Source organism: Bacteroidota bacterium (assembly GCA_005882315.1).
In the GTDB taxonomy this organism is placed as follows: Bacteria; Bacteroidota; Bacteroidia; order Chitinophagales; family Chitinophagaceae; genus VBAR01.
Genome location: VBAR01000002.1, coordinates 115343 through 173013, shown reverse-complemented (window position 1 = coordinate 173013; position 57671 = coordinate 115343). Strand labels below are relative to the sequence as shown.

Annotated in this window: 56 protein-coding genes (1 of these 56 cut by a window edge); 31 read left to right on the top strand and 25 right to left on the bottom strand. The window is 38.5% G+C overall.

Annotated elements, in window-relative coordinates:
- Nucleotides 1-21 precede the first annotated feature (21 nt).
- The 5 genes from E6H07_11980 to E6H07_11960 all read left to right on the top strand — a co-directional run bounded on the left by E6H07_11980 (nucleotide 22) and on the right by E6H07_11960 (nucleotide 4970).
- Nucleotides 22-2436, top strand: a complete 2415-nt coding sequence (locus tag E6H07_11980) for a penicillin-binding protein (GenBank protein TMI63495.1) — start codon at nucleotides 22-24, stop codon at nucleotides 2434-2436.
- Nucleotides 2436-2708: an acylphosphatase gene (locus E6H07_11975; protein ID TMI63494.1), complete on the top strand. Its 273-nt coding sequence runs from the start codon at nucleotides 2436-2438 to the stop codon at nucleotides 2706-2708. Before E6H07_11980 ends, E6H07_11975 begins: the two co-directional genes overlap by 1 nt.
- Before the next feature lie 10 nt (nucleotides 2709-2718).
- Nucleotides 2719-3459, top strand: a complete 741-nt coding sequence (locus E6H07_11970) for a DUF1080 domain-containing protein (GenBank protein TMI63493.1) — start codon at nucleotides 2719-2721, stop codon at nucleotides 3457-3459.
- 74 nt (nucleotides 3460-3533) lie between these two features.
- Nucleotides 3534-4421 carry a 3-hydroxybutyryl-CoA dehydrogenase gene (locus E6H07_11965; GenBank protein TMI63492.1) on the top strand — a complete coding sequence of 296 codons (888 nt, stop codon included), beginning with the start codon at nucleotides 3534-3536 and terminating at the stop codon, nucleotides 4419-4421.
- A 6-nt stretch (nucleotides 4422-4427) separates the two neighbouring features.
- Entirely contained in the window at nucleotides 4428-4970 is a 543-nt protein-coding gene (locus E6H07_11960) for a hypothetical protein (protein TMI63491.1), read from the top strand.
- A gap of 4 nt (nucleotides 4971-4974) precedes the next feature.
- Here the strand turns inward: E6H07_11960 and E6H07_11955 are convergent, their stop codons facing one another.
- Genes E6H07_11955 through ribD form a run of 3 tightly spaced genes read right to left on the bottom strand, consistent with a single transcriptional unit; the run spans nucleotide 4975 to nucleotide 6869 of the window.
- Nucleotides 4975-5577, bottom strand: coding sequence for a YigZ family protein (locus tag E6H07_11955; protein ID TMI63490.1), 603 nt, complete (start codon nucleotides 5575-5577; stop codon nucleotides 4975-4977).
- Nucleotides 5574-5819, bottom strand: a complete 246-nt coding sequence (locus E6H07_11950) for a uroporphyrinogen decarboxylase (protein TMI63489.1) — start codon at nucleotides 5817-5819, stop codon at nucleotides 5574-5576. Before E6H07_11950 ends, E6H07_11955 begins: the two co-directional genes overlap by 4 nt.
- Before the next feature lie 12 nt (nucleotides 5820-5831).
- A complete protein-coding gene (ribD, locus tag E6H07_11945) occupies nucleotides 5832-6869 on the bottom strand; it encodes a bifunctional diaminohydroxyphosphoribosylaminopyrimidine deaminase/5-amino-6-(5-phosphoribosylamino)uracil reductase RibD (protein ID TMI63488.1) in 1038 nt (345 codons plus the stop codon).
- 67 nt (nucleotides 6870-6936) lie between these two features.
- Between ribD and prmC the strand changes: the two genes are divergently transcribed.
- Nucleotides 6937-7785, top strand: a complete 849-nt coding sequence (gene prmC / locus E6H07_11940) for a peptide chain release factor N(5)-glutamine methyltransferase (protein TMI63755.1) — start codon at nucleotides 6937-6939, stop codon at nucleotides 7783-7785.
- 35 nt (nucleotides 7786-7820) lie between these two features.
- On the opposite strand, the gene E6H07_11935 is transcribed toward prmC, so the two are convergent.
- The 5 genes from E6H07_11935 to pepT form a co-directional block, all read right to left on the bottom strand.
- Nucleotides 7821-8222, bottom strand: coding sequence for a biopolymer transporter ExbD (locus tag E6H07_11935; protein ID TMI63487.1), 402 nt, complete (start codon nucleotides 8220-8222; stop codon nucleotides 7821-7823).
- A gap of 12 nt (nucleotides 8223-8234) precedes the next feature.
- The gene (locus tag E6H07_11930; GenBank protein ID TMI63486.1) at nucleotides 8235-8927 is read right to left on the bottom strand and encodes a MotA/TolQ/ExbB proton channel family protein; all 693 of its coding nucleotides are present in this window, start codon (nucleotides 8925-8927) and stop codon (nucleotides 8235-8237) included.
- 140 nt (nucleotides 8928-9067) lie between these two features.
- On the bottom strand, nucleotides 9068-10015 hold the full coding sequence (locus E6H07_11925; GenBank protein TMI63485.1) for an SPFH domain-containing protein: 948 nt from the start codon (nucleotides 10013-10015) through the stop codon (nucleotides 9068-9070).
- Nucleotides 10016-10051: 36 nt separating this feature from the next.
- Nucleotides 10052-11230 carry a hypothetical protein gene (locus E6H07_11920; GenBank protein ID TMI63484.1) on the bottom strand — a complete coding sequence of 393 codons (1179 nt, stop codon included), beginning with the start codon at nucleotides 11228-11230 and terminating at the stop codon, nucleotides 10052-10054.
- A complete protein-coding gene (gene pepT / locus E6H07_11915) occupies nucleotides 11209-12459 on the bottom strand; it encodes a peptidase T (protein ID TMI63483.1) in 1251 nt (416 codons plus the stop codon). Before pepT ends, E6H07_11920 begins: the two co-directional genes overlap by 22 nt.
- A 113-nt stretch (nucleotides 12460-12572) precedes the next feature.
- On the opposite strand from pepT, the gene E6H07_11910 reads away from it, so the two are divergent.
- Complete coding sequence (locus tag E6H07_11910) at nucleotides 12573-13124, top strand: hypothetical protein (GenBank protein ID TMI63482.1); 552 nt, start codon at nucleotides 12573-12575, stop codon at nucleotides 13122-13124.
- A gap of 116 nt (nucleotides 13125-13240) precedes the next feature.
- Here E6H07_11910 and E6H07_11905 read toward each other — a convergent pair whose 3' ends face one another.
- On the bottom strand, nucleotides 13241-13696 hold the full coding sequence (locus tag E6H07_11905; GenBank protein TMI63481.1) for a peptidylprolyl isomerase: 456 nt from the start codon (nucleotides 13694-13696) through the stop codon (nucleotides 13241-13243).
- A 125-nt stretch (nucleotides 13697-13821) separates the two neighbouring features.
- Between E6H07_11905 and E6H07_11900 the strand changes: the two genes are divergently transcribed.
- Nucleotides 13822-15081 (top strand): DUF1343 domain-containing protein, encoded by a 1260-nt coding sequence (locus tag E6H07_11900; protein TMI63480.1) that lies wholly within the window; start codon nucleotides 13822-13824, stop codon nucleotides 15079-15081.
- Here the strand turns inward: E6H07_11900 and E6H07_11895 are convergent, their stop codons facing one another.
- Complete coding sequence (locus E6H07_11895) at nucleotides 15082-15699, bottom strand: response regulator transcription factor (protein TMI63479.1); 618 nt, start codon at nucleotides 15697-15699, stop codon at nucleotides 15082-15084.
- Complete coding sequence (locus E6H07_11890; protein ID TMI63478.1) at nucleotides 15699-17645, bottom strand: tetratricopeptide repeat protein; 1947 nt, start codon at nucleotides 17643-17645, stop codon at nucleotides 15699-15701. Before E6H07_11890 ends, E6H07_11895 begins: the two co-directional genes overlap by 1 nt.
- Nucleotides 17646-17795: 150 nt before the next feature.
- On the opposite strand from E6H07_11890, the gene E6H07_11885 reads away from it, so the two are divergent.
- The 11 genes from E6H07_11885 to E6H07_11835 all read left to right on the top strand — a co-directional run bounded on the left by E6H07_11885 (nucleotide 17796) and on the right by E6H07_11835 (nucleotide 33990).
- Entirely contained in the window at nucleotides 17796-20816 is a 3021-nt protein-coding gene (locus tag E6H07_11885; protein ID TMI63477.1) for a hypothetical protein, read from the top strand.
- Between the two features lie 3 nt (nucleotides 20817-20819).
- On the top strand, nucleotides 20820-22199 hold the full coding sequence (locus E6H07_11880; protein ID TMI63476.1) for a hypothetical protein: 1380 nt from the start codon (nucleotides 20820-20822) through the stop codon (nucleotides 22197-22199).
- Nucleotides 22200-22321: 122 nt separating this feature from the next.
- Nucleotides 22322-23566, top strand: coding sequence for a hypothetical protein (locus E6H07_11875; protein ID TMI63475.1), 1245 nt, complete (start codon nucleotides 22322-22324; stop codon nucleotides 23564-23566).
- Nucleotides 23563-24054: a hypothetical protein gene (locus tag E6H07_11870; GenBank protein TMI63474.1), complete on the top strand. Its 492-nt coding sequence runs from the start codon at nucleotides 23563-23565 to the stop codon at nucleotides 24052-24054. The genes E6H07_11875 and E6H07_11870 overlap by 4 nt, the downstream gene beginning before the upstream one ends.
- Nucleotides 24055-24058: 4 nt before the next feature.
- On the top strand, nucleotides 24059-26296 hold the full coding sequence (locus E6H07_11865; GenBank protein ID TMI63473.1) for a hypothetical protein: 2238 nt from the start codon (nucleotides 24059-24061) through the stop codon (nucleotides 26294-26296).
- Between the two features lie 33 nt (nucleotides 26297-26329).
- On the top strand, nucleotides 26330-26515 hold the full coding sequence (locus tag E6H07_11860) for a hypothetical protein (protein ID TMI63472.1): 186 nt from the start codon (nucleotides 26330-26332) through the stop codon (nucleotides 26513-26515).
- Nucleotides 26516-26561: 46 nt separating this feature from the next.
- Nucleotides 26562-28427, top strand: coding sequence for a hypothetical protein (locus tag E6H07_11855; protein ID TMI63471.1), 1866 nt, complete (start codon nucleotides 26562-26564; stop codon nucleotides 28425-28427).
- Nucleotides 28428-28537: 110 nt separating this feature from the next.
- Entirely contained in the window at nucleotides 28538-30421 is a 1884-nt protein-coding gene (locus tag E6H07_11850; GenBank protein ID TMI63470.1) for a hypothetical protein, read from the top strand.
- A 97-nt stretch (nucleotides 30422-30518) separates the two neighbouring features.
- On the top strand, nucleotides 30519-31004 hold the full coding sequence (locus tag E6H07_11845) for a hypothetical protein (protein TMI63469.1): 486 nt from the start codon (nucleotides 30519-30521) through the stop codon (nucleotides 31002-31004).
- Between the two features lie 99 nt (nucleotides 31005-31103).
- Nucleotides 31104-32990, top strand: coding sequence for an OmpA family protein (locus E6H07_11840; protein ID TMI63468.1), 1887 nt, complete (start codon nucleotides 31104-31106; stop codon nucleotides 32988-32990).
- 91 nt (nucleotides 32991-33081) lie between these two features.
- Nucleotides 33082-33990 carry a methionyl-tRNA formyltransferase gene (locus E6H07_11835; protein TMI63754.1) on the top strand — a complete coding sequence of 303 codons (909 nt, stop codon included), beginning with the start codon at nucleotides 33082-33084 and terminating at the stop codon, nucleotides 33988-33990.
- Between the two features lie 17 nt (nucleotides 33991-34007).
- On the opposite strand, the gene E6H07_11830 is transcribed toward E6H07_11835, so the two are convergent.
- The 11 genes from E6H07_11830 to E6H07_11780 all read right to left on the bottom strand — a co-directional run bounded on the left by E6H07_11830 (nucleotide 34008) and on the right by E6H07_11780 (nucleotide 44993).
- On the bottom strand, nucleotides 34008-34982 hold the full coding sequence (locus E6H07_11830) for a hypothetical protein (GenBank protein ID TMI63467.1): 975 nt from the start codon (nucleotides 34980-34982) through the stop codon (nucleotides 34008-34010).
- Nucleotides 34983-35030: 48 nt separating this feature from the next.
- Nucleotides 35031-36401, bottom strand: coding sequence for a hypothetical protein (locus E6H07_11825; protein TMI63466.1), 1371 nt, complete (start codon nucleotides 36399-36401; stop codon nucleotides 35031-35033).
- A gap of 39 nt (nucleotides 36402-36440) precedes the next feature.
- On the bottom strand, nucleotides 36441-36881 hold the full coding sequence (locus E6H07_11820) for a hypothetical protein (protein ID TMI63465.1): 441 nt from the start codon (nucleotides 36879-36881) through the stop codon (nucleotides 36441-36443).
- 15 nt (nucleotides 36882-36896) lie between these two features.
- On the bottom strand, nucleotides 36897-38333 hold the full coding sequence (locus E6H07_11815) for an NAD(P)(+) transhydrogenase (Re/Si-specific) subunit beta (protein ID TMI63464.1): 1437 nt from the start codon (nucleotides 38331-38333) through the stop codon (nucleotides 36897-36899).
- A gap of 155 nt (nucleotides 38334-38488) precedes the next feature.
- Complete coding sequence (locus E6H07_11810; GenBank protein TMI63463.1) at nucleotides 38489-38797, bottom strand: NAD(P) transhydrogenase subunit alpha; 309 nt, start codon at nucleotides 38795-38797, stop codon at nucleotides 38489-38491.
- 22 nt (nucleotides 38798-38819) lie between these two features.
- Nucleotides 38820-39917, bottom strand: coding sequence for a Re/Si-specific NAD(P)(+) transhydrogenase subunit alpha (locus E6H07_11805; GenBank protein ID TMI63462.1), 1098 nt, complete (start codon nucleotides 39915-39917; stop codon nucleotides 38820-38822).
- A 79-nt stretch (nucleotides 39918-39996) separates the two neighbouring features.
- Nucleotides 39997-40797, bottom strand: coding sequence for an SAM-dependent methyltransferase (locus E6H07_11800; protein ID TMI63461.1), 801 nt, complete (start codon nucleotides 40795-40797; stop codon nucleotides 39997-39999).
- Nucleotides 40798-40839: 42 nt separating this feature from the next.
- Nucleotides 40840-41343 (bottom strand): dihydrofolate reductase, encoded by a 504-nt coding sequence (locus tag E6H07_11795; protein TMI63460.1) that lies wholly within the window; start codon nucleotides 41341-41343, stop codon nucleotides 40840-40842.
- 170 nt (nucleotides 41344-41513) lie between these two features.
- Nucleotides 41514-42308, bottom strand: coding sequence for a thymidylate synthase (locus E6H07_11790; GenBank protein TMI63459.1), 795 nt, complete (start codon nucleotides 42306-42308; stop codon nucleotides 41514-41516).
- Between the two features lie 91 nt (nucleotides 42309-42399).
- Nucleotides 42400-43569, bottom strand: a complete 1170-nt coding sequence (locus E6H07_11785; GenBank protein ID TMI63458.1) for a hypothetical protein — start codon at nucleotides 43567-43569, stop codon at nucleotides 42400-42402.
- A gap of 191 nt (nucleotides 43570-43760) precedes the next feature.
- On the bottom strand, nucleotides 43761-44993 hold the full coding sequence (locus E6H07_11780) for a proline dehydrogenase (protein TMI63457.1): 1233 nt from the start codon (nucleotides 44991-44993) through the stop codon (nucleotides 43761-43763).
- Between the two features lie 123 nt (nucleotides 44994-45116).
- On the opposite strand from E6H07_11780, the gene E6H07_11775 reads away from it, so the two are divergent.
- Entirely contained in the window at nucleotides 45117-45632 is a 516-nt protein-coding gene (locus tag E6H07_11775) for an acyl-CoA thioesterase (protein TMI63456.1), read from the top strand.
- Nucleotides 45633-45655: 23 nt separating this feature from the next.
- On the opposite strand, the gene E6H07_11770 is transcribed toward E6H07_11775, so the two are convergent.
- The gene (locus E6H07_11770) at nucleotides 45656-46411 is read right to left on the bottom strand and encodes a 1-acyl-sn-glycerol-3-phosphate acyltransferase (GenBank protein TMI63455.1); all 756 of its coding nucleotides are present in this window, start codon (nucleotides 46409-46411) and stop codon (nucleotides 45656-45658) included.
- 186 nt (nucleotides 46412-46597) lie between these two features.
- On the opposite strand from E6H07_11770, the gene E6H07_11765 reads away from it, so the two are divergent.
- The 10 genes from E6H07_11765 (at nucleotide 46598) to E6H07_11720 (ending at nucleotide 53641) form a co-directional block, all read left to right on the top strand.
- Entirely contained in the window at nucleotides 46598-47458 is an 861-nt protein-coding gene (locus E6H07_11765) for an SDR family oxidoreductase (GenBank protein ID TMI63454.1), read from the top strand.
- A gap of 180 nt (nucleotides 47459-47638) precedes the next feature.
- Nucleotides 47639-48598: a hypothetical protein gene (locus tag E6H07_11760; protein TMI63453.1), complete on the top strand. Its 960-nt coding sequence runs from the start codon at nucleotides 47639-47641 to the stop codon at nucleotides 48596-48598.
- A 217-nt stretch (nucleotides 48599-48815) separates the two neighbouring features.
- Nucleotides 48816-49211 carry a hypothetical protein gene (locus tag E6H07_11755; protein ID TMI63452.1) on the top strand — a complete coding sequence of 132 codons (396 nt, stop codon included), beginning with the start codon at nucleotides 48816-48818 and terminating at the stop codon, nucleotides 49209-49211.
- Nucleotides 49212-49413: 202 nt separating this feature from the next.
- Nucleotides 49414-49734, top strand: a complete 321-nt coding sequence (locus tag E6H07_11750; protein ID TMI63451.1) for a winged helix-turn-helix transcriptional regulator — start codon at nucleotides 49414-49416, stop codon at nucleotides 49732-49734.
- Nucleotides 49731-50228: an SRPBCC domain-containing protein gene (locus E6H07_11745; GenBank protein ID TMI63450.1), complete on the top strand. Its 498-nt coding sequence runs from the start codon at nucleotides 49731-49733 to the stop codon at nucleotides 50226-50228. The genes E6H07_11750 and E6H07_11745 overlap by 4 nt, the downstream gene beginning before the upstream one ends.
- 70 nt (nucleotides 50229-50298) lie before the next feature.
- Nucleotides 50299-50724 (top strand): VOC family protein, encoded by a 426-nt coding sequence (locus E6H07_11740; GenBank protein TMI63449.1) that lies wholly within the window; start codon nucleotides 50299-50301, stop codon nucleotides 50722-50724.
- A 111-nt stretch (nucleotides 50725-50835) separates the two neighbouring features.
- Nucleotides 50836-51672 carry an alpha/beta hydrolase gene (locus tag E6H07_11735; GenBank protein TMI63753.1) on the top strand — a complete coding sequence of 279 codons (837 nt, stop codon included), beginning with the start codon at nucleotides 50836-50838 and terminating at the stop codon, nucleotides 51670-51672.
- A gap of 59 nt (nucleotides 51673-51731) precedes the next feature.
- Complete coding sequence (locus E6H07_11730; protein TMI63448.1) at nucleotides 51732-52166, top strand: DUF1801 domain-containing protein; 435 nt, start codon at nucleotides 51732-51734, stop codon at nucleotides 52164-52166.
- A gap of 14 nt (nucleotides 52167-52180) precedes the next feature.
- Complete coding sequence (locus E6H07_11725) at nucleotides 52181-53056, top strand: alpha/beta hydrolase (GenBank protein ID TMI63447.1); 876 nt, start codon at nucleotides 52181-52183, stop codon at nucleotides 53054-53056.
- Between the two features lie 99 nt (nucleotides 53057-53155).
- The gene (locus tag E6H07_11720) at nucleotides 53156-53641 is read left to right on the top strand and encodes a hypothetical protein (GenBank protein ID TMI63446.1); all 486 of its coding nucleotides are present in this window, start codon (nucleotides 53156-53158) and stop codon (nucleotides 53639-53641) included.
- Between the two features lie 89 nt (nucleotides 53642-53730).
- Here E6H07_11720 and E6H07_11715 read toward each other — a convergent pair whose 3' ends face one another.
- Nucleotides 53731-55647, bottom strand: a complete 1917-nt coding sequence (locus E6H07_11715) for a 30S ribosomal protein S1 (GenBank protein ID TMI63445.1) — start codon at nucleotides 55645-55647, stop codon at nucleotides 53731-53733.
- Between the two features lie 394 nt (nucleotides 55648-56041).
- Between E6H07_11715 and E6H07_11710 the strand changes: the two genes are divergently transcribed.
- Nucleotides 56042-56572 (top strand): TlpA family protein disulfide reductase, encoded by a 531-nt coding sequence (locus E6H07_11710; protein ID TMI63444.1) that lies wholly within the window; start codon nucleotides 56042-56044, stop codon nucleotides 56570-56572.
- Here E6H07_11710 and E6H07_11705 read toward each other — a convergent pair whose 3' ends face one another.
- Nucleotides 56573-57671: the 3' portion of an NAD(P)/FAD-dependent oxidoreductase gene (locus tag E6H07_11705; protein TMI63443.1), read on the bottom strand. It continues 152 nt past the right edge of the window; only the last 1099 of its 1251 coding nucleotides appear in the window; its start codon lies beyond the right edge, outside the window; its stop codon occupies nucleotides 56573-56575.

Genomic DNA, 57671 nt, shown 5'->3' with positions numbered 1-57671 from the left:
TAACCAACTTTCAATTTGACTATGAAAAAATCAGTTCGCATTTTCTGGCGTGTCTTCATTGGTGGGTTTCTCGCATTTGTAGTCTTAGTGATCATGTGTGCTTATGGTGTATTTGGTGAAATGCCATCGCTGAAGGAACTGGAAAATCCTTCCCTGCTCCAGACATCCGAAGTATATGCTGTTGATGGAACCCTGATGGGTAAATATTACCTGGAAAGAGGTAATCGCAGTAATGTAGAGTATTCAGATCTATCAAAGCATCTTATTGATGCTTTGATAGCAACAGAAGATGAACGTTTTTACAGTCACTCGGGTATTGATTTTAAAAGAACAATCAGCGCTGTAGTATCATTAGGCAGCCGCGGCGGCGCCAGTACCATTACTCAGCAATTGGCAAAAGCATTACTGGAACATCAGAAAGGAAGTAAGGCAAACCGTGTTATTCAAAAACTAAAAGAATGGATCATTGCCATTAAGCTTGAAAGAAATTTTACCAAGGAAGAGATCGTTGCCTTATACCTGAATGCTGTTCCGTATGGAGATAATATTTATGGCATCCGCAACGCTACACGAACTTTTTTCCAGAAAGAGCCTTATGCTGTGAATATAAACGAATCAGCAATGCTTATCGGAATGCTAAAAGGAAATAGTCTTTACAATCCGCGCAGGAATGCTAAAGCTGCTTTCGACCGCAGAAATGTTGTACTCAATCAAATGGTAAAGAATGGAAAAATTTCAGAAGCAGAAGCCGCTAAACTGAAAGTGCTGCCAAACGATATCTCCAAATATAAAAAGATGGATGAGAATACGGGCTATGCTCCTTATTTCCGTGAGATACTGCGTGAAGAGTTGAAAGAAATACTTAAAGACACAAAGAACCCGGATGGTAAACCCTATAATATTTATGACGATGGATTAAGAATATATACAACTATCAATCCCCGTATGCAGGAATATGCTGAAGAAGCAGTATACTCACATATGCCTGTAATGCAAAAAATTCTCAATAGTACCAGCTATATCAAAAACGGAAGTATTTGGAAAGAGAAAGAAAAAATACTGGAAGATGCAATGAAAAGCAGTGACCGGTGGAAGAATCTCGACGACGATGGATTAAGCGAAAAAGAGATCAGAGCAAGCTTTTCACAAAAAGTACCGATGAAAATTTTTGCATGGAATGCAAAACGTGAAAAAGATACCGTGATGACGCCAATGGATTCAATTAAGTATCATAAACAAATGCTACAAGCATCTTTTATGGTAATGGACCCGGTAACAGGTGAAGTAAAAGCATGGGTAGGTGGTATTAGTTTTAAAACTTATAAATACGACCACGTTAACCTGAAAACAAAAAGACAGATCGGTTCAACAGTAAAACCATTTTTATATGCACAGGCGGTAGAAGAAAGAGGTATGAATGCAGAAACAATACTTGAACGTACTGCGGTTCATTTTCCGGGTGGCTGGGTGCCTTCGCAAAAAAATTGTAAGGGTGGTACAATGAGTTTTGCTGCTGCACTCGCATGGAGTGATAACTGCTGCTCAGCACATGTAATGGAGCAAGTAGGCCCGGGGCCATTTGCAGATTTTCTTGGGCGCATTGGTATCCCCACTAAAGTGGAACCCTATCCTTCAAACGCATTAGGGGCATGTGATCTTTCTTTATTTGAGTTGATGTGGGGTTATAGCATTTTTGCAGGTCGCGGTTTTACTACCAAACCTTATTTCATTACAAGAATTGAAGACAGGAACGGCAATACAATAAAACGTTTTGATTATAGTGTAAACCGTAAAGAGGCCATCAGTGAGGTCACTGCTTATAAAATGACACAGTTGATGCAAGGTACTGTTGATGTGGGAACCGCTGCCGGTCTGAGAAACAGGTTGGGTGCTGCCGCAATGGGTGGTAAAACTGGTACCACCAATGATAATACCGATGCATGGTTTATGGGATATGTGCCGCAACTGGAAGCCGGTGGATGGGTTGGCTGTGATGATCGTTTCATTCATTTAGCAAAAAGCGATACCCGTGGTTATGGAGGCTTTGCTGCAAGACCAATATGGGAATACTTTATGAAAAAAGTATATGCTGATAACACTTTGGGACTTGATAGATCAGCCGTGTTTGCAAAACCGGAGAATATGGATAATGAAATTCTCAGTGCAGATCCATTAGCTACTATTTCTGAACTGCCGCCACCGGGAGCAGAAGGAACTGATATAGGTGCTGGCTCATCACAGGATTATAATAATACTGAATACATAGGCCCTGAATCACAAAAAGTGCCGGATGAAGATGCCCCAATAAAGAAAGACACTTTAAAATACCCTGCTAAAAAAGACGACAGCGATATAAAACCAATAGGCGCACCAACAGAAGATAAAAAGAAAAAAAAGGGATTACTGAAACGTATATTCGATAAGAAAGATAATTGATGCTGCAGACAATCTCAGTAATTGTAAAAGGAAAAGTGCAGGGTGTATATTATCGCCAATCCACCCGTGAGCAAGCAAGAATATTGCAAATAACCGGAACAGTAAAAAATCTTGAGGATGGTTCTGTTGAAATAATTGCCACTGGTACTTCTGAGCAACTGAAGCAGCTTACAACCTGGTGCAGGCAGGGGCCATCCCGTGCCGTTGTTGCTGATCTAATCATTACTCCCCTATCTTTACAATCATTCAACGATTTCTCAATCATCCGTTAATTTCATTCATATGAAAAAGAAAATCTTTGCAGCACTTACTGCTTTACTTACATTATTTTTTTTAAATGCACAACGTGTTGGTGATCCTAAACTAACCGAAGTATGGAATCCTATTCCGGCAAAAGTTTCGCCAGGGAAATCAGCAGCCGACGCTCCATCGGATGCTATCGTTTTATTTGATGGTAAAAGCGGCGCTGCATGGCAACACGCAGATGGCAAAGAATTCAATTGGAAAATTGATAGTGGTTTTATGCAAGTAAAACCCGCCACCGGAAGTATTCAAACCAAACAGGCTTTTGGAAGTTGCCAGTTACATATCGAATGGCGGACACCTTTTGTAGTAAAAGGTGAAGGACAGGGTCGTGGCAATAGTGGTATTTTTTTAATGAGCCTGTATGAACTGCAGGTACTTGATAATTATAATAACAGAACCTATAGCAACGGCCAGGCCGCAAGCATATATAAACAAAGAATGCCAATGGTAAATGCATGTCGTCCTCCCGGGGAATGGCAGACCTATGATATTATTTTTACAGCACCGCAATTCAATGCAGACAGCTCAGTAAGGTCAGCCGCTAAAATTACAGTGATACATAATGGTGTGTTAGTACAAAATAATATTGAAATATGGGGCGGCTCAGAATATATTGGCATACCCACCTACCAGGTACATAACAGCAAATTGCCAATCATATTGCAGGATCATGGCGACCTTGTAAGTTTCAGAAATATCTGGATAAGGGAACTGTAACGGTTTTAATTGAATGTTGCACATTCATGCATACGTTTTAATTCTTATTATCTTGCAACCCTAACTTCTTACATATGAAAAATATCTCAGTCATTGGTGCTGGTACCATGGGCAATGGGATTGCACATGTATTTGCGCAAGCAGGTTTTAAAGTAAATATCGTTGATGTTTCATTGGCACAGCTCGACCGGGCAGTAGAGAACATTACAAAAAATCTTGACAGGCAGATAGCAAAGGGAACATGCACAGAAGACACCAAGAAGTATACACTAACTAATATCAAATGTGTTTCTGAGATCATTGAAGGTGTAAAAGATGCAGATCTTGTTATAGAAGCCGCAACAGAAAACATTGAACTGAAACTGAAAATATTTGATCAGTTGGATGAATATTCACCTAAGCATGCGATTCTTGCGACTAATACATCATCCATTTCAGTTACAAAAATTGCTCACACCACCAACCGCCCCGATAAAATAATTGGCATGCACTTTATGAATCCTGTACCTGTAATGAAATTGGTAGAAGTAATAAACGGGTATGCTACAAGCAAAGAAGTAACTACTGCAATTGTTGAACTCAGTAAACAATTAGGCAAAATACCATGTGTAGTAAATGATTACCCTGGTTTTATTGCCAACCGCATTTTAATGCCAATGATCAATGAATCAATTTACAGTTTATATGAAGGCGTTGCTGGTGTAGAAGAAATAGATACGATCATGAAACTCGGTATGGCCCACCCAATGGGGCCATTACAGTTGGCCGATTTTATCGGTCTTGATGTATGCCTGGCTATATTGAATGTTCTGCACAATGGATTTGGAAATCCAAAATATGCACCTTGTCCTTTACTTGTAAATATGGTAGCGGCTGGCAAGCTCGGTGTAAAGAGCAGCGAAGGATTTTATACTTATACCGCAGGAAGCAAAGAGTTGGTGGTGAGTAACCGGTTCAAATAAACTGCAATGAAAATTATTAACCGGGAACAACTCCAATTAAATTTTAAAGACCGGGAAATACTTACCAAAGTAAAGCGGAAAAAAACTTTGTTCCTGTTGAAAGCATACCTGGCACTTATTGCTATACTTTTCATGATCTATTTGACAGGGTTTGTAACATCTTCAACAACGAGTATCGACACAATACTCCGATACCAACGGGCAACACTCATTTTAACGTTAACATCATTCTTTCTTATTACATGTCTTTTTATTATCCATTATTTCAGAAAGATATATCCATATACAAAAGACTTGAGGATTGGTTTGAAAACGGTTTCATGGTTTTATCCTGTTGGTTACAAGACTCCATTCTTTGACAGTTTCTTTTTAAAAACAGGCTCTCCTAAAAATCCAATGTTACCGATCCCTAAACATCTTTATGATACAATAGAGCCGGGAGTATTGGCCTTTATTGTTTTTGCCCCGGCATCACGTTTCTTATTAATGTTAGATGTTAACGGCTTGCAGGTGGAGTATAATGAAGAAAGTAATGGATTGGATCTGTAGTAATTCAGAACGGTTTTACATTGACAGCCAGCAAGTCTTTAATTTTTTCGAGTACTTCACTGAGTCTATTCTTTGGTATTCCGATCTCTACAAGGCAAAATAATTGCGCCTCATTTTTGAATACTTCACAATCGCATTGCTTTATTATCCGCATCACATCATTCATCAATTCATAACTAAATTCCAACCTGTAATTACAGTACACAGGTTTTTGAACAATTACAGCTGCTTGTAATGTCATTGAAGCTGATGTTTTATAGGCATTGATCAAACCCGGCACACCCAGCAATGTGCCACCAAAATATCTTACAACGATAATCACAACATTGGTCAGTTCTTTACTGTCGATTTGTCCAAGAATGGGTCTGCCTGCTGTGCCGGATGGTTCGCCATCATCACTTACACGGAAATTATTTTTATCCGTGCCTAACCGGTAAGCAAAACAATGATGAACTGCTTTTGGATGCTCTTTTTTTAAGTCAGCCAGCCTGATCTTAAATTCTTCAATTGACTGAACCGGGTAAACATAAGCAAGAAACTTACTTCCCCTGTCTTTAAATTCAGCAGTGGCGGGCTTTTCAATTGTATAATAAAAGTCAGGGATCAATTTTCAGCAGGCTTCTTTTCTTCTTTCTTAATAAACAGGAAATAAATCTGGATGCAGGTGATAAAAACATTGGGAATAATTATAGGCAAATTAACATCGAGCAAAAAACCATAAGTAGTAAAAGCAATAGCACCAAGCAAATTAATAGTACGCAGCAACCGCATATTTTTCCCTGCAAGAAAACTCACTACTACCAGTGTTGCGCCCAAATATCCAACCCATTCTACCCAGTTCATAAGCATTTATTCAACAAGTTAATGATAATATGTGCTGACGGTATCGCTTTCAATTTTTATTTGCGATACTGGATTTGCAGAGTTAAACAATGGCGTCTGCAACCCATTATTAATTATTAATTCTTCATTTTTAATTACCCTTATTTCGTCCCACAATTCTTCATCAATAAATGATTGAAGCAATTTAGCGCCTCCTTCCACCAGCACGGAAGATATTTTTAACTGGTACAAGGCGTTCAATAGTTGGTGTACAAGACTCACATCCGTCGTTACATGATAGTAAAGTAAATTCTCCAGCTCATCTTGTTTAACAGCATTAAAAACAATTGTCTTATTTTTTTGATCAAACAATTTCAGTGATCGAGGTAAACTTAAATCCATATCCACAACTAATCGTACTGGTGAAGGCGGCGACCAATATCGGTTTGTCAATTCGGGATCATCCAGCAGGGCTGTATTAGTTCCAACTATAATAGAAGCTTCTTCACTTCGCCATTTATGTACAAGACGATTAGTATACTCATTGCTGATCAATAATCGTTCATTTGTTGCACTTGCAATTTTATCATCGGCAGTTTGTGCCCATTTTAAAATAATATAAGGCCGATGCTCTGTATGAAAAATAAAAAATCGCTTATTTAACTCCCTGCATTCATTCTCCAGCACACCCAATTCCACCTCCACTCCTGCTGATCTTAGTTTCTCAATTCCTTTCCCATCTACTTCTTTAAACGGATCACGGCAGCCGATAATTACTTTATGAATTTTATTCCGGATTATTAAATCTGAGCAGGGTGGTGTTTTCCCAAAATGAGCACAAGGCTCTAATGAAACATATAAAGTGGAATTTGGAATTAAATTCTTGTCTTCTTCTTTTACTGATTCAATACAGTTTACTTCTGCATGCGGCCCGCCATATTGCTGATGATACCCTTCGCCGATGATTTTTTCCTCATATACCAGCACTGCTCCAACCATTGGGTTGGGTGCAACAAAGCCTGCACCCTGCTGAGCAAGCTGAATGCAACGGGACATATACTTTGAATGAACATTCATAAAAAACCAGAAAGCAAATATAATTGAGTTGCACTTTATTCAAGTGATGCGCAGTAAGTTTGCTGCCATGACGATACAGGAAGCAACCTATTTTTTAATGAATCAACTCCGCACTATCTATGCTGATGGTGAAACCAGTGAAATAACAGATCGGGTGATGGAACGACTGACAGGTTCAATGAAAGCGGAACGAATGTTGTATAAAAATGAGCCCATCACTACGCAAGAAGAAATAGTACTCAGGCAATATGCTGAAAGATTATTAAAGCATGAACCTGTTCAGTATATATTAAATGAATGTTGGTTTTACGGATTAAAGTTTTATGTTGATAAGAACGTACTCATCCCCCGCCCTGAAACAGAAGAACTGGTGGATTGGGTGATCCGCAACCTGAGATTTCCTTTTTCCGAATTGAAAGTGTTAGATATCGGAACAGGCAGTGGTTGTATTGCTATTGCATTAAAAAGAAAATTGCGCAAGGCAGAAGTATGGGCTTGCGATGTGAGTGAAGAAGCACTGAATATTGCAAAACAAAACTCATCAACACTCCAGGCTGATATAAATTTTGTACAACTTGATTTTTTAAATGAGAAAGAAAGAAGTCAGTTACCTTCATTTGATATCATTGTTAGCAATCCTCCATATGTTCCCGAAAAGGATAAAGAATCAATGAATAAAAATGTGCTGGAATTTGAACCACATACTGCGCTGTTTGTAAAAGATAATAATCCTCTTGTATTTTATGAGGCTATTGCAGCCTTCGCTAAATCACATTTAAATAAAGAAGGAACCGTTTACTGTGAAATACATGAAAGCCTGGGAAAAGAAACAACAGCTTTGTTTGCTGGAAAAGGTTTTACTACTGAGTTAAAAAAAGATATGCAGGGAAAAGAAAGAATGATAAAGATTATTTGATCCGGGCACAAACAAATATTTCAATACTATTTCTATTACTTCACATTCGCAACCACCTTTACAGGCTTATTCTTTTTAGCTATCTGCATAATGCGGTAAACTTCACCATAATAGGAAAGTGTATCTGCATTGATAACAACTGAAGGTGTATCTATCAACGGACGTAAACGGGCAATTTCTTTTTGTAGCAAGCTGTCAAGTAACAGCGGATTGATCTTCGTTTGACCAATAAAAAAATTCTGATCCTTATCAATGGTAACAACAATATTTTGTTTTGCCTTTGTATCCTTTGTTCCGGATGGATTGTTCACTTTCACAATATTCGGGTTAGCCATTGTAGAAATGATCAGGAAGAACATCAACAGAATGAAAATAATATCATTCAGTGAGTCGGTAAACACCTCGGGTTCGTTATGTACTTTTTTTCTCAGGTTCATAATTCCGTTCTTTTAGCGTGAAGGCTCCTGTAATACATCGAGGAAATCGGCAGCTGAAGCCTCCATTTTATTTACAGTCCTGTTTACCTGTGCATGCAGGTAGTTATAACATAGAAATGCGATCAACCCAATTACAAGACCCGTAATAGAAGTGATCAGTTTTGTATAAATACCCTGTGAAATAACACCGAGATTGATATCACCACCTGATTGATATATCTGCGAAAACAATTGCATCAAACCTACCAGTGTACCTACGAAACCAAAAATGGGAGCGGCACGGGAGATCACAGTAAGTATCCCCATATTTTTTTCCAGTGAATACATTTCCAGCTGACCGATATTATCCATACTGCGTTCGATTGCATCAATAGGCTTACCGATGCGCTGAATACCTTTATCAATGATCCTGGCAACAGGGTTGCTGGTGTTCTTGGCAAAGCTCCTTGCAGCTGATACATTTCCGTTCATAATATGATCACGGATAATGTTCATGAAATTATCATCGATCTTAGAAGCATTACGAATGGCGATATAACGTTCCACAAAAACATAAATCGTCATCAGCAACAATACTCCCAGCGGGATCATGATCCATCCACCCATTACGATAAGATCAAAAACACTTACATATCCTTTGCTGGCGCCAGTTACGGCCTGTCCTGCCATTTGTGTTACGGAATCAACCTGTAATAATTCGAACATAGATTTTTCTTTAGTGGCGTAAATGTAGATTAGTAAATCTCAACTTAGGTGAGTTGTTTTCAACAACCTGTGGATGAACGTAAAAAAAAGTGCCACGTTGTTCGCAGCACTTAGCTTTTAATATACTTTAACAAGTTTAGCTATTTAGGAGCCGTTGTTCCTGCCGGCTTCATCATCATTGCCTGTATCTGTTTCATTGTGTTTTCCATTCCCTGCGGGCTACCGTCAAGAAAAATAACATTTCCTTTTCCATATTCAGCAAAGTTTTTCACTGCTTCTGTCCACATACTGAAAAGAATTACATTGGTATCAAGATTGGCCTGCTTCATTTGTTCGGCCGCTTCCGTCATACCTTGTGCCACTTCCATACGGAATAATGCTACACCCTGCCCACGTAATCTTGCTGCTTCTTTTTCTGCTTCGGCAGAAATTTTTATGGCATTACCCTCTGCCTCTGCCGATTTTGTTTTGGTGATCAATAAAGCCTGCCCTTCGTTTTCTGCAGCAGCTTTCAGGTTATTACTTGCCACAACCTTACTCATTGAATCAAGGATCAGTTTATCAAACGTGATGTCGTTGATCTGCAGATCCTGCAAATGATAACCCCATGTTTCAAGTGTATGATCAATTTCTGCTTTTACATATTCTACTATCTCTTTACGCAACCCCAATATTTCCGCTTGCTTTTTAGTAGCAACGAATGAACGGATATTTCCTTCAATAGTTCTGATCAACGCCTGCATCAGATCTTTATCTGCAAAAAACTTAAACGCTACTTTCTTTATCGTTTCTTCATCGGCATTCTGCACTGAGTACAGCAACATACTTTTAAAATAAACATTCGCCTGGTCTGCTGTTACAGCCTGGAACTCCAACTCAACAGATCGGTTTTGAATAGAAACTTTTCTTGCAACCGATTCAAGGATCGGGATTTTCATATTTAGTCCCGGTGTTGCTACACGTTGGTATTTACCAAACATAGTAATGACACCGATATAGCCCTGGTTGATCGTAAAAAAAGAGCCAAAGAAAATAATAACGAGAACTACTATCCACCAGTTCATCGCTATCCATTTAGAGAATTCCATAATTAAAAATTTGCAAGCAAGTTACGACTTGTTAACCTATTCGCGGATATAGAGAAAAATCGTCACCCGCCGGTTTTTTTGCCGGCCTTCATTTGTCTTGTTCTCTGCAACCGGTTTTTCAAAACCCCAACCCCTTGCCGTAATAGCAGGATAAGCTGTTTTCATGGTTAAATAATCTTTCACGGCTAATGCCCTGTCAAATGATAATTTCTGGTTCAGTGCAAGGCTGCCGGTACTATCAGTGTGTCCTTCAATTATCACCGAATCTGTTTGTGATGAACTGATCTTTCTGCAAAAGCTGTCTAATAGCAAAAAACTTTGTGGCTGCAATATGGCTTTACCACTTGCAAATAAGATATCGGGCATCACCAATGTATCAATTCTTATATAAGTTGTTTTGTTGAGTGATGGAGCTGGTTCTGGATAACTTCTCAGGTATTTTATTTTTTTCTCAAGCCATTCGTGTCGTTCATTCTCGCCATATATTTCTTCCTTTGCTGATTGCCATTCCCTGCATATACCTTCTTTCGGATCAAGCGGTGTCAGTGAAATATCATCAAGCAAAACATAGAAGCGATTCTCCATTTCACTTACTTTATTTCCCTTAAAATCCTTTTTAGCAAAATAGCCCAGGGCTATATACACTTCTTCGCCCGATGCTATATAATCAAATTCAATCTTATACCAGTTGCTGTCTTTTATTTGTAAAGGTTCCGTTATATCATGCAGGTAAACTGTTGCCGTTAACTTATGAAAAGGGACTTTCGCAAGTAAAGGGTCAGTTGCTGAGAACAACACACCCATACTGTCAAATACATTATACTGTGATTTAATATAAAACTGTATCCTGTAATGGTTCCCTTTTCTCAAACCACATAAAAGCCGGCTGCGGATAAAAGTTCTGCTATATGCTCTCTTGTTGTGTCCGGCCTCTATGGTCATACAGTTTTTTCCTGCATGAGCCCGTTTCGGGTCTTTATAAAAATTGACGATACTATTAAGCGAACTTATCCAAGCTTCCGGCGCACATTCTACATTATATTCTGTACATGTATTAACGTCTTCAAAGCTTCCATTCACCAGCAGGCTTTGCGCATTTAATGAGAAAGAAAAAAGAATTAAAAAAAATAAGCTGAATAATTTCATTCGCAATCTGAACGATAAAATAAAGCAGATATTGTAAACTTGATTTTTTACGTTGTTCGTTCTTCCCATATCTTAATGAGATGAACCATTGTTTCTACAGCACTATTCATATCCTGTATGCTGATAAACTCATGCTTTGAATGAATAGCCTGTTCGCCTGCAAATAAGTTCGGACAAGGGAGGCCCATAAATGATAACCGGCTTCCATCTGTACCGCCACGAATGCTTTCCATTTTTAATGTCAGCCCTGCTTTTTCAATTGCTTCTTTTGCATAATCAGTCACCTGCGGATGATTTATTAAAACTTCCTTCATATTGCGGTACTGCTCTGTTACTATAAATTCAAATGAAGCAGAGGGATAGATCCTTAATCTTTCTTCGATCTGTGTACGCAGATAATCTTCTTTCTTTTGCAAGCCAGCTGTTTCAAAATCACGGATGATAAATTCAATAATGCATTTTTCAGCAATGCCTTCTACTCTTACCGGGTGTATGAATCCTCTTTTACCTTCAGTTGATTCAGGTGAAAGACGGTTTTTCGGTAATGCTGCTAAAACTTCTCCCGCAACCTTCAACGCATTTATCATTTTTCCTTTTGCATAACCAGGATGCGCAATCACTCCATGAATAATTACCTGTACACCATCAGCACTAAATGTTTCGTCTTCTAATGAGCCTGCATCACCACCATCCAATGTGTAGCAATAGTCAGCACTTAATTTTTTCAAATCAACTTTTGCAGTTCCCTTGCCTACTTCTTCATCCGGTGTAAATAAAATTTTGATCTCACCATGCTTCACCTCTTTATGCGTCATTAAAAAATTGGCGAGATCCATAATTTCTGCCACACCTGCTTTATCATCACTGCCCAGCAAAGTTTTTCCTGATGCAGTAATGATATCATGTCCTAATAGTTTTTCCATGTAAGGATAATCACTCATCCGTATCACCTGGGTTTTATCATCCGGCAACACAATATCGCTTCCATTATAACTTTTATGCACAATCGGTTTTACATCTGTGCCACTGCAATCAGGAGCTGTATCCACATGTGCACAGAAACAGATAACCGGTACTTTTTTATCTGTATTAGATGGAATGGTTGCATACACATACCCGAATTCGTCTGTATGTGCATCTGCAATACCTATTTGTTTAAGTTCATCAGCCAGCAAGCGGCTTAAGTCTTTTTGCTTCTCTGTAGTTGGGTAAGAAGATGATTGAGGGTCACTTTGCGTATCGATCTGTACATATCTCAAAAATCTTTCGGCGGCTGTAAATCTGTAGTTTTCAAACATATATTTCTGTAAAATTCTGTCACCGAAAGTACAACGAAATCAGTTTCTAAAGTTTTTCTTGACATAAACGGGCAAAGTTTCTACCTTTTATTTCCAAACCAAAATCAACAATTATGAAAAAATGGTTAATCGGCTCTTTAGTCGGAGCAATCCTTGTGTTTTTGTGGCAGTTCCTCTCGTGGACAATACTGCCAATTCACAGCGGTGAAGCAAAATACACTCCTGCAGAAAAAGAAATTCTTAATTCACTTTCCGCCTCTCTTAAAGAAGATGGTGTGTACATGCTGCCTACTGCACCTCCCGGGGCAACAATGGATGAACATGAAAAAATAATGAACGACATGGAAGGCAAACCGTGGGCAACTGTGATCTACAGAAGTTCATATAAATTAGATATGGTAAGACCTATGATTCGTGGGTTCCTCATCGACCTTGCACTTGTATTTATTTTAATATATGTGCTTACCCGTGCAGGTACACCAACAGCAATGAGGATATTTGCAGCTTCGGTTGCAGTTGGATTTTTTACATTTTTAGTTGGGCCCTATACGATGCACAACTGGTTTCAAACTCCAACTGAAGCATATACTGGCCATTTAATTGATGGTCTTGTTGCATGGGGGCTTACAGGGATCTGGCTGGGCTGGTGGCTGAATAGAAAATAGTTATAAGTTATAGGTGTTAAGTTATAAGAATGGGTCTGAATTTTTTCAGACCCATTCCATTTTACTTTTGTTATTTTCTAAACTTATTGCTTAAAACTTATAACCTACAACTTCTCTCATGGCATTATGATCAATGGCTTTCCACCAACTATTTCTACCAGTTCAATATCAAAAACCAGGTCCTGCCCTGCCAGCGGATGATTAGCATCAAGCATTACTGAATCCTCTTTGATCTCGGTAACTACTACCTGGAATTGTTCTCCATTTCCACCACTCATTGCCAATGGCATTCCTACTTCTATTTCCATATCTTGAGGAAAACGATCTTTCGGAAATTCAATTATCATTTCAGGATTTCGTGGCCCGTATGCTTCATTAAAAGGAATATTCACAGTTTTTTTCTCACCAATCGACATTCCTGTTACTCCATCATCAAAACCTTTTATTACCATTCCACCACCTACTTCAAACTCCAATGGTGAACGACCTTCCGAACTGTCGAAAGTTTCGCCATTTGTTAACTTTCCATGATAGTGAACTTTTACTTTGTCACCTGACTTTACGTGTTGCATTACTTATAGTTTGATTAAAAATAAGGGTGCAAGGTAGCCGAAAATCATGAATGCAACCATCTAAATATTCACGTTCGTCCATACTAATATTTTACATTACTTTGAATAGACTAAAAATCGATAAAATGAAAATATTGCTGGCCTTTTTAAGCTTTACAATCTCATGCTGTTGTGTGGCGCAGCCGATTCCAAATCCTAACATGTACGATGAATCGATTCCCAGGATCATACCTGCAGCCGAACGCATTAATGTTTATCTTCCTTTTCTGAAGGGAAAGAAAGTGGGTGTATTCGCCAATCATACCTCAATGGTAGGCAATAAACATCTTGTAGATACATTATTAAAATTAGGAGTTGATATACGAGTAGCATTCGGACCTGAACATGGTTTTCGTGGAGATACACCAGATGGCGTAAAGATCATGGACTATAAAGATGAAAAGACCGGTATACAGGTCATCTCATTATATGGAACTAAAAGAAGACCATCTGTCGATGACATAAAAGATGTAGATGTTCTGGTTTTTGATATACAAGATGTAGGAACAAGGTTTTACACTTATATATCTTCTATGCAGGAATTTTTGGAAACAGCGTTGGAAAATCATAAACCACTTTTGATCTTAGACAGGCCCAACCCGAATGGATTTTATGTAGATGGCCCCGTGCTTGATATGAAGTTTAAAAGTTTTGTAGGTATGCAACCAATACCAATCAACTATGGGATGACGATGGTGGAATATGCAAGAATGCTAATGGGTGAGCATTGGCTTTCAGAAAAAGCAAATGCAATTTATGATTATAATATCACTACCAACCCAACAACAGATACACCTTTTCATGTGCAGTTTATAAAATGCCAGAACTATACGCATAAGAGCAAATATGTTTTACCTGTAAAGCCTTCGCCAAATCTTCCTAACATACAATCTATTTATCTCTATCCATCCACTTGTTTGTTTGAAGGAACTGCATTAAGTGAAGGAAGGGGAACTGATAAACAATTCCAGGTATTTGGTCATCCGGATCTGCCAAAGAATTTATATTCATTCACGCCTAATCCCAATACAGGCTCAAAAAGTTCAAAACATTTTGGTAAGGTTTGCTATGGCTGGGATCTAAGCGGTACACCGGATGAAGTATTAAAAAAAGTAGACGGCAGAATACAATTGAAATGGCTGATCGAAGCCTACAAGCTTTTTCCAAATAAAGACAGTTTCTTTTTAAAATCAAATTCTTTCAATCGTCTTTCCGGAACTGATGTGCTGATGCAGCAGATAAAAGATGGCAAGAGTGAAATTGAAATAAGAAAAAGTTGGGAGCCGAAGCTGAGTGAATTTAAGGCTATCAGAAAAAAATATTTGTTATACGAAGATTTTGAGTGATCAAATAAATTGCATTTGAGCAGCAGATTTTATCATTGATGCAACATTTTTAGCTTCAAATTTTGCAAGAAGGTTTTTGCGATGTGTATCAACAGTAGTTACACTTATAAATAGCTTTGTCGCTATTTCGGCATTAGTCATACCATCGGCAATGAGTTCTAATACTTCTTTTTCACGGCGGGTAAGTATAGGTATTTCTCCATTATTATTTTTCCGCAGCGACTGAGCAGCTTCATCACTTAAATATATTTTTCCTTTCATCACCATTTCAATCCCTTCCATTAGTTCCTCTTGTGATGCGTTTTTTAATACATATCCCGATGCACCATTGTCCATCATCTTGTGAATAAAACTTTGTTGGTTGAATGTGCTTAGACCAATTATAAAAACAGAAGGGTAGTTTGCTTTTACTTCTTTACATAAATCAATCCCACTTGTATCCGGCAGGTTGATATCCATTAAAATTATATCGGGTAAATGATTTTTGAGAAATGAAAGACAACTGTCAGCATTCATTGCATGGCCCATCCATTCAATATTCTTTTCATTTTGCAATAATGAACGAATACCCTCGATTACCATGTAATGATCATCAACTATAAAAATTTTTATAGGCATTAAGTATTAAATTCAATATGAACAGATGTGCCTTTTTCCGGTTGTGAATTTACATCAAGCTTTCCTTTCAGGAATTCAACACGATGCTTAATATTATCCCACCCTATTCCTTTCGCTTGTTTTAAAATTGAAGTATCAAACCCTTTGCCATCATCCTCAACAGTTACAGATAAAACTCCATCAATTTTACTCACCTGCACAATTGCATTTTTTGCTGCTGCATGTTTCATTGTATTATTCAGTAACTCCTGCACAATGCGATAAATAGTGATTCCCGTTGTTTGGTCGATTATAACTTCATTTAATCCAATCGATTGGTAATTTACTTTCAATGCTCCACTTTGATTCACATCGTTACAAAAATCTTTTAATGCCGTATCGAGTCCAAATTTCACCAATGCCTCAGGCATCATATTATGAGCCACTCGACGCATTTCTTTTATAGAACTGTCCAGCATATCCATGCTGCGTTCAAAAGCCTGTGCATTATCAGGCGTCATTACTAAATTTCCTTTCATAGTGTTAAATGAATATTTTATACCTGACAGCATACCTCCCAATCCATCGTGCAGGTCTTTTGCCAGGCGGGTTCGCTCCTGCTCTTCACCTTTTAGTACTGCCTCTGTTGCAGTCAATTTTTTTTCTGTTTCTAATTCCTTAATACGTTGCTGTTGCAGTTTTTGTTTCTGCTTGTAATTTCTGAATGAAAGCAATGAAATAATAAGAATTATTACAGCGCTGCCAATAAGAATATAGTTATAAATATTCTTTCGTTGAATGGAGGCCTGTTGCAGTTTAATCTGGCTGTCTTTTTTTTCTGATTGATAACGGGCCTCAAGCTCATTCACCTGTTCCCGGTTAATTTTTTGCTGCAAAGAATCTTTTAGAACTACCAGTTCCTTCAAAATTTGATAGGCTTTTTTCATATTCCCTCTTTTCTCTTCCAATTCAACCATGTTCTCTAAACTGTATTGAACAACCTGGTCCAATCCAAGAGCTTTTGCTTTTTCAATTGCTTTGTCGAAATATTTCATTGCGCTATCCAAATTGCCTGCCTGCTGATAAAAGTAACCAAGATTATGCAGCATATTAGTCCCTTCATATTCGTTATTCACTGCTTGCATATCTTTCAAAGCGTTCCTGCTATATAAAACAGCGGTATCATGTTTTTGTTTACCATAACTATAATAACGTGCAAGCAGGTTATTCGTGATGCCATGCTGGAAATAATTATTCAATTCGGCTGTAGCCGACAGATTTTTCTTTAACGGTAATAAAACACTATCATAATTCTCAAGCTGAAGATGGGCCGACATTACACTATTTACTGCACTCACTATTTTATTTCCTTCATTTAGTTTCAGTGCCGAAGCATAGGTTGCTTTTGCATACTCTAGTGACTTAACGTTGTTTTGTAGGTAAGAATACATCGTTGAAAGGTTGTTATAAGGGAAAAAAGCAAATTCCTCCTGGCCGGATGAACTGAAGATCCGGGCTGCTTCCAGGTATAACCGGGTGGCTGAATCATACTCCTGCTTTTTATGATAGATGACACCATAATTATGTGTAACCAGGCCTATTTGCTTTTGAAATGCCTTTTCCTTTTTATCCTTGCATAACTCATACGCTTTATCATAAAACATTTTCCCACTATCCAGTACCATTCTGTCCACGTACAATACACCTTTAAGCCGATACGCTGTTGCAAGTCCAAGTGTGTAATTTAATCTACCCGCCAGTTCTATTGCTTCATTTACTGCCATCACTGATATTGACGGGTCAGCATATTGAAATTTTGAAACCATTTCATTTAACCGGTTCACTTTAGCTGTGTCTGCCGGCATCTTTTGAATTAGTTTTCCAATACTGTCGGCAACAGTTTGCTGCGCAACAGTGTCACTGTTTAAAAAAAATAAAACAATACAGATCGTCGTAAGTCTGGGCATTCTTTAAACTTTAGTTACTCATATTACAAATAAATAAGTAATAATTAAGAACCTAACTCCCCTTTTTCCATGATTTTAAAAATCTCCTGCTTTTCAGGGATAGAATAATATGATCAGGAAGATAATATTTGTGTATTAAGCTTAATTATCATGAGACTTAAATTTTTGATCATTGCAATGTTTTTTCTAACAGGAGCACATGCACAAAATGTTGCTATAAACAACGATGCAAGTTTACCCGATAACAGTGCCATACTGGATATCAAGAGCGGCACAAAAGGCCTTTTGATACCACGAATGAATACAGCCGCGATTGCGGCTATTGTGAATCCTGCCAAAGGATTATTGGTGTTAGATACAGCAAAGAATCAGCTTCTGGTAAATATGGGTACTCCTGCATTACCAAACTGGCAAACCATTGTTGCCTCTAGTGGATGGAGTTTATCAGGCAATGCGGGAACTGATCCCGACTCACAGTTCGTTGGAACACTGGATACAAAACCGTTTATCATCCGAGTGAACAATGTTCGTTCAGGATTTATTGACACTTTATCGGAGAACACCTCATTTGGATTTAGAACCCTTGATTCCATCACTATTGGTGCCTATAACACCGCTATAGGTTATAAATCCCTTTCTGCCAATAAGAGTGGTTTTTATAACACAGGTGTAGGTTGGGGCGCTTTAAAAACTAATTCTTCGGGACATTACAATACTGCATTTGGATATGGAAGTGTGTATTCTAATTCTTCTGGTTGGGAGAATACAGGTATTGGTAATTTAGCAATTGCTTTCAATACCACCGGTGGTCGTAATACTGCAATAGGGAACGAAGCATTAGAGTACAATACAACAGGAAGTGCGAATGTCGCCCTTGGGTCTCGTACATTAGTTCTTAATACAACCGGCTATTCAAATACCGCCATTGGAACCGGCGCTCTATTCCGTAATGATAATCGCAATAATCTGGTGGCAATCGGTGATTCAGCACTTTTTAATAATGGTATTAATGTTACGGCACCCGTGCATGCGACAGGAAATACAGCCATCGGTTCAAAAGCCCTCTTTGGTAATTCAACCGGGTACAATAACACAGCAACCGGCAAACTTACTCTGGCATTGAACACTGTGGGATCCGACAATAGTGCTTATGGTATTGAATCCATGCTGCTTAACACAACCGGAAAATCAAATAGTGCATTTGGTACAGGCAGCTTGCATGGTAATACTATCGGTAATAACAATACCGCAATGGGCCAAAATGCGCTATACTTAAATCAAACCGGCTATTCCAATGTTGCTATAGGAACTTATGCATTATATAATTCGGGTAATCGAAGTAACCTGGTTGCAGTTGGAGATTCAGCACTTTTCCATAATGGCGTAGGAGCAGTTGATGATTTGGGTGGCACATTCAATACGGCGTTAGGTTCTAAAACATTGTTTGAAAATACTACCGGTTACTCCAATACAGCTACTGGTGCCTATGCTTTATTGAATAATACGACGGGTTTGCAAAACACAGCCAATGGTAGCGGTGCCCTTATAAATAATGGCATAGGCATTGGCAATACTGCAATTGGCCAAGGTGTAATGGGTCAAAATATTTCAGGAAATGACAATACTGCTGTAGGCAATTTTGGGTTAAGTGCTAATACAATTGGTATTAGAAATACGAGTGTGGGTGCTTCATCATTAATCACCAACATTGAAGGAAACAATAATACGGCAATAGGATATCGGGCTGATGTTAGCGCCAATAATCTATTCAATTCAACAGCAATTGGTGCAAATGCAAAAGTTGCGAGCAGTAATAGTTTAGTATTAGGCGGCACCGGAGCCGCTGGAGTTAATGTAGGTATTGGAACTACTACACCCATTGCCCGGTTGCATGTAGTTGACAGTAATGTATTATTTATAGGGCCTCCTACAATACCCGGCACAACTACTTACTCACCGCCTGCATCCGGTATCGGCAGCCGGATGATGTGGTACCCACAAAAAGCAGCTTTCCGGGTTGGCGCTGTTAGTGGCACTGAATGGGATAAAGATAATATTGGCAATTACTCATTTGCATCGGGCTATAGCTCGAAGGCATCGGGTTTCGCTTCAACCGCAATGGGGCAAAGTACTGCCTCAGGTAGCAATTCAATAGCTATGGGGAATGCTGCCATTGCATCAGGAATCGAATCAAACGCAATAGGCACTCAGACAAATGCATCAGGACTTGGATCAACTGCAATAGGATATCAGACAATCGCATCAGGTGACTATTCAATTGCAATGGGGAATTTAACAACTGCATCACGTGAAAGTTCAACTGCAATGGGATATCAAACAACAGCATCAGGTTACTTTTCAACAAGTATGGGAAGCCAGACAATAGCAAAAGCTTATAACGCATTGAGTATAGGAAATTATAATGATAATACAGATGCCCCAAGCTACTTTATCCCGGCAAACAGTGACAGAATTTTCCAAATTGGTAATGGTTCGTCAGCAAGTGCAAGAAGCAATGCTGTTACGGTATTAAGAAACGGAAATGTTGGCTTAGCAGGTGTTATAGCTCCTTCCAGGCCACTTTCCTTCCCTGCATCGCTTGGCGAAAAAATATTATTGTATCCTGGTGGCGCTGGTGAAGTTGGTATTGGTGTGTATGGCAATGAACTCAGATTACATGCGGATAATCCGGGAGCCAAGGTAAGCTTAGGTACACAAGATCTTTTTGGAGTATTTACAGAAAATGCAAAGGCAGAACGAAACGGTGTCTATGCTTTTTCCATTTTTGGAAGTCTGTGGGTAAATGGCACTACCTACGCAAGTGATGAACGTTTCAAGCAAAACATCAAGCCGATCTCTTCTCCCTTACAAAAACTATTGCAGCTAAAAGGTGTAGAGTATGAAATGAAAGTGAATGAATTTTCAAAAAATCATTTTACTCCTGAAAGGCAGATCGGTTTGATTGCGCAAAATGTAGAAAAAATAATTCCGGAAGCCGTGAATGAAATGGATGGATACAAAGGAGTGGATTATGCCAAGTTGGTTCCACTGCTCATCGAAGGAATAAAAGAACAGCAAAAGCAGTTCGAAACTTCAAGCGAAGAAGTGAAACAATTGAAACTACAAGTAGCTGAATTAAAAAAACTGGTTGAACAACTAATCAAAAAATAAAATATGAAGAAAGGAATTGTATGTCTCCTCATCACATTCAGCTATTTCATTCCTTATGCGCAAAATGTAGGCATTGGCACCAATACACCAAAAGCAAGGTTACATGTAAGTGATAGCAGTGTCGTATTTACAGGTGGTTTAGCGTTTTTGCCAGGCCCTTTCGGAGATCCACCAATAACAGGACCCGGCGTAAGAATGATGTGGTATGCTGATAAAGCAGCTTTTAGAGCAGGAGCGGTTAGCAGCAACTATTGGGATAAGGACAGTATCGGTAATTACTCTTTTGCAACTGGCTTCAACAACAGGGCAACTAACAATTACTCAACAAGCATAGGACGACTAACCATTGCAAGTGGTATTACTTCAACCAGTATGGGATATAGAACGACAGCAAGCGGCGGGATTTCAACCAGCATGGGACAAGAAACAACTGCCAGTGGTGCTTTTTCAACCAGCATGGGAATGAGAACGACAGCTAATGGTCAAGGTTCAGTTAGTATGGGTTTTGAAACAAATGCCTGGGGGGATTATTCAACCACTATGGGATACAAAACAGCCACCGGCGGCGCTTATTCAACCAGTATGGGATACCAAACATACGCAACCGGAAATGCTTCAACCAGTATGGGATCAGGTACAGATACAAGAGCTTTTGCATCGCTTGCCATAGGTACTTACAATGACAATAATAATAATCCGGACCCGGTTTCTCCTGGAAGCTCAGATAGGATTTTCCAAATCGGAAACGGAACAAGCGAAAATGGAAGAAGTAATGCGCTAACCGTTTTAAGAAATGGCAATATCGGTATTGGTACGGTTACTCCTTCAGCGCTACTTTCATTTGCCAATTCATTTGGCACTAAGATCTCTTTATACCAGGGTTATTATGGTGATGTAGGCATAGGTGTGTATGACTATGAACTGCGTTTGCAAAATGGTATGCATGGTGGTAAAGTGAGCATGGGTGTAATTGACACTACAGGCGCCTATGTTGAATCGGCCAGAGCAGTAAACAACGGAACCATTGCCTTTATTGTAAATGGTAGTCTTTTGGTAAATAGTACTCTCTATTCAAGTGATGAGCGTTTTAAACAAAACATTGTAGCTATAGCTTCTCCCTTACAAAAAATACTGCAGATAAATGGTGTAGAATATGAAATGAGAGTCGGCGAGTTTCCTCAAAAACATTTTATCCCCGGTAGACAAATTGGTTTGATTGCTCAGAATGTTGAAAAGATTATCCCGGATGTAGTTCATGAAATGGATGGATACAAAGCATTGGATTATGCCAAACTGGTACCATTACTGATCGAAGGAATAAAAGAACAGCAAAAGGAAATTGATGAATTAAAAAAATGGGTAGAACAACTACTCAAAAAATAAATATGAAAAAGATACCGGCAGCATATTTAAAATCCTGTTTTTAAGGGATAGGTACTGTATATAAACAAATTCATTTTTACGCTTCAAAAAAATGATTGAATAAAAATTTAAAAAATAAAATCATGAGAAATTTGTTGCTGACTTTTCTAATTCTTACGGCATTTGTAAATGCCCGTTCGCAATCAGGTGTGTTAAAAGTGAAGCAGTTTGGATATGTATGCCATCAACAAACAGCTGACGATATTTTAGGAATGGATGGCATAAGCGATGAAGTTATTTTTTTCAATTACTCATTTGTCAGTACAGGCAACAATACCCTTGCCCCTGCAAGAGGTGGTGGGGGGAATTTTATTTATGGTGAAAAAGCAACCTTAATGAAAGATTGGAACATCAGAAAAAAAACCGGTACTGCCAGCATAAACGGTGGCATTAAAACCGGTGACAGGGAATATTTTGATTTCATCAGTTATGTTATTGACCAGGTTATTGGCCCCGATGATGTGGTATGCATTGCCCCTTCAATTTGGGAATATGATAACACTACAGAATATACCCGCCCAAGCATTGAGTTCATCAACAAAACAAAAGCAACTTTAGGGAGCATCTTTTTTCAGCAGCAGGTAAGAAGTCAGCTTGCAGGTCTTAATTATAATGGAATTGACAATTATAATTTTTTAATTCCAGGCAGGTATATTGATTTAGATAACCAGTATGCAAATGTTTTTAAACCATTTCCAGGCTTGCAACATACCCGCCCAATAGGCATGATGCCAAACAATGAATTTAGTTCACAGGTTATGGTACTCAATAGCAGGCTTGCTGCTTTATTAGCCAATAAGGATTTTGGTTATGGACAGGGTATTGTTCCCATTTTATATAATGATGTTACATTAGGTAATACTGTTAATCATGGCGTTTATTCCATTTTATTAAAAGTTGAATTTACTGCGGATGCAACTAGACCAGCACCACCGCCACCTCCTCCTCCGACCCAACCAACAACCACACAACTACCTGTTACAAACAAAAATGATTTTAGTATAATTAAAACCACCACAACTGCTCAGGCAACTGTTGCAGGCACATGGGTTGGCACATGGGGAAATGGAAACGACAACAGTCCAAACTTTTATTCCTTCAGGCTTAATGCTGATGGCACTATGCAATTGATAGATGCAAAAGGTAATATTACAGCATCGGGTAATTACAGTTTTACTAAAAATCAACTTACCGGATCTTATACTTACACAAATGCAGATACTTATTCATTTGCAGCCACAATAGATGTAAGCAATATAATGAATGGCAGCTGGGGACAGGGAAGTAATTCCACCAATGGTGGCAAATGGACAATGAGAAAAAAATGAAAAAGTATATTCTAACAATATTCATAACAAAACTTGTTTACATTACACAGGGCTTTGCTCAAACTGAAAGCTTTGATGTATTCACCTATCAGTCACCGGCGTTTTTTACTAAAAGCGTACTGCCATCAAGAGTACAGTTTAACCTTACTAATAATGATACTAGCTTTTGTACAATTACATTATATAAAAACCTGCCGGCAAAAGCTGATGTGATGAAAGATATTATAAGCCAGTGGAACGAACAGGTAGTAAAACGTTTGGCTAAAGCAAATAAAAAGCCTTCGCGGATATTGACAGAACAACTTTGGGACGGATGGGTATCAACACTGGCTATTGGCAATTTTTATCAGAACAAAAAGAAATCTGTAGTGATGCTGAACTCATTTCGAAAAGATACACTTACTGCCTGTGTAGTTTTTGCATTTAGCGATAAAAGTTTTAAAGGAGTGGTAGAATCATTTTCAAAAAATCTTCATTTAATACAATAACGATATGAAAAAATATCTTTCCCTGCTTGCATTATTGTTTGCGGCTACAATTGTGTTTGCCCAGCAAGGCAAAAAAACAACTGAGAAAGAAAAGCCTCCTACACAAAAAGAAATGGACGAGATGATGAAAGAAATGCAGAAGGCAATGAATGAAATGAGCCCGGAAGATAAAAAAGCGATGGATAGCATGGGCATTAAAATGCCCGATACAAAGCAGATGAAAAAAAATGTAGTTGGCATCAGTGATCAACAACTCGCTGAAGCATGGGAAGATGAAAACCGGATAGTGCCGAAACGGGATGCAACAAGAATTGCATCAATACCAAAAAATATTACAAGCGACCGGCTTCCTGCTTTTTTAACTGCTTTGCGTAAAGAGATAATGCCATTGCTCGATGCTGATGCAGCAACCGATGCTGATAAACTCTATTCTTATTTAATGGAGAAGACCGTTAAAAAAGAAGATATGAGCAATGTGGCCGCCTACCTGTGGACTTTGGGAAAGGCGCAATTAGCCATTCACCTGGTGAGCCGGGTATGTGTTGAAGCTCCTACCATCAATAACCTGAACAACTATGCTTCTATGTTAAGCATGTTGGGTGCCGGGCATTTAGCAATACCAATACTTGAAAATATCAACAAGCGAATACCAAAAAATCCAATCATACTCAATAACCTGGGGCAGGCCTGGTTTAGCCTTGGTGAAATAGCAAGAGCGGAAAAATATTTGGATAGTGCTATAGCGATTTTCCCCTTTCACCCGCAGGCAAATTTTACAAAAGCCGCTATTCACGTAAGCAAGGGAAACAAGACACAGGCTATAGAAGCCCTAAAGAAATCAATCAAACACACGTACTCAAAAGAAAAAGAAGACAAACTTCGCCAACTGGGTTATAAGCTCACTAAAGAAAATGTAAGTATTCCTTTTAAACCCAGTGCCGACCCGTTGGGATTAAGCAGCTTCAGGCAGCCTGACTATCCAAAATCTGTAAGTGAGTTAAAAATGTTAAAGCCTCAATGGGAAGCTTTTGATGCAGATTGCGATAAAAAAATTGCTGCCCTTCAAAAAGAACTTAAAGAAGCAGAAGTAAAATATGAGCAAAATGTAAAAGCAACGATGACAAAAACCATGCAGGCCATTAACAATGGTGGGATGATTCCTGCTTCGGCTCTGACTCCACTTTATGCTACAAAAGCAGGGCTGGCGTTGGAAGAAGTGGAAAGCCACAATGAAGTAAAGCTGAAAAATCTTGGCAAAAAATTTATTGCATTAGGAACCGATTTGGACCAACTACAAAAGACTCGAAAAAAAGCAGCACCCGAAGCGCCTTGCGAGGCCCACATCAAAGCAGAAGATGAGTATCTAAATAAACATAATACGCTACTACAAGCCTACAACAATGAAGCCTTGCAGTTGTTTAAACATTTGTCCAACGATATGGCTTATTGGTCGCAATACACCAGCACTGACAAAGATCAGTATGAAATCATCAAACTGGGTTTTGTGATTGGCTGGCTGGAGAAGCTTAAAGAATATCGGCCCTTGCTAACAGCAGGAGGATACGAGTTATATTCCGAGTGTGTTGAAAAAAAAGATGGCAAACCATTTAAACTGGCTGAATGGGATTTCAGCACCAACTGTAAGTACAAGGCTGAAATAAATTACATTGTAGTAAAGCAACAAATTAATTGTGGTACCACTACCACTACCTGGGATGCAAAAGGTATAAAATACACCACGACAGATGTGGGTAATGAGTACCTCCGCTCTACATTAATAGTAAGTCCTAAGATTGGCATTGATGGAAATTTCGGGCCGGTAAAAGCAGGCGCTTCGGTGAAAGCAGATGTAACGGTAAACTTTGATAAAGATGGTGTGACAGATTGGAAAACAGTTATAAAAGCAGGCACCGAATTAGGAATAGGAGGAAGTGTTGGCCCTCTAAAAGCAGAAGCAACGATTGGATCCGGTATTGAAATAGAGATTGACCCTTCCGGAGTAACAGACGTAAACATTGTATCAACAGCAAATGCAGAAATTGGTATAGAGGCTCCGAAATCGCCAGGCGATGAAGCAATTGATGAGCAGATCAATCAGGGGGTTGACTTAGTAAATAAAGGACTGGGCAAACTTGACACAAAGGTTGAGATTGGTGTGGAAAGCAGAACAAGCCTTATGAGTGGGCATGGTTCGGTAAGCGGCAGGGGGATATTAAGTGGCGTAAAAATGTCGCAGTGGTAAAATCGCCTGTTTTAAATAGGTAAAAAATGAAAAATGAAATACTCTTTCACAATCGTAATACTATTTATATCACTACAAAGTTTTTCGCAAGAATGTAACAAAGAATTATTGGCGCAAAAACCCGGCATATGGAAAGCGTCACCGAAAGGATCAGAAGGAGGAACTGCTGCAGAGCTGGCAAATGAAAAAAAGACAATCGCCGCTATACACACGTATTGAAAAATATGTTGGGAAAATAAAATTTTAATTATCTAATTGGCTTACCATGAAAAAAATAATTCTCATTATACTCGTAGCTGTCGCTATCACTTCACAAGCACAACCGGTATATATAGACAGAATTGGGTTTAAGCTGGAAAGCATAGCCGACATAGACATCGGCTGGATGGAAATTCGTAAACATACAACACCGCCAAAAGGGAAACAGCTTGGCGATAGGATTTACAGCGCTAAACAAATAGACAATTGCGAAAAGTTTGTAGAATGGATGCAACAATCTTATCTACCCAGGGGATGCTTAGGTAATGCGACTTATTACCAAAACTACATCCCAAAATTCAACAGTAACAATAGCCGATTGGGTAATGCAATAAATATGCATGCGGAAGCACTGCCACTAATGTACGGTGCACAAACAAAAATTCATATGTTTTTGAAGAAAGATGAAAAAGGAAAATTTGTTCCACAAACCGGTCATGGAGAATTTTGGTACATAGAGGCCAACCAATTGCAACAGATCAGCCTACCGGTATCATTTATTTCAAGTACCGAAGAATACTATTTTTTACTACCAGACTTTACCAGCAATTCAAAAGGATATGATGCCGATGACAAAGCTGGAAGTAATTTACTAGGTTTCGCTAACCACAAAAACATTGTAGGATACAAGCATTTTTATATCCCCCCAAAAATAATACTCGACGGCGAGGAGACCTACGTTGTCATTATGACCAAAGACAACAGTGAACTCCCGTTTGAGAAAATAACTATCGGAGAGTTTTTTACACAAGTCGAAAAACAACTCCCGGTTTGGCAAAAAGTAGATCCTACGTCTCCGGAAAATTTTGCACGGGCACAAAAGAACCTTGCAAGGTTAAAAGAAAAATATAAAAATAAGTGGAATGATATTGCTGAATTGCAACTTTCCGCTCAAATCTCTTTTTTTACTTTTGTAAATGCAACAGAAGGATATGATGACATGTTTGACAATAAAGGTCAAACCACTTTCCCGATTTTAAAAGTAAGAAAAACAGCACTAGACCTTTGTAAAAAAGACCAGCCGCAATGGCTTGTGATCCGATGGACTGTGGGAATGACCAACCAGGCGTTTAATTTACACCTGCACGAATCAGTAATGAACAATTTTAATTTTAAATATGCGTATGATTATTTTTTTGATCCAGAGAAAGTAAAAGGTCAACCCTATAAACCACTTCGTTCCCCTACATACAAAGAGGCAGTATTGGCTAGCGAAGGATCGGAAGCAACTAAAAAAAATACAACAGATAAAAACATTTATTTTTTTGAAGATTTTTCTACAACAGCTGTTGGGAAAAAACCAATTGGCTGGCAAAGTACATTAGCACTTGGGACTACCACAGTTGTTACAAAGCTGGATGGAATAGACGGTAACTGGGCCATAATGGCAAACTATATAATAAAACCCACGCAACTTAAAATGCCATTACCTCAGAATTTTACGCTGAGCTATGATATAATAGTTGCTCAAAATTTCACATGGGGCGCCACTGGATTGACCCTCAAATTATCAAAGGAAGTTTCACGAGACAATGCCGAATCTTACCTGGAGCTAAAACTTCGTCCCGGATTTGATGGCAGAGACGGAGAGACAACGCTGGAAACAAAATTTCCCAATCCACCAGGTTATTCAAATGGAACCAAATGGTATGCTGCACCCGGTTTTTCCAACAACAAAAAAAACAACCGGATTACAGTAACCATTAAAAAGAAGGATGAAATGTTGCAGGTATTTATTGATAAAACTAAAATAGCTGAATACGAAAAAGCAATACCTGCGGCTCACTTATTCAATGCAATGTCATTTACCAGTTACAACTCCGGAGAGAATGATAAATACTATATCAGCAATATTAAAATCACTAAAGATTAAATCAACTCTGCCCTATCGGGGCCCGGAAAAAGATGCTAGAAATATCCCTGTTTTACAGGATTGCCCTGAATACCGAATGAAAATACATTTGGCTAATAAAGCATCTTACTATGAAAAAAATATTCTTTTGTGTTCTCTGTCTTAATGTGGTAATAACTTATGCTCAAAAAGAAGCTTTTGATCTTATTACTTACACTCCACCCAAAGCATGGAAAAAACAACCTGCTGAGGGTGCTGTTCAGTTTTCAAAAGAAGATGCAACTAAAGGAACTTACTGCATGATCACTGTTTTTAAAGCAGTGGCTGGTACCGCCAATTCAAAAGAAAATTTTGATATGGCCTGGACATCATTAGTAAAAGAAACAGTAACCGTTTCTACGGCTCCCGAAATGCAACCGGCTGCTACAGAAAATGGATGGGAAGTACAAAGTGGCTATGCACCGTTTGAAAATGACGGCAATAAAGGTGTTGTAGTGTTGGTAACGTCCAGTGGCTTTGAAAAAATGATGAACATCGTTATACTTACAAATACAGATGTATATGAAAAAAACATTACCGCTTTTTTAGAATCAATTGATTTAAAGAAACCGGAAATATCTTCTCCACCCATTGAAAGTAATAACCCTGTTAATACAGCAATTGCCGGAACCTGGGGAAAAGCTGGAAGTGTAAATCCCGCTTACAACGATGCATACGCAACTTCTATAGCAGGCTATACTAAAGACCAGTATACTTTTAATTCAAACGGCTCCTATCATTTTATCTCCAAAACCTTCCGGATGTCATATGATAAAATACTTTTGGTGAAAGAAAGCGGCACTTACCAGGTCAGTGAGAATAATATTACTATCAATCCCCAAACAAGTGTAATTGAAGCATGGAGCAAAAAAGATGGCGTTGATAAATGGGGCAAACTTTTATCAAGCCAAAAAAGAACGATAGAAAAAATTACTTACCAGTTTACCAAACATTATTTTTCAGGTATTCAGCAATGGAACCTTGTATTGCAGGGTGGCAAAACAACACAAAGAGACGGGCCATTCAGCACTAATACAACTTTTACCAATGCGTGGTATTACAGCCCTATCACATCCAACAATCCTCTAATTGAATTACCGGGCGGGCAACAACTAGCAACAGAAGAATTAAAACAGGAAGATAAGATTCAGCAACCGGCCGCAAATGGCTTTGCATTTACCACCACCAACTTTGATGATGGGTGGACAAGTATCGTACAGGAAGATTGGGTGCAGACAACCAAAGGCAATATCAAAGTGCTGATACATTACCCCAATAAAAAAGCAGATGATTATAATCCTGATTTGCTGGGTGGATTAAAAAATGCCTGGAATGTTTTGGTAGCACCTAAGTATAGCAGTGCAACCAATATGGAATTTAAACCGTTGCATAGCTGGCAATCCATTGAATTTGCAGAAGCGGATATGGTGGAAAAAGCCACTGGGAAAAAAGTTCATGTGGCACTATTCAAAAAAAATTACAGCGGCGGCAATGGAAAATTCCTGGAATTTATAACAGCAGATAAAAATGCTTTTGAAAAGGTATTTGGAGCATACATTAATGATGCATCCGCTGACAATTGGGATAAAATAGCCGCTATGGCCAACTATAACAAATTTGCTATAGCAGCTTCTGACCTTAAAGGTAAATGGACAAATAATTTTACAGGGATGACGCAATATGTAAATGCATATACCGGCGCAAGTGCAGGCGCAGACACACATGCGTCCAACCAAAACTTTGAATTTACAGCAGGCAATACCTACAAATGGGACCTTGCTGTAGCAAGTGGCTTTATTGGAAATATTAAATTTCAAGGCGTAAAATCAAGCGGGAAATTTTCTGTCCCTAATAATTGGCAGGTGTATTTTTCAGATATTGAAGGCAAGCCCAAAACTTACAATGCTTTTTTCACCTGTATAAAAGGTGCAAGGATTTTATGGATCGACGATATTGGCTATGGAAAAAAAGAATAAAAACATTTTTATTATTTGAAACTCTATAACCATTAAAATTTAAACCTACTTCTCATGCGTATAATTATTTTCATTTTTTAATCTTTAAAAGCAAACTATGTTTAAGGCAATTTTTTATTCCTCAATACTGGCTTTTTGCATTTTTAGTTCCTGCAACTTTAGTAAAGGTGTAAAGAAAGATTTAAATACCGGCTTATCCGCATCATACAATGGTTTTGGCATTGATGATATTTACCTTGCTTCTGAAGGGCAAAAACTCAACAGCAATACTGTTGCCATGGGTTCTAAAATAAATATTACCGCAACTGGTGTTGAAAATTTTATTGTAAAAGGTGGTAAGGTTTATCCAGGCTGTACTATCATTCTTACTGATAAAGCAGGAAAAGGAATACTCAATCTTCCCGACGCATTTTCTGATATGACAGATGGTACAACAGACGCTGAAGCGAAAACCCTTCAGGCAAGCCTGAACACAGGCGATCCAATGGCTGTAGGCGAAACATATCATCTGAATGTGAGGTTTTTCGACAAGAATAAAAAAGAAAGTGAAATTGTTGCCAATGTCAGCCTGGTGATGAAGTAATGTTTTGTCTTACTTCTTTATAATACCATTGCATCAAATATTGAAACTGATAGTAAAGTCGAGCTTTGGTATCAATTGATCAACTATAAAAAAATAAATATGAAACTTCTTGTAACAATTGTTTTAATGGCTTTCACAGCCAATGGAACACAAGCCCAGCTTTTAAAAAAAGTAAGAGAAAAAGCAGAGCAGAAAGTACTGAAGCAGGCAGATAAAGTTGGTGAAAAGACAGAAGAAGGAGACAAAGAAAAAAAAGAACCTCCAGCACCTGCTGAAACAACGGGAACAGCCGATACAAAAGCAAGCAGTGCTTCAACTGATCTAAAAGTGTATAGCAAATTTGATTTTGTACCAGGCAGCACCATCTTGTATTATGACAATTTTGAAAAAGATAATATTGGCGAAACTCCTTTGGGATGGATCACCAGCAACTCTGCAGAAGTTGTAACGATTGAAGGATTGGAAGGGAAATGGACAAAGATGGCCGCTACGAGTTCAAAACATATTACACGCAATAAAAAACAAAGCTGGGGAAATAATTTCACCATTGAGTTTGATCTACTCATTGTAAAGACCGGTTATGATCCCCGCTTGAGCATTGCACTTATCAATTCAAACGGTAAAATGGTAACAGACGAAACAATTCTCATGGACAATAAACCAGCCTTGCTTTTTGAATCAACTATTGTTCCCGGTAACAAAAGCAGGATCAGTTTAACCACACGGGAAGGAAAAGTAATATCCGATAATATGAGTGCAGAGCTTGCCTATGAAAATACAACACCTGTGCATGTAAGTATATGTGTACAGGGCAAACGTTTCCGTATGTGGTGGAATGAGAAAAAGCTTTATGATCTTTCTGCCATCAATGAAGAATACCTGCCCAACCAGTTTGGTTTTACATTCGGCAGTGTAGGTGGTTCCGATTTTTATGTAAGCAATATCCGGGTGGCAAAAGATGTTCCCGATACCCGTGCAAAATTTGAGCAGGGAAAATTAGTGAGTAACCTATTATTCTATACGGGTACAGCCAACCTTAAACCTGAAAGCCTGGGTTCATTGCTTGATGTAAGTAAAATTTTAAAAGAGCTAACATCACCTGTAAAGATCGTTGGTCATACAGACAGTGATGGTGACGATGCTGCTAATCAAAAATTGTCGTATCAAAGAGCAGAAGCGGTAAAATCAATCCTGGCAAAACAGTATGGTATTAATGAAAGCCTGTTGACAACAGAGGGCCGCGGTGAAACACAGCCCATTGCTGATAATAAAAATGCAGAAGGCAAAGCACAAAACAGGCGAGTTGAATTTATTTTCAAAGCTGAAGCAGATGTTTATATAAAACCAGCGGGCATTAGCGCAGATAATACAAAGCCATCAGCTACCACTAAAACTCCTGCAAGCAATGGTAGTCAGTCAACAAGTGATGCTAATGCTTTAGTGAAATTGCAGAGTAAAATATTGACAGTGAATTTCCCTTTTGCCCAGATTATGAAAACAGGAGAAAACACTTATACTTTTATGGCTGGTAAAGAAGAAGGCAATAGCAAGGAGAATTTCCTTAAAATAGAATTAGAATCCGTGAACATGAGCCTGAAAGCAGAAACATTCAACTTCAAAGAAATAAATCAAAAGAATGCAATGTACGGAACAAAAAAGTTTTCTGAAATAAAAAAGACTGAAGCTATTTTATATTACGGCAACGCAACCACTCCATATATCTATAAATTCTCTCCCATCATAGCCAACGGCCATATGGCTTCGTTTGTAAGCGAATCATTGGAACGGAAATTACCAGCCGTTTCAGCCAGTTGCAAATTTGTAATTGAAAAAGTAGAAGATGGCAAAGCAAGCGGCTATTTTGCTTTTGGTATAATGAATAAAGGTCTGAAGCCAATTACCAAAGGTGATGCTATGACAGAAACTTTCACCGATGGGTTTGCCGGTGAAATGAAATGCACTTTCACAAATGTACCGGTTTATTGATCTACTGATCCACAACCAGTATGCAACGAAATGATGCTGTTGTATTAACTTCGCAGCGATGGAAAAATTTCAATCGCTGCGAATTGTTTTTATGGGCACACCGGAATTTGCTGTTGCCTCATTAGATGCATTGGTAAAGGCTGGTAGTAATATCGTTGGAGTAATAACTGCTCCCGATAAACCAGCGGGGCGTGGTATGAAGATGAATGAAAGTGCCGTAAAAAAATATGCAGTCGAGCATAAATTAAAAATCCTGCAACCAGAAAAATTAAAGAACCCTGAGTTTTTAGCTGAATTAAAATCACTCAATGCAGATCTGCAAATTGTAGTTGCCTTCCGCATGTTGCCTGAAGTAGTTTGGAGTATGCCGCCAATGGGAACTGTTAACCTGCATGGAAGTCTATTGCCACAATACCGCGGAGCAGCACCTATTCACTGGGCAGTGATTAACGGAGAAAAAGAAACCGGCGTCACTACTTTCAAACTGAAACATGAGATTGATACCGGTGATATTCTATTGCAACAAAGTTTCCCGCTAGGTGATGATGAAACCACAGGAGATGTTCATGATGTAATGAAAGAAATCGGTGCAAAAATTTTGGTAGAGACAGTAAAAGGAATAGCAAATGGTACATTAAAAGAAACTCCCCAAAATTCACAACAGGCAACCGAGAACAAGAAGCTTAAACATGCTCCTAAACTAACTACCGAGACCTCTCGTATTAACTGGAGTGATTCTGTTGAAAATGTATATAACCTTATACGTGGACTTAACCCCCATCCCGTTGCATTTACAATAGTGAATGAAAAGATGATGAAAGTGTTCCGTGCAAAAAAAGAGGTCGTATCCCCTGCCAAAATAGAAGGCGATCATGAAACCGATGGAAAAACTTATTTGAAGTTTGCCTGTGCAAACGGGTACATTCATTTATTGGAAATACAGATGGAAGGAAAAAAGAAAATGAGTATTGAAGAATTTCTTCGTGGCTACAGGTCTTGAAGCTCACTTGTGGTGATCTAGTAGTTTACTTTCACAATAAACTTATCTGTTTCAGTAATACCCAGTCCAGAAGCTGCCGCATTACTAATACGAATATCCAGTCCCTTATTCATATTAATGCCTTCCATTTGTCCCAACACCTTTGCATATACTGATTTATTGTTGGTAGGGTTACTGATCTTTATAATTGTTCCAGCCACTACGCCATCGATAAGTAAATAATATTTGCTATCCGTCCAGCCACTGGTAGTTTTAAAGATACCTGATGTAACTGTTTTATCATTTACTGCAGAATGTTGCTTTGCTTGTTGCTCAAAATGCCATTTGAAATATCCTTCCTCACTTGTTTCCATTTTAACAGCAGGAGTGATACCAGTTGTCTTTTGCTGTTGCTTTACTTCTTCCTTTTTTACTATTTCAACAGGCTTGCTTTCTTCATTTTTAATTTCAGGCTGCGCAACTACATCATTTACTTCTTTTACTGGTTGTCTTTTTTCTTCTTTTACGATCTCTTCTTTTTTTACTTCTGCAACCGGAGCCGCGGCTTTCATTTCTTTTGAAACCAGGTAGCCAACCACAAGTGTTGTTCCGAAGTTTACATTATCATTACTAAGATTGTTCCAGTCACGAAGATTTTCCATCAGCACTTTGTTATGGATAGTGCTTACCCGCATCAGCCCTTCCTTCTCTCCCACTTTATAATGAACTGGAACACCTGCATTTGTTTTCTGATTGAAGTTGGTATCCGTCAGTGGTATTTTTATCAACTGACCCAATACAAGCCCTTTATTAAAATCTATTCCATTAAAATTAGCAATATGACGAGGGTGAACATTATATAATCTTCCCAACGGGAAAAGGCCTTCTTTCGGCATTACTTTATGTTCAATATAAAGTCCTTTATCTCCATTTTTCACCCATAACTCACCGGGCTGTGCCAACATAAAAAGTGGCAGTGAAATAAAGCCCAGCAATGACAAAATCCTTTTCATACACTAAAATTTGGCCTACAAAGATGAGGCATTTTCACTTGTATTCAATCAATTATCTTTTAGTATCCGTAACTCCATCGGGTAATAATTATTTAACCTGTTCTGTAAGACCTTCACCCAGCCTAATGGATGATTATTAAAGCAAATAAGTTGCCAGCCTGGTTGGCTTTTTTCCACATCTATATCTTTTTTCTGTAAGTAACGTATAGCCTGCTCCCTGTTCAATTCTATTTTCATTACTGAGTCCGCAAGCAACCTGCTCATAGCTAATGAATGTGCAGGCACCAGTTTAGCTTTCATGAGTTCGCCAAGCTTTACACCAAAATAAGCTACCCTCATATTTGAATATAGCAGATTAATATCTGGTTGAAAGTCTTTATTGATCATATAGATGCCATCAAACCCATGTACAAATAATTTATCTCCACTATTTGTTAACCATGGCTTCACCAATTCAGTTTGAGGTGCTGAAATTTCATTTAGCCTTTTTGTAACTCTTGTTTTATGATCATCCTCGTGGTGCACTTTTTTAAAAACAGTAATAAAAAAACCTTCCCCTTTTACTTTATCCGGCCAAAAACGAAAACTATTATCCGTTTTTGTTATACCCCAGTTTTCCGAAATAAGCAATTGACAATTTGCAGCTAAAAACTTCTCATTCATCCATTTTACAATATCCTCATCCTCTTCTTTTGAATAGGAACAGGTGGAATAAACGAGTATACCATCTTCTTTTAATGATGGCCAAACATCTGCCAATATTCTTTGCTGTCGCTGGCTGCAAAGCGCTACATTATTTTCACTCCAGTGTTCAATTGCATCTGGTTCTTTTCTAAACAAACCACTCCCGCTGCAAGGAGCATCTACAACAATCACATCAAAATAGTTTTCCAGCTTTGCAAAATCCTTCGGATCATTATTTGTAACCACTACATTCTCACAACCCCATTTAATAATATTATCTTTTAAAATATTACACCGGCTTTTTATCACTTCATTACTTACCAGTAAGCTACCAGGTGAGATCAAAGACTGAATATGTGTTGATTTTCCACCCGGTGCAGCACATAGATCCAAAACCCTGAGCGGTTTTGAGAGATCAACAGTTTGCTTTAATGCCTGCTCAAGGAACATACTGCTTGCTTCCTGTACATAATAACAACCGGCATGAAAAAGCGGATCAAAAGTAAAGGAAGGACGTTCCTTCAGGTAGTAGCCTTGTTCTGTCCAGGGAATTTTATTTTCAATTGGCAACCTGCCTGCCGGCAGGCAAGGTTGATGATTGCCTATCGGAGATTTAGAAGGGTTAAGCCTTATCGAAGTTATTTGTTCACCCGATACATGCAGTTTTTCAAAAGTTGTTTGGTCAAACCCTTTTGTACCTTTTAATGAATCCAGAAATACTGATGGCAGTTGCATTAAATGAAGTTAAATAATTCGCATCCACCGGGTACCTTATCATTTTTGTTTTACCACCCAGGCTGTATCAGTATGGAGCTGTGTAGAACCAGGCGTCACAATTTCATATACATAATAATCCGGGGTGCCTGACATGATACGCACTTTATAAGGTGGCGGATCATTTGTTTCCATTATAATGTTGTTCTTTGCGGACGAATCTTTTACCGTTTTTTTAGATCTAAAAGTTTTTTTCAATTCATATTCACAGGGCCCGGTCCATGTTATCTGGGCTCCAAAAAGAGTATCCGAATTCCTGTCATATTCCGTTTGTACCATTGTTTGCCGATCAATTTCAATCACTGTATTTCTAGGCTTATAATTAATAATATACTTACCTGTTTTATATATTTCGCAATTAAGAGATACTGTTGTGGCTGGTTTTGTTTTACAACCATGCAGAATAATAAACAGAATAAAGCAACCAAATATATTCCTCATAGTAATTTATTAAACTTATAAATTCTTTATTTCACCGATCAGGTCCTGCAATACTTTTTTAGCATCACCAAAAAGCATAGAAGTTTTTTTCTGAAAGAACAGATCATTTTCAATGCCTGCATAGCCGGGCTTCATGCTTCGCTTATTTACAATTACATTCTTCGCCAGTTCCACATCCAGTATCGGCATTCCATAAATTGGTGATGCCGGATCTGTTTTCGCAGCCGGGTTCACCACATCGTTAGCTCCTAATACCAGCACCACATCTGTTGAGGGAAATTCTTCATTGGCTTCTTCCATTTCTTTCAACAAATCATAGCTCACATCGGCTTCGGCCAGCAACACATTCATATGACCTGGCATACGACCTGCAACCGGGTGTATTGCATATTTTACATCAACACCTTTATCAGTCAATATTTTTTCAAGGTCATGACAAGCATGCTGTGCCTGTGCAACAGCCAATCCATAACCGGGAACAATAATTACTCTATTCGCATAAGTCATCAGTACCGCTGTATCACTCAATGTAATTTCTTTATAGGCACCTTGCTCTTTTTTTACACCCGATGCAGCAGCGGCGCCACCACCACCAAATGAACCGATCAAAACATTGGCCAATGAGCGGTTCATTGCTTTACACATCAACATCGTAAGCAAAGTACCTGCAGCCCCGACAAGAATACCTCCGGTAAGCATTACTTTATTATCATACAAAAAACCACCGCATGCGGCAGCTACTCCTGTAAAAGAATTTAATAAAGAAATTACAACCGGCATATCAGCCCCACCGATCGGCAACACAAATAATATCCCGTACACAAATGCAAAAAAACCAATAAGAAAAAATGGGAGTAATAAGCCGCCAATCGTAGAACGGTAAGCAATTACTGTTAATACGATGATGACAATAAACAGAGCAATATTTATAATATGCTGCCCCTTAAATGAAAAATCTTTAACTCTTCCATTCAGCTTGCCCCAGGCAATAATACTTCCGGTATAAGAAACTGTTCCGATAATTGCGCCTGCAGCAATAGTTATAAAATAACCTGCTGGTGCAAACTCAGAAAATGGTGTTGATGAAGCACCTTCATTAGCTTTATAAATATGATAGAACTCGGCTGCAGATATCAATGCAGCACAGGCGCCACCCATACCATTAAACAAACTCACCATTTCCGGCATGGCTGTCATCTTTACCTTTTTCGCCATCAGTGTTCCCATAACAGTACCAATGATAATGCCGGCAAATATCCAAACATAATTATGCAACCGGCTGCCTGTTTCGTCACGATACAAAAAAATAGTTCCGAATATAGCGATGGTCATACCGCCTGCTGCAATAAGATTTCCTCTGCGGGCAGAAGCAGGATTGGAAAGCATCTTCAAACCGAGAATAAAAGTAACCGAAGCGATCAGATAGCAAACTGTAAGTATATTAAGTTCCATAAATAAGCCCCTCTAAATCTCCCCTAAAGGGAAGACTTGCCACTCACGGCCCTAAAAGCAGTAAGTGAACAATTGATTTAAATATTTTTTTAAGAACTAGTTTCAAATTAAAAAAAGAATCTCCGACCTAAGTTCCCCTTTAGGGGACAGGGGTATCATTTCTTTTTCTTAAACATTTCCAACATCCTGTCTGTAACAACAAACCCGCCTACAACATTTAATGTTCCCAGCACTACGGCTAAAAATCCCATTACTAATGCTAAATAATTATCACTCTCTGCTTTTCCCATTACAATAATAGCCCCGATAATTACTACACCATGAATTGCATTAGCACCACTCATTAGCGGAGTATGCAATACACTTGGCACACGACCAATCACTTCTATACCTACAAAAATCATCAGGATCACGATATAGATCGTTTGCTGATGTTCGGTTATCCAGTTTAAAAATGTGTTCATACTATTCGCAATTTTTTAATTATCAATTTTTCACTCTCTCATTCGTCACTTCTCCTCCATGCGTAATGCAGGTACCTTTTACAAGATCATCTTCCCAGTTAAGATTCAGTTCTCCTTCCTTAGTTGTTATCAATGCAAGAAAGTTCAGGATATTTTTTCCATACAATTTACTTGCATCGGATGGCATAGTGCTTTGCAAACTGCTATTACCAACAATGCTTACACCATTGTGCATAACAGTCTCATTATTTTTTGTGAATGGTGTATTACCACCCGTTGATGCTGCAATATCAATGATCACACTTCCTTTGCGCATTCCTTTCATCATTTCTTCTGTTATCAATATCGGGGCCTTTTTACCGGGTATCTGTGCAGTGGTAATAACAATATCTGCCTTCGCAATACTCTCTGCTATTCGTTGCTGTTGTTTCTGTTTATATTCTTCTGATTGTTCAACAGCATAACCTCCTGCCTTACTTGCATCCGCTGCTCCTTCCACTTCAATGAATTTTCCACCGAGGCTCAATACTTCTTCCTTCACTGCAGGTCTTGTATCAAATACTTCTACTACCGCACCCAATCTTCTTCCAGTTGCAATTGCCTGCAAGCCTGCAACACCTGCACCTAGAATCAGAATTTTTGCCGGTGCAATACTTCCTGCTGCTGTCATGAACATAGGAAAATACCTGCTGTATAAATTAGCAGCAGTCAACACAGCTTTATAACCCGCAATATTTGCTTGTGAACTTAATACATCCATTGCCTGGGCACGGGTAGTACGAGGTAGCATATCCATGGAAAAACATGTGACACTTTCTGAAGCCCATTGTTTCATCAGGTCTTTATTAAACAATGGAAAAAAAGTACCAATAAGAATTTTAGACTTCACGTTATCAGGTGCATGAATACTCAGCAAAATTTCAGAAGACTGAATAACCTCTTCACGGCTCTTGATCTGTGCCCCGGCTTTTATATAATCATCATCACCGGCAAATGCAGTTTCGCCTGCTCCTGCCTCAACAATAACTGTAATATTTTTTTTGATTAAAACGCCTACTGCTTCGGGCAGCAAAGAGACCCTGGATTCATGTGAAGGCTCTTTCAAAACTCCTATCGTCATAGTTAATTCATGCTATAAATGGTGAGAAAATCGGACGGCCGAAGGTATTGATTTTTTGCTTCCGGCGGGTGGTAATTGCTCAAAAACGGATCGCAAAATGCTGTTTTTCCTTTATCTCCTTCCTGAAAAATACCAGCCCGATAAAAAACAGGTCGATGGTGCAGGTTACTGATTCATTTCCTTTGATTTTCTCCCATGCCGTTTCCATTTCATTGCTCCAGTGAATATCATCAAAAACAAGAATGCTATCGTTATGTGAACGGGACAAAAATTCGATGAAGTACTTTAGTGTTGGTTCCAATTGATGGTTTCCATCAATAAATGCAAGATCAACCCGATCAAATCCCAAATCTTTTTTTGTGAGCCATTCATCAAAAGGCTCATTAAATGATTGGATATTGTTTAACCCAAGTATTTCAAAATTCTTAGCAGCTAAGGAAGCAACAGCGGATGAACCCTCTACTGTTGCTATATGACCATCAGTACCAGTTGCCAGGGAAAGATAAGAACTGGTAATGCCTAACGAAGTACCCAACTCTACAATGCTTTTACATTTATAATATTTGCATAACTTGTATAAGAGTTGAGCAAATTTCGGCGATTTCAGTGCATGTTTTGCAATTGATGAGACAGCTCTTCGTTTATATTTCGCAACTCTTGAGCCTGCACCCAGGTCTTCTATCTCAATAATTTCATGATTATTTAGTAATTCCTTTCTTAGTTTTTCTACCGCATTGTAATCTGCATATTTCGTTTTATCATTTAAAACTTTTGTAATAAACTCAAAAACAAATGGCGAATGCATACCATGTCCCTTACCATTTGATGCAGTAAAATAGTAGTTGAGATATTTAAGTGCTAATTGAAAAGAGGAATACATGATTCATGTCTGGAATAATTATTAATCATTAATTAATAATTATTAATTACTAAATATCCGTTCCCATGTCTGAAACGAATGTGGGTAAGAATTTTTATCATCTCCTTCAAAATCTTTCTGGTTCAACAGTTTCCATTCCTGCGGATCGATCTCAGGAAAAAAAGTATCCGCATCTACTGCCTCCATTTTTACTCTTGTAAGATAAATACGATTGGCTTTTTCCCAGGCCATTTTATAAATTTCACCGCCACCAATTACAAAAATCTCTTTTACATCCATTTCATTAGCCAGTAGCAATGCATCACTCAGACTTTGAGCGGCCACTGCCCCTTCGGGATTATATCCCTTTTGTCTTGTAATAACAATATTCTTTCTTCCCGCAAGCGGTTTGCCCATGCTTTCAAAAGTCTTGCGCCCCATTATCACTGGCATTGCCCAGGTAGTATTTTTAAAATGTTTCAGGTCATTTGGCAAATGCCAGGGCATCTTACCACCTTTTCCGATAGCATTATTAGTAGAAGCCGCAACGATGAGAGAAATAGTCATACCCCCCATGAAAAGGTTTTTAAGTTGTAATTTCTTCAGCCCCCTAAAGGGGAATAAAGAAAAATCTTTTTTATTTGCAGCAAAAGTAATAGTTAATCTCTCTGCTTTCAGGTGTTCTCAAAAAATTAAGATTACTATGATCTAAGTCTCCCCTTTAGGGGGACAGGGGGTTAAACCGCCACAGGTGCTTTTATCGCAGGATGACACTGATAGTTTTCCAAAATGAAATCTTCAAATTTAAAATTGAAAATATTTTTAACCCCAGGATTCAATTTCATTATTGGTAAAGGGAATGGTTGACGGCTCAATTGAAGATTTACCTGCTCCATATGATTGCTGTAAATATGTACATCACCAAATGTATGTACAAAATCTCCCGGTTCAAGGTCACATACCTGTGCGATCATTAGTGTAAGTAATGCATAGGAAGCAATATTAAATGGCACACCTAAAAATACATCTGCGCTACGCTGGTATAACTGGCAACTTAGTTTTCCATTTGCAACATAAAACTGGAACAGCGTATGACAAGGCATCAAGGCCATCTTTGGTAATTCGCCAACATTCCATGCACTAATGATCAGGCGGCGGCTGTCAGGATTCTTTTTTACCTGGGCAATTAAATCGCTAACCTGGTCTATCACTACACCATCTTTTCCTTCCCAACTGCGCCATTGCTTACCATATACAGGACCCAGCTCACCATTTGTATCCGCCCATTCATCCCAGATTTTTACATTATTTTCTTTGAGGTACGCAATATTTGTTTCCCCTTTTAAAAACCAAAGGAGCTCATGAATAATGCTCTTCATATGCACTTTCTTAGTGGTAACAAGCGGAAATCCCTTTTGCAAATCAAACCGCATCTGGTACCCAAAAACGCTTTTAGTTCCGGTACCTGTCCGGTCAGTTTTTTCAGTACCACTATCCAATATATGCCTGAGTAAATCGAGGTATTGTTGCATGGATGCAAGATACGAAAATGAGTAGTGGCATTTAACTGCTAGAAGACCAGTGTGGGGAAGCTGTGAATTGATGATGATTAACAGACTTTAATCATGCTCCTATAAGAAGATGCGGTTCATTTTCTTTCTCCGTCTCTTCAACAGAAGACTTTAATTCCTGGTAAAACCTAGTCAACAACCGCCTGTTATGGCGTACCTGTTCCTGTAAATGTTCATTTTTTTGTTTCTCCTCTGACAGGTCACGGTTCAAAGAAGAAATAAATTCATGGTCATTGGTAATTGCAGTTTTGTACTGATCATTTTCCCGTAATATCTCATTATATGAATTCTCAACAGCTATTAATTGTTCATTTTTTGCATGAATATCTTCTCTTAACTGACGAAGCTCATTTTCTTTAGTGTCCAGCTCAAGCCTTAATTGACCAATCTCATTTTCTTTCAGCTCCAGAACATTTGCAGTATTAATTATTTTTTTTCCGGCTTCGTGAAATTCGAATTGCGATTGGCTCAATTCCTCAGAAACAGAATTCATCCTTTGTTCAAGCACTTTATTTGCTTTTATTCGCTGCTCTAATTGATTTTGAACAAAATTTAACTGCTCACGGCTTTCACCAAGCAAATCATTTAAATGCACTTGTTCCTCAACGATGATCTTTAATCGGCTTATTTCTTCTTTTTGTTCGTTCAATAAATTTTCTTTTGATGCTATATCAATTACTTCCGCCGACGGAATTCCGTTAGCTGTAGCACGCAGGTTTTGAATTTCGTTTTCTTTTTCAGTCAGCATCTCACGCAGATAATGGGCTTCATTGGCCACCGGAGGTGGCATTGTTTCCAGCATATCGATCTTACTCTGCATTTCGGTTATTTGCTTTTCGTATGCTATCATTTTTTCTTCGATGTTTTCCATAATTTTTTCGCTTTTTTCATTTGAACGATAATCGGTTGTTGCAACATTTCGAATACTCTGTAAGTAATCATGCTTCAGTAGTACCTGCTTTGCCCTAAAACCTGATAACTGTTTCCTGATTTTTTTTATAGCATTTTTTCTTTCTCTCGCTGTCAATGGCGGAAGTAATGAAGATTGTGGTGGCTGATCATATTGATCAGTTAACTCCTTTAGATTTTTCTTTCTGCGCTTGCCCCAATAATGCATCCCTGTAATGCTGGCAAATGATACAAGGATAGCTGGCAGGCCAAGCCCAAGAAAGGAGATCGCAAAGTCTTTTAATACAGACAATTCCCCCCAAGACAGTATCACAGTAAATTTTTTAGGTAGAGTGTTTACAAAATATCCAAAGCCCCGCTTATGCTAAAGAAGATGAAATAAAACTTGTATGATTAATAATCTCAAGAATAATACCAAAGCTTGTTAATATAGGTAGAGAAGAAGAAATAATTTAAACAAAAGAATTTTGTTTATGCTATTTAGTATTTGATTTGGAAAATTAATTATCCTTTTCTTCTTCGCATTTCTTTTTCAATCAATCCGAGTTCCCTTCCGGTTTGTCCTGCTACCGAACTATTTTCCTGGGCACGGCGCATAAGGTAAGGCACTACATCTTTTATCGGGCCGAATGGAAGATACTTGCTTACACTGCAGCCTGCATGTGCAAGATTGAACGTGATATTATCACTCATACCATAGAGCTGACTCCAATGAATATGCGGATGTTTCAGTGGTAAACCTTTTTTCTGGAGCAATTGTACTGCAAGCAGGTTGCTGTATTCATTATGCGAAGCTACTATCAGGCCGATATTGTTAATATGTTCAATGCAAAACTCAACACAGGCGTTAAAATCCGTGTCGGTTGATTCTTTATCCTGTTGTATCGGTGAAGTGTAACCCATTTCAGCAGCTCTTAATCTTTCTTTTTCCATATAAGCACCGCGGACAAGTTTGGCACCGAGTATAAATTTTTTTTCAACGGCGGCTTCGTATGAGTCCTTTAAAAATTGTAAGCGGTCGTGGCGATACAACTGCAACGTATTGTACACAACAGATTTTTCTTTATTGAATTTAGCCATCATCAGGATGGTCAATGCATCCACCGGATCCTGTATCCATGTTTCTTCCGCATCTATCAGCACACCTACATTTTTTCCGGCAGCTATCTCACTTATCCGCATCAGCCTGTCTACTACACGTTGCCATTCTTCCTTTTCTTCACCGGGTAAATTATCAATGGCCTGCTGGTAGCGTTTCATTAAACTCCCCTGCCCCACATGCATACTGGCATCTAATTTTTCCAATAACCCAAACCTTGAGAGGCCTGTCACTTTTATACTCATGAAGGGAATATTTTTTTGCGTAGCCGCATAATTTATTACCCGTATAAATTCATCAGTTGATTGCTCAAACCCCGGCTCGCCATTATGGCCGCCTTCTACACCATAATCCAGGATCACATTTACGCCATACTTCTCCAGCTTATCTGCAACCTTTGCCGTTTCATCAAGTGTTTCGCCTCCTACAAACTGCTCAAATAATGTAGCACGGATAACTGTTTTTGTAAATGGTAAATGCCATTTGATAGCGAATGGAGTTATTTTAAGGCCAAGATTTAGCAACCACGGTTTGCCCATAGAAGAAAAAAGGAAATGGGCCCTTTTTAATTCTTTGGTTGACTTATACTGAAATGCAAATTCTGTGTTATCAAAAGAAATAACAGGCTGAGGATTCATAACTGGCAAATTAAGCAGGGCAAAAGTAGTGGTTGGGTAGCAGAAAATAAATTTGATTCTTATCAGCAGCAAAGCTGATCAAATACATGAGCGGATACGTCTATCTTTGCGAAAATCAAAAGAATGGACCCGAAGAAAGCTTCAGAAAGTTTGGTCATTATGACGGAACTCGTTTTACCCAATGATACTAATACATTCAGTAACCTGATGGGTGGCCGGCTCATGTATTGGATGGATATTGCTTCCGCTTTGGCGGCCATGAAACATTGTAATGCCCCGGTGGTAACTGCCAGCGTAGATAATATTTCTTTTGAAGCACCTATCAAACTTGGTAACGTAGTACATATTGAAGCAAAAGTTTCCCGTTCATTCAATTCATCTATGGAAGTGCATATGAAAGTATGGGGTGAAGATCCGCTCCAAAAATTCAGGTATAAAAGTAATGAAGCTTATTACACATTTGTTTCTTTAGATCCCAATGGTAAACCCCGCAGGGTGCCTGAATTGATCTCCGAAACAGAAGAAGAGAAAAAATTATTTGAAAGTGCATTAAGAAGAAGACAAATACGCCTGATCCTCGGTGGAAAAATGAAACCGGAGGAAGCTACAGAACTGAAAGCTCTCTTTGCAAGAGATTAATCAATAATTATTATTGTTCAGTTTTAGCTAACATGATGTCCTCCTTTCATCATGTATTCCTTGCTTTGTTCAATAGCATCCATCACCTGTTTTAAAATCTCTTCGGCGGGTGCATCATAGTCTATCTGCAGTGGCTCTTTAAATCTTACCGAAAGTTGAGTGCCTTTCTTTTTAAACTTCAATCCCTTTTTATTAAATGCCCGCCAGAAACCACCGATCACTACCGGTACTACAATTGGTTTTACTTGTTTGATGATAAGTGCAGTTCCTTTCCTGCCGGGTGCAAAGGGTTTTGTAGTTCCCTGCGGAAAAGTAATGACCCAGTTATTTTCGAGTGCAGTAAATATTTTTCTTGTATCAGATGCATCTAAACCTTTGCGCTGTACTTTACTGTCTTTATTCCAGGTACGCTTTACAGTAATACCTCCTGCGAGTAAAAAAAGGCGGCTTATAAAACTACCTTTCATGGTTTCTTCAGCAGCCACATAGTTCACCCGTGTAAATGGATTCAATAAATAATATGGTAAACCCAACCTGTTTTCTTTTCCCCATTTTACAGCACTGAAAATTTGCAAGAAGGTGATCACATCCGCAAAATAGGTCTGGTGATTACTAACAAATAATACTTTTTTCCGGGGAAGGTTTTTTATATGCTCAGTACCTGAAATTGTCAACTTGTTCACCCACATCAGTCCGGGATAAGAAGCCATACCGACAATAAAGTAAACAAGCTTGCGAACCAGTTTAAAATTTTTCAATCGTTCAATAAAGGATGCCATGTGTATAATTACAATCCAATTTATGGATTTGTTCAGACATAGGGAATTGAAATTATTATTTGTTTGCCTGAAAAATAAAATGAAAAAAGTTCGGAAATTTTACCCTACTATGATTATAAAAAGTGTTATCTTCTCAAAGATAAAAGTGCACAAGCACTAAATAAAGCCACCTCTAAATTTAAATATATGAAATCGGTAATTGTTACAGGTACCAGTAAAGGCATTGGCCTTGATACAGCTCTTGCATTCGGACGGGCAGGTTATAAAGTTTTTGCAACGATGCGTAATCCTGAAGCCGCTCCAGCATTGAAACAAAAAGTAAAAGACGAATCATTACCTGTAACTATTTTAACGATGGATGTTGATTCCGATGAATCAGTAAAGCAGTGTATGGACACGATTTACAAAGAGGTTGGAATAATAGATGTATTGGTAAACAATGCAGGAATTGAACGGAATGGATCAATTGAAGAACTGCCAATGGAAGATTTTAAAGCGGTAATGGAAACAAATTATTTTGGCGTACTGCGTTGTATAAAAGCTGTATTACCGCAAATGCGTATCAGTCGTAATGGCTGTATTATAAATATTACTTCTGTTGCAGGGAAAATAGCTAGCACGCCGTTGGGGCCTTATTCAGCTAGCAAGTTTGCATTAGAAGCCATTAGTGAGGCACTTGCACAGGAGGTAAAACCTTTTAATATCCGAGTGGCAATTGTTGAACCGGGTATCATTGATACACAAATGGCAAGGGATATTAAAAAAGGTGGTGACTCAATTTATCCACAGGTAAAACGGTTTGGTGGTTTGTTTGCAGCATCGCTTAAAACACCAACCAATGCAACACTGGTAGCAGATAAAATTTTAGAAATAGCTAATAGTGACAGCTGGCAACTTCGCCATCCTGTTGGGCCAGATTCGATTCCTTTCCTCGGCTGGCGGGCATCTATGACAGATGAACAATGGACAGACTGGAATGCAGCTACTGATGAAGAATGGTACAATGCTGTACAAACCAGTTTTGGTTTGGATGCAAGAATGGTTTGACAAACCGCTTCATATGTAGCTGTTCTGTGTAGGGAAAATTACTAAGATACACACCCCTATTGATGTGTTAACAATACTTTACGGCCTTTTTGCTTTTAAATAAGCTGATAATTTCAGACTTTGTATCAGCAAATTTTTCGTATCCGTACTTAAAAATTGGTTAACATAAAAACCACCCCTATGACAACATCTATACTTAAAAATTTATTCTTCGTTTTAGTTCTCACGGCCTGTTCTTCATCAAAGAACAGTAATCAAACAGTAACAGACAACCCAATTGCCAATGAAGCATTGGCGCAGCCTGAAATAGCTTTGGATCAAAAGCCACAGTCCATGATGGATCTTCCGAAAACACAGGATGGAGGTTTTGTGCTGAAGCCCGGTTTTTATGAAGCAGAGTTTAAAACTTATTGCCTGCAACCCGGCACACCCGACCCCAGAGAAGGTGATGCTTATTTGCAGGGACAGGTAACCGGTTACCGGAAAGAGATCGTAGAATCCATATTGCTGAATTCAAGAGACAAAAATGATATTGAACAAAGAAATATCCAATTATTGCTTTGGTCAACAGTGAGTGGTTCTGATTATAATAAACTTTCCAGTTCAGTGAAAATGGATGCCGCCAGGTTATTAACTCCTAAACAAATTTTTGAATTGAAAGGTGGTGTGATGGGTGTGATAAAAAATGTTTCCCAAACAACAGGCATTTTAAATGCCAACAGTGATATGAAAAGATTATTTGAAACAAGTATCGATTCTTATGATGCTTATGAAAGAATAGCGGTTCGAAGTGAACAATCGAAGGTGACAAAGAAAGGAGTGAAATATGACCAATGGTATAAGCAGAAAGAAAACTATTATATCCGCTACTTCCCCGTGAGTTATAAAAAAGTAAGAATACAGATCTATGTACCCGATAGTTTATTGGACGCAGGAAACAAACTGAATAATGAGTATGTAGTATTTGATCCTACCGGTCAGCAAGCTATTCCTGCTTTTACCAATGCACAACGACTCGGCATCGGCGCACCTGCTGTTGATGTAATAAGAGCCGTTATTAAAGTAAATAAACAAACTCCCACGCCAAAGAAAGGACCTGAAAAACCAAACACACCGAAGAATCCAAAGACGGGAGTTTAAATAAACTAAATAGGCTTTACTGATTGTATTTGCGAAAGTTTTAAAACTTTCGCTTTTTTATTAAATCTCTGAAAAGGAAAGGTTTAAAAAATTGTTTTCTGTCGAAAGCCCAAAAACTTTCGCATATTTTTGAGTTATGCGTCAGCGGGTAGTACCTTAATCCTATAACGGAAACGAAATGGAATATACACCATTTTAAAAGACATAAATTAACGACATGAAAAGAATAGTATTTTCTATAATTGTTGGTTTTGCATCAGTTACAGCTTTTGCTCAAAGTACATCTGAAGCCCCTATTCAAAATATTTCTACGGATAGTACTGTTGTGTATAGACTCTTTGCTACACGAAATATGTATACATTTATCAAATTGAATACAAGAAATGGACAAATGTGGCAAGTTCAATGGGGTACAGAAAGCAAATATCAGTACGAGACTACACTATCGGACATTTCTCGGGTAACTAAAGATGAAGAGAGGAATGGTAGATTTTTTCTCTATCCAACAACCAACATATACACTTTCATTCTGCTCGATCAAATAAACGGAAGAGTGTGGCAAGTTCAATGGTCAACTAAAGTTAATGAAAGGATCGTTGACCGAATATATTAAAAGAATAATGACATGGTCTAGAAAATAAAGACTTTGCATCAAAATCGCCGAACGCATAACACTGCATTGGCGGCAATTGTACAGCGACACCCTGACTTCAACCTTCCCCACATTTTTTCTTTAAAAAAATAAATTTGCGAAACCGAATGGCTGCACGTATATTTGCAACCGATTGGCTTCGCAATCAAAAAAATTAAACAAAATGAGACGAGACATTTTCCAGGCAATAGCTGACCCGACAAGGCGGGCAATTATTACTTTAATTGCATTACAGGCAATGACACCGAACGCCATTGCTGACAATTTCCACACGACCAGGCAATCTGTTTCCAAACACCTTCGTATACTCACGGAATGCGAACTGGTAAAACAGGAACAACAAGGCAGGGAAATTTATTATTCACTTGAAATTGAAAAAATGAAAGAGATCGATAAATGGATAGAACAATTCAGGAAGATCTGGGAAACCAGGTTCAATGAACTTGACAAATTATTATCAACAATGAAAAAACAAAAAAAATGACAAACAGTTTGCTATTTGATTTTACCGTTGACAAAGCATCCAAAACGGTACACATAAAAAGGGAATTCAATGCTGAACTTTCATTGGTATGGGATGCTTTTACCAAAGCAGAATTGATCGACCAATGGATTGCACCAAAACCCATGATCGCAAAGACAAAATACCAGGATTTTAAAGTGGGTGGCAAAAGATTTTATGCCATGATAAGCCCCGAAGGGCAAGAACGTTGGGCACTCCAGGAATACACTTCCATTACTCCAAAGACGAACTTTAAAATGTATAATGTTTTTACTGATAAGGATGAAAAACCTGAATTGCATGGTTCTGAATGGGACCATAATTTCAGTGAAGAAAATGGAACCACCCTAGTGAACATTATCATTTACAATGAATCCCTTGAAAGGTTAGAGAGGATATTGGAAGGCTTTACACAGGGAATGAAAATGTCGTTGAGCAACCTGGAAAACTTATTGACAACTTTATCTAAAAAATGATTTTCTCCTGGAAAGTCTTTGGATAAAATTTTAAGAAAGTAAACAATTTAACAATCTAAAAAATAAAATTATGGCACTTATCAATCCTCACGTAAACTTCAACGGAAACGCCGAAGAAGCATTTACCTTTTACAAATCAGTATTTGGCGGAGAGTTTGCAAAGATCATTCGTTTCAAAGACCTGGCAGGTCCTGAATTCCCGATTGCGAAAAAAGAAGAGAATAAAATTATGCATATTGCTTTGCCTATTGGTAAAAATAGTATGCTGATGGCAAATGATGTTCCGGAAATTATGGGAAAAACAAACGAAAATGAGAACAGAAGCAAAATTGTAATAACTGCAGAAAGTAAAGAAGAAGCAGACAAATTATTTAATGGGCTTTCAGTGGGAGGACAAATAGAAGGGCCTATTGGTGATGGTCCCTGGGGTACATATTTTGGTTGTTTTAGAGACAAATACGGTATTGAATGGATTGTTGAATTTGCCCAAAACTAAAGGACAAGTAATTGCAGTTTTGTATTATCAATAAATTAAAATTTAAACAGTGTTATGAAAAATTTATTCAAAACACATAATCCTCATAGAGCAATACTACTAATTGCAATTATGTTTATTGCGTCTTCATCAATCGGACAAAAGATCAAACCTTCCAACAGTGGTTACGCACCTGTTAATGGCATTAAAGTTTACTACGAAGTATACCTGCCTGCCGGACAGGCAGGTGGTGAGGGCAGGCCTTTAGTTTTACTACATGGCGCTTTTTATACAATTGATATGAACTGGGCAGAATTGATACCTGAGCTATCAAAGAGCAGGAAAGTAATTGCAATTGAAATGCAGGGACATGGGCATTCGCCGTTTTCAGATAGAAAATTATCGATCACAACTTTAGCAAGTGATGTAGAAAAGGTGATGGATTACCTGAAAATAGACAGTGCTGATGTAGCAGGATATAGTATGGGGGGCTCAGTGGCTTACCAGTTTGCTGTACAAAGCCCTAAACGGTTAAGAAAATTAGTGGTCATTTCTTCTACTTATAAAACAAATGGTTGGCTACCCGTAGTAAACGGTGCTTTTAAAGATTTTAAGCCTGAATTTTTTGATAACACACCGCTACAAGCAGGATACGATGCAGTGGCACCTGACAAAACAAAATGGAGAAAATATTTAGAGCAGATGTTTGCTTTCGCCGAGACACCATTTAACGTTGGTGACTCTAATATTGCAAAAATTGCTGCGCCTGTACTGATCATTTCCGGCGACAATGACGGAACGGATAAAATAGAGTTGATAAAAACCTATCAATTGTTGGGAGGTGGTGTCTCTGCTGAAATGCAGCCGATGCCAAGATCGCAATTGGCCATTGTTCCTTCACAAGGACATGTGAGCCTGATGATGCAGACAACAACGATCTTGAATTACTTAAATAATTTTTTAAAATAACTAGTGGCTCTGCATATCGAGTAAAAAGGTAAATAAGTAATCTATAATTTTATATTTATATGAACGTACAAGAAGAAATCAAAAAGTATATTACTAGTCAACCTGAACCAAAACGCAGCGATATGCAAGAGTTGCACCGCATCATTCTGCAAGTAATGCCAAAATGTAAATTATGGTTCTTAGATGGCAAAGACGATAAAGGCAAAATCGTTTCTAATCCTAATATAGGATACGGATCTTACACCATGAAATATACTGATGGAACAACCAGGGAGTTTTATCAAATTGGTTTGAGCCCTAACACAACCGGCATCTCTGTCTATATCATGGGTATCAAGGATAAAAAATACTTAGCCAATACATATGGAAAAAATCTTGGCAAGGCGAGTGTAACCGGGTATTGCATCAAGTTCAAAACTATAAAAGATATAAACATTGATATACTTCAGGCGGCGATAAGATATGGAGTTGAGATAACAGGGAAAAATAACTGACAAAAACAAATCATATGCCTACTACGATCAACAAAACTATTTTCTCACTTTTACTCGTTATAAACATGCTTTCTACATTGAATAGTGATGCACAACAACCGCTTACACCTGCATCATCCGGCTATGCACCGCTAAATGGTTCCAAAGTTTATTATGAAGTATATGGTGCAGGCGATCCCATCGTTTTATTGCATGGCGCCTATATGACCATTAACTCGAACTGGAGTGAACTGATTCCCATTCTTTCCAAAACAAGAAAAGTTATTGCATTGGAACTGGAAGGCCATGGGCATACACCATTATCTCAACGTCCATTGAGTTATCAAACACTTGCCAGTGATGTAGCTGTTGTATTGAAACATTTAAAGATTGACAGTGCAGATATACTTGGGTTTAGTTATGGCGGCACTGTCGCTTTCCAGTTTGCTATTCAGCAGCCAGCTATGACAAAGAAACTGATCATCATTTCATCCACTTATAAATCCGAAGGATGGTTAGGTATCATGTATACCATGCTCACCGGCCTGAAACCCGATGCTTTTGATAATACGCCGATCAGATCTGAATATATCAAGTCAGCACCTGATACTTCCAACTGGCATAAGTTCATTGCAAAAATGCTCAAGTTCAGTGCAGAGAAGTTTAATCTTGGCGATGACAAGATCAAAAACATCAAAGCACCTGTATTATTGATCATGGGCGATAATGATGGTACAGATAAAAAAGTACTGGCAGAAACATATAGTTTATTAGGCGGAAATGTTTTCGGAGATGTAGTTGGAATGCCTAGATCACAATTGGCAATACTTCCCGCCAAAGGACATGGGACGTTGATGATGGATACGCAAGCTATTGCTGCAATCGTAGGGTCTTTCCTTGCGACTAAATAAACCTTCAGGAAAACAGGAAATAAGCCGGCATTTTACAAGATTTATAAACGGATTTTTTTTTCTCGTAAAAATTGCTTTTCTTTTGTGAAAATATAAAATATGAAAATTAACTTAATCATTACGGCCTTATTTATTGGTACCATTTCGCAAGCACATGCACAAACATCAGATGCTGAAGCAGACGCTATTATAAACTTGTTGGGTGTTCAGAAAAAAGAAGCCATCAGCAAATTAGTTCCAGTGTCAGGAAAGGATTCCGTTGCCTTCTGGAAGCTTTATGATGAATATCAAGTGTCGAATAAAGCTACCGCAAAGGCGAGAATCGGTTTGTACGAAAAAACAGCGCAGGCATACAGCCATATGACACCTGCTATTGCTGATTCATTATCTGTTAAATATTTTTCAAACCGATTAGAGCAGGAAAAGAGCCTTGAGACTTATTATAAGAAAATCAAGGCTGCTACCAATGCAATAATTGCTTTTGAGTTTTACCAGGCGGAAGTATATATGCTGACACAGATAAGGGCTTCAATCATGCAGCAAATTCCTACCTATGGACAATTACAAACTTTGAAAAAGAATTAACTGCAAATACTAAAATAACATGAGAGGTTCTAAATAAAAAAGTCCCGGGTTACTCCGGGACTTTGATTTTATTTTAAGCTATTGCTTTATTATTCACTCTTCGGCTCTTCAGATGGTGCTGCTGCATCGCTACCGCCGCTTTCCATTTTCTTCTTCAGCTCAGCCAAAACACCTAGATCACCAAGCGTAGTTTTCTCTACTTTGCTCTGCACATTCTTTACAGCCTTACGTGTAGATTCAGCTTCAGTTCTTGCTTCTTTCTTCGCAGCTTCTTTCACTTCTATTTGTCCTTGCTCCCAGATGCGGGTATGTGAAAGAACGATACGCTTTTCGTTACGGTCAAATTCAATTACCATGAACTGTGCTGTTTCATCAGCGCTAATACTCTTACCATCTTCTTTTGCAAGATGACGGTTAGGAGCAAAGCCTTCCAGCCCGTATTGTAACTGAACTACAGCGCCTTTATCATCACGTTTGATAACTGAACCTTCATGCAGCGTACCAATTGCAAATGTATCCTGCAATGCATTCCATGGATCTTCTTCGAGTTGTTTATGTCCGAGTTGGAGTTTGCGGTTCTCTTTATCAATTCCCATAATGATGATGTCAATGTTCTGACCCACTTTCGTGTACTCACCTGGGTGATTGAAACGTTTGAGCCAGCTCAGGTCGCTGATATGGATCATACCACCGATGCCAGGAGCCAGTTCAACAAACACACCATAGTTGGTAATGTTCTTCACAAGACCGCTATGCTTGCTTCCTTCAGGGAAACGGGTTTCGATATCACTCCAAGGATCAGCAGAAAGTTGCTTGATAGATAAGCTCATCTTGCGGCTTTCTTTATCAAGCGTTACGATCTTTGCTTCGTACTCATCACCAAGTTTAAAGAATTCTTTGGCGTTGATCGGTGTGTTAGCCCATGTAATTTCACTTACGTGTACAAGACCTTCAACACCCGGATGGATCTCAAGGAATGCACCGTAATCTTCAATGTTCACCACTTTACCTTTCACTACATTGCCTTCTCCAATATCAGCAGGTAATACATCCCAAGGATGAGGAGTCAGTTGTTTCAGACCAAGGCTGATACGTTTTTTCTCATCATCAAAATCCAGTACTACCACGTTGATCTTCTGATCCATCTTCAACACTTCACTTGGATGAGAGATACGGCCCCATGAAATATCAGTGATATACAACAGGCCATCCAATCCACCAAGATCCATAAATGCACCGAAGTCAGTAATATTCTTCACAGTACCTTCCAGTACTTGTCCTTTCTCCAGTTTGCTCATGATCTCTGCACGTTGTGCTTCGATATCGCTTTCAATAAGAGCTTTGTGAGATACAACAGCGTTCTTAATTGCTTCGTTGATCTTAACAACTTTAAACTCCATTGTTTTACCTACAAACTGATCGTAATCTGTTACAGGCTTCACATCAATTTGTGAACCCGGTAAGAATGTTTCCATTCCAAATACATCAACGATCAATCCGCCTTTTGTTTTTGAAGTAACAGTACCGGTAATTACTTCGCCAGTTTTGTTTACTTCAACGATACGTTCCCATGCACGGGTAAGACGTGCCTGTTTGCGGCTCAGGTTCAATAAACCTTCGCGGTCTTCTTTTTCCACTACCATTACTTCCACTTCTTCACCCAGTTTCAGGTTGGGCATGTCGCGGAATTCATTCAGTGAAATCAAACCATCGCTTTTGAAACCAATGTTCAATACCACATCAGTCTTCGTGATACCAACTACAGTTCCTCTGATCAATTCACCATCTGTCATTTGAACAAATGTTGCTTCATACACTTTGCTGTACTTGTCTTTTTCATCTTCAGTGTAAGAGATCACATTACGTTTGTCAACGTTCCAATCGAAATCGTCGTGAGCCGATTCCACCACAGGTGCAGTTGTTGTCGCTGTAGCCTCATCTGCAGGTGCAGAAGAAGACTCCTGTGCATCAGCGTTTAGTTGTTTAAAAAATGATTTGAAAAACATGATATAAATGTCCGGGGGTTTATCCCGATAGCTATCGGGACCGGAGGGCGGCAAAGATAGGGCAATTAGTTAAGAGTGAGGAGTTTAGAGTTAAGAGATTTTTGATTGGGTGACGAGCTGTAAGGCCTTGATTTAGCGTCCCTTGCAAGTTTACCCAGGGCCTGTCGAAGGGCTCCGTTAGAAGTCTGAAATTCTATTCATCACTATCCACCCATCATCTAAATCGTGTGAGTTAAAAAATATTAAAATACTCCTTATGTAAAAAACCATAGATCGCATCCAGTAAAAATAAAATCTAACTTTTCCCAACCATTTCTTTTTGGCTACGTCTTTATAGCCAGCTTAGAAGATTTGGAAACGTAAAAAATTCTGGCTGAGTTATAAATTATACTGTATGAAAAAAATATATCTTTTGTTTATTTTTTCCCTATCAGTTTTCTTGAAATCTTTTTCTCAGGAAGCTAATCCAAAAATTATTTTCTATGAAGACACTACAAAGTTCAGCAGCCTGGAGGAAGTTCTTAATCTGCCGGAATTAAAAAACAAAGTGGTTTATTTTGACCTTTGGGGAACAAGATGCATTCCTTGCCTTGAAGAGTTCAAACATATGAAATCACTCAAAGAACATTATAAAAACAAAGCTGTCGCTTTTGTGTATTTAAAATCTCCCTATGGCTTTGATGATTCCAAAGAATGGAAAGAACTAGTAAATAAGAATAACCTAGAGGGTTTACACATTTCGATGTCTATAAATTTCTATACTCATAACTTTTGGATAAAATACCAGGAAAAGTATACCGAAGAAAGACAATATGCTATTCCTACTTATCTTATTGCAAACAGAAAAGGGGTGATCGTCAACTTCGATGCATCAAGGCCAAGTAAACCAGAAAAGCTCATTAAGGAAATTGATAAAGAATTGTAATTACTCTTTATCAGAAATGCCAGCAATAGTTCTGGCTGCCACCCAACCGCTCGTCCATGCATGTTGAAAATTAAAACCACCAGTAATCCCATCCACATCCAGCACTTCACCTGCAAAGAAAAGATTAGGATTTTTTTTACTCATCATAGTATTTGCATCTACTTCATTCAATTTTATTCCACCTGCAGTAACAAACTCTTCTTTAAAAGTGGTTTTGCCTTTGACTTTACATTCATAAGCACAAATATTTTTGATAAACTTATTCTGAATAGCAGCTGGCAAATCAGCCCAGCGCATTTCTTCTTTCACTCCGGATTGTGTTGCAAGAAATTCCCACAAACGATTAGGCAACCCAAAACTATTTTTGCCAATAACCTTTTGTGAAGCACTTATAGTTCTTATCTGCAAAAATTTTTCTTTCAAACTTTGCTCATTAAACTCCGGAACCCAGTTCACCAATACTCCGAACTCATAACTCCGAACTCCTAACTCCCGGGCACCCCATGCACTTAATCTTAACACAGCCGGTCCGCTTAATCCCCAATGTGTGATCAACAATGGCCCCTCCTCTTCCAGTTTTGATCCTATGATCTTTACTTTTGCTTTCTCCACACTTACTCCCATCAATTTTGCAATCGGATGGTTGGGCAGGTTAAAAGTGAAAAGCGAAGGAACCGGATCTTCTATTGAATGTCCCAGTTCTTTTAACCAACCAAACATTGATGATTTAGGGAAACCGCCGCTTGCGATACAAACATAATCAGCATTCAAATTTTTTTCATTTGAGCATTGAAGACTGAAGATTGAATCCCGATAGCTATCGGGATGAAGATTTATCTTCCTCACCTCAGTACTCATTATAATATTTACACTATACTTATTTGCTTCTTTCAGCAAACAATCGATCACGGTCTGTGATGAATCAGTAACGGGAAACATTCTTCCATCAGATTCAGTTTTCAGAGTCACACCTCTTTCTTCAAACCAGTTGATAGTATCTGTTGTAAAGAATTGATGGAAGGTTTTTTTTACAAAATTTTGTCCTCTAGGGTAACGCTTACTCATTTCGCTAATATCAAAACAGGCATGCGTTACATTA

Bases quoted from the DNA above. Each gene is read 5' to 3' on its own strand.
- E6H07_11980 (TMI63495.1), top strand. From the start codon at position 22: ATGAAAAAATCAGTTCGCATTTTCTGGCGTGTCTTCATTGGTGGGTTT.
- E6H07_11975 (TMI63494.1), top strand. From the start codon at position 2,436: ATGCTGCAGACAATCTCAGTAATTGTAAAAGGAAAAGTGCAGGGTGTA.
- E6H07_11970 (TMI63493.1), top strand. From the start codon at position 2,719: ATGAAAAAGAAAATCTTTGCAGCACTTACTGCTTTACTTACATTATTT.
- E6H07_11965 (TMI63492.1), top strand. From the start codon at position 3,534: ATGAAAAATATCTCAGTCATTGGTGCTGGTACCATGGGCAATGGGATT.
- E6H07_11960 (TMI63491.1), top strand. From the start codon at position 4,428: ATGAAAATTATTAACCGGGAACAACTCCAATTAAATTTTAAAGACCGG.
- E6H07_11950 (TMI63489.1), bottom strand. From the start codon at position 5,819: ATGCTTATGAACTGGGTAGAATGGGTTGGATATTTGGGCGCAACACTG.
- ribD (TMI63488.1), bottom strand. From the start codon at position 6,869: ATGAATGTTCATTCAAAGTATATGTCCCGTTGCATTCAGCTTGCTCAG.
- prmC (TMI63755.1), top strand. From the start codon at position 6,937: ATGACGATACAGGAAGCAACCTATTTTTTAATGAATCAACTCCGCACT.
- E6H07_11935 (TMI63487.1), bottom strand. From the start codon at position 8,222: ATGAACCTGAGAAAAAAAGTACATAACGAACCCGAGGTGTTTACCGAC.
- E6H07_11930 (TMI63486.1), bottom strand. From the start codon at position 8,927: ATGTTCGAATTATTACAGGTTGATTCCGTAACACAAATGGCAGGACAG.
- E6H07_11925 (TMI63485.1), bottom strand. From the start codon at position 10,015: ATGGAATTCTCTAAATGGATAGCGATGAACTGGTGGATAGTAGTTCTC.
- E6H07_11920 (TMI63484.1), bottom strand. From the start codon at position 11,230: ATGGGAAGAACGAACAACGTAAAAAATCAAGTTTACAATATCTGCTTT.
- pepT (TMI63483.1), bottom strand. From the start codon at position 12,459: ATGTTTGAAAACTACAGATTTACAGCCGCCGAAAGATTTTTGAGATAT.
- E6H07_11910 (TMI63482.1), top strand. From the start codon at position 12,573: ATGAAAAAATGGTTAATCGGCTCTTTAGTCGGAGCAATCCTTGTGTTT.
- E6H07_11905 (TMI63481.1), bottom strand. From the start codon at position 13,696: ATGCAACACGTAAAGTCAGGTGACAAAGTAAAAGTTCACTATCATGGA.
- E6H07_11900 (TMI63480.1), top strand. From the start codon at position 13,822: ATGAAAATATTGCTGGCCTTTTTAAGCTTTACAATCTCATGCTGTTGT.
- E6H07_11895 (TMI63479.1), bottom strand. From the start codon at position 15,699: ATGCCTATAAAAATTTTTATAGTTGATGATCATTACATGGTAATCGAG.
- E6H07_11890 (TMI63478.1), bottom strand. From the start codon at position 17,645: ATGCCCAGACTTACGACGATCTGTATTGTTTTATTTTTTTTAAACAGT.
- E6H07_11885 (TMI63477.1), top strand. From the start codon at position 17,796: ATGAGACTTAAATTTTTGATCATTGCAATGTTTTTTCTAACAGGAGCA.
- E6H07_11880 (TMI63476.1), top strand. From the start codon at position 20,820: ATGAAGAAAGGAATTGTATGTCTCCTCATCACATTCAGCTATTTCATT.
- E6H07_11875 (TMI63475.1), top strand. From the start codon at position 22,322: ATGAGAAATTTGTTGCTGACTTTTCTAATTCTTACGGCATTTGTAAAT.
- E6H07_11870 (TMI63474.1), top strand. From the start codon at position 23,563: ATGAAAAAGTATATTCTAACAATATTCATAACAAAACTTGTTTACATT.
- E6H07_11865 (TMI63473.1), top strand. From the start codon at position 24,059: ATGAAAAAATATCTTTCCCTGCTTGCATTATTGTTTGCGGCTACAATT.
- E6H07_11860 (TMI63472.1), top strand. From the start codon at position 26,330: ATGAAATACTCTTTCACAATCGTAATACTATTTATATCACTACAAAGT.
- E6H07_11855 (TMI63471.1), top strand. From the start codon at position 26,562: ATGAAAAAAATAATTCTCATTATACTCGTAGCTGTCGCTATCACTTCA.
- E6H07_11850 (TMI63470.1), top strand. From the start codon at position 28,538: ATGAAAAAAATATTCTTTTGTGTTCTCTGTCTTAATGTGGTAATAACT.
- E6H07_11845 (TMI63469.1), top strand. From the start codon at position 30,519: ATGTTTAAGGCAATTTTTTATTCCTCAATACTGGCTTTTTGCATTTTT.
- E6H07_11840 (TMI63468.1), top strand. From the start codon at position 31,104: ATGAAACTTCTTGTAACAATTGTTTTAATGGCTTTCACAGCCAATGGA.
- E6H07_11835 (TMI63754.1), top strand. From the start codon at position 33,082: ATGGGCACACCGGAATTTGCTGTTGCCTCATTAGATGCATTGGTAAAG.
- E6H07_11830 (TMI63467.1), bottom strand. From the start codon at position 34,982: ATGAAAAGGATTTTGTCATTGCTGGGCTTTATTTCACTGCCACTTTTT.
- E6H07_11825 (TMI63466.1), bottom strand. From the start codon at position 36,401: ATGCAACTGCCATCAGTATTTCTGGATTCATTAAAAGGTACAAAAGGG.
- E6H07_11820 (TMI63465.1), bottom strand. From the start codon at position 36,881: ATGAGGAATATATTTGGTTGCTTTATTCTGTTTATTATTCTGCATGGT.
- E6H07_11815 (TMI63464.1), bottom strand. From the start codon at position 38,333: ATGGAACTTAATATACTTACAGTTTGCTATCTGATCGCTTCGGTTACT.
- E6H07_11810 (TMI63463.1), bottom strand. From the start codon at position 38,797: ATGAACACATTTTTAAACTGGATAACCGAACATCAGCAAACGATCTAT.
- E6H07_11805 (TMI63462.1), bottom strand. From the start codon at position 39,917: ATGACGATAGGAGTTTTGAAAGAGCCTTCACATGAATCCAGGGTCTCT.
- E6H07_11800 (TMI63461.1), bottom strand. From the start codon at position 40,797: ATGTATTCCTCTTTTCAATTAGCACTTAAATATCTCAACTACTATTTT.
- E6H07_11795 (TMI63460.1), bottom strand. From the start codon at position 41,343: ATGACTATTTCTCTCATCGTTGCGGCTTCTACTAATAATGCTATCGGA.
- E6H07_11790 (TMI63459.1), bottom strand. From the start codon at position 42,308: ATGCAACAATACCTCGATTTACTCAGGCATATATTGGATAGTGGTACT.
- E6H07_11780 (TMI63457.1), bottom strand. From the start codon at position 44,993: ATGAATCCTCAGCCTGTTATTTCTTTTGATAACACAGAATTTGCATTT.
- E6H07_11775 (TMI63456.1), top strand. From the start codon at position 45,117: ATGGACCCGAAGAAAGCTTCAGAAAGTTTGGTCATTATGACGGAACTC.
- E6H07_11770 (TMI63455.1), bottom strand. From the start codon at position 46,411: ATGGCATCCTTTATTGAACGATTGAAAAATTTTAAACTGGTTCGCAAG.
- E6H07_11765 (TMI63454.1), top strand. From the start codon at position 46,598: ATGAAATCGGTAATTGTTACAGGTACCAGTAAAGGCATTGGCCTTGAT.
- E6H07_11760 (TMI63453.1), top strand. From the start codon at position 47,639: ATGACAACATCTATACTTAAAAATTTATTCTTCGTTTTAGTTCTCACG.
- E6H07_11755 (TMI63452.1), top strand. From the start codon at position 48,816: ATGAAAAGAATAGTATTTTCTATAATTGTTGGTTTTGCATCAGTTACA.
- E6H07_11750 (TMI63451.1), top strand. From the start codon at position 49,414: ATGAGACGAGACATTTTCCAGGCAATAGCTGACCCGACAAGGCGGGCA.
- E6H07_11745 (TMI63450.1), top strand. From the start codon at position 49,731: ATGACAAACAGTTTGCTATTTGATTTTACCGTTGACAAAGCATCCAAA.
- E6H07_11740 (TMI63449.1), top strand. From the start codon at position 50,299: ATGGCACTTATCAATCCTCACGTAAACTTCAACGGAAACGCCGAAGAA.
- E6H07_11735 (TMI63753.1), top strand. From the start codon at position 50,836: ATGTTTATTGCGTCTTCATCAATCGGACAAAAGATCAAACCTTCCAAC.
- E6H07_11730 (TMI63448.1), top strand. From the start codon at position 51,732: ATGAACGTACAAGAAGAAATCAAAAAGTATATTACTAGTCAACCTGAA.
- E6H07_11725 (TMI63447.1), top strand. From the start codon at position 52,181: ATGCCTACTACGATCAACAAAACTATTTTCTCACTTTTACTCGTTATA.
- E6H07_11720 (TMI63446.1), top strand. From the start codon at position 53,156: ATGAAAATTAACTTAATCATTACGGCCTTATTTATTGGTACCATTTCG.
- E6H07_11715 (TMI63445.1), bottom strand. From the start codon at position 55,647: ATGTTTTTCAAATCATTTTTTAAACAACTAAACGCTGATGCACAGGAG.
- E6H07_11710 (TMI63444.1), top strand. From the start codon at position 56,042: ATGAAAAAAATATATCTTTTGTTTATTTTTTCCCTATCAGTTTTCTTG.